The organism is Streptomyces sp. NPDC023157 (genome assembly GCF_055560575.1).
Genome location: NZ_JBVHIL010000009.1, coordinates 1 through 52,595 on the forward strand (window position 1 = coordinate 1; position 52,595 = coordinate 52,595).

Annotated in this window: 38 protein-coding genes; 20 read left to right on the forward strand and 18 right to left on the reverse strand. The window is 72.3% G+C overall.

From position 1 onward, the window contains the following. Nucleotides 1-138 precede the first annotated feature (138 nt). Nucleotides 139-1,884 carry a glycoside hydrolase family 3 protein gene (locus ACZ3ZE_RS28725; RefSeq protein WP_361629246.1) on the reverse strand — a complete coding sequence of 582 codons (1,746 nt, stop codon included), beginning with the start codon at nucleotides 1,882-1,884 and terminating at the stop codon, nucleotides 139-141. A gap of 134 nt (nucleotides 1,885-2,018) precedes the next feature. On the opposite strand from ACZ3ZE_RS28725, the gene ACZ3ZE_RS28730 reads away from it, so the two are divergent. Then, complete coding sequence (locus ACZ3ZE_RS28730) at nucleotides 2,019-2,687, forward strand: TetR/AcrR family transcriptional regulator (RefSeq protein ID WP_361629243.1); 669 nt, start codon at nucleotides 2,019-2,021, stop codon at nucleotides 2,685-2,687. On the opposite strand, the gene ACZ3ZE_RS28735 is transcribed toward ACZ3ZE_RS28730, so the two are convergent. Further along, a complete protein-coding gene (locus ACZ3ZE_RS28735; protein ID WP_361178826.1) occupies nucleotides 2,684-3,160 on the reverse strand; it encodes a hypothetical protein in 477 nt (158 codons plus the stop codon). The genes ACZ3ZE_RS28730 and ACZ3ZE_RS28735 overlap by 4 nt on opposite strands. A gap of 46 nt (nucleotides 3,161-3,206) precedes the next feature. Then, nucleotides 3,207-3,842 (reverse strand): GNAT family N-acetyltransferase, encoded by a 636-nt coding sequence (locus tag ACZ3ZE_RS28740; protein ID WP_361178828.1) that lies wholly within the window; start codon nucleotides 3,840-3,842, stop codon nucleotides 3,207-3,209. A gap of 130 nt (nucleotides 3,843-3,972) precedes the next feature. Here ACZ3ZE_RS28740 and lon point away from each other — a divergent pair, with 130 nt between their 5' ends. Beyond that, nucleotides 3,973-6,393 carry an endopeptidase La gene (lon, locus tag ACZ3ZE_RS28745; RefSeq protein WP_361178830.1) on the forward strand — a complete coding sequence of 807 codons (2,421 nt, stop codon included), beginning with the start codon at nucleotides 3,973-3,975 and terminating at the stop codon, nucleotides 6,391-6,393. Nucleotides 6,394-6,481: 88 nt separating this feature from the next. After that, nucleotides 6,482-7,063 carry a DUF4240 domain-containing protein gene (locus ACZ3ZE_RS28750; protein WP_361178832.1) on the forward strand — a complete coding sequence of 194 codons (582 nt, stop codon included), beginning with the start codon at nucleotides 6,482-6,484 and terminating at the stop codon, nucleotides 7,061-7,063. 85 nt (nucleotides 7,064-7,148) lie between these two features. Here ACZ3ZE_RS28750 and ACZ3ZE_RS28755 read toward each other — a convergent pair whose 3' ends face one another. After that, nucleotides 7,149-8,033 carry a lytic polysaccharide monooxygenase auxiliary activity family 9 protein gene (locus tag ACZ3ZE_RS28755; protein WP_361178834.1) on the reverse strand — a complete coding sequence of 295 codons (885 nt, stop codon included), beginning with the start codon at nucleotides 8,031-8,033 and terminating at the stop codon, nucleotides 7,149-7,151. A gap of 216 nt (nucleotides 8,034-8,249) precedes the next feature. Beyond that, nucleotides 8,250-9,089 carry a lysozyme gene (locus ACZ3ZE_RS28760; protein WP_361178837.1) on the reverse strand — a complete coding sequence of 280 codons (840 nt, stop codon included), beginning with the start codon at nucleotides 9,087-9,089 and terminating at the stop codon, nucleotides 8,250-8,252. Between the two features lie 225 nt (nucleotides 9,090-9,314). Here ACZ3ZE_RS28760 and ACZ3ZE_RS28765 point away from each other — a divergent pair, with 225 nt between their 5' ends. Beyond that, nucleotides 9,315-9,797 carry a MarR family winged helix-turn-helix transcriptional regulator gene (locus ACZ3ZE_RS28765; RefSeq protein WP_361178839.1) on the forward strand — a complete coding sequence of 161 codons (483 nt, stop codon included), beginning with the start codon at nucleotides 9,315-9,317 and terminating at the stop codon, nucleotides 9,795-9,797. Between the two features lie 111 nt (nucleotides 9,798-9,908). Here ACZ3ZE_RS28765 and ACZ3ZE_RS28770 read toward each other — a convergent pair whose 3' ends face one another. Continuing rightward, on the reverse strand, nucleotides 9,909-10,691 hold the full coding sequence (locus tag ACZ3ZE_RS28770) for a hypothetical protein (RefSeq protein WP_467261361.1): 783 nt from the start codon (nucleotides 10,689-10,691) through the stop codon (nucleotides 9,909-9,911). Between the two features lie 383 nt (nucleotides 10,692-11,074). Here ACZ3ZE_RS28770 and ACZ3ZE_RS28775 point away from each other — a divergent pair, with 383 nt between their 5' ends. The 5 genes from ACZ3ZE_RS28775 to ACZ3ZE_RS28795 are packed head-to-tail and all read left to right on the forward strand — an operon-like array spanning nucleotide 11,075 to nucleotide 16,828. Continuing rightward, nucleotides 11,075-14,008, forward strand: coding sequence for a sensor histidine kinase (locus ACZ3ZE_RS28775; RefSeq protein WP_467261363.1), 2,934 nt, complete (start codon nucleotides 11,075-11,077; stop codon nucleotides 14,006-14,008). Continuing rightward, on the forward strand, nucleotides 14,005-14,487 hold the full coding sequence (locus ACZ3ZE_RS28780; protein WP_361178846.1) for a roadblock/LC7 domain-containing protein: 483 nt from the start codon (nucleotides 14,005-14,007) through the stop codon (nucleotides 14,485-14,487). Before ACZ3ZE_RS28775 ends, ACZ3ZE_RS28780 begins: the two co-directional genes overlap by 4 nt. Then, nucleotides 14,484-14,915 carry a DUF742 domain-containing protein gene (locus ACZ3ZE_RS28785; RefSeq protein ID WP_361178849.1) on the forward strand — a complete coding sequence of 144 codons (432 nt, stop codon included), beginning with the start codon at nucleotides 14,484-14,486 and terminating at the stop codon, nucleotides 14,913-14,915. Before ACZ3ZE_RS28780 ends, ACZ3ZE_RS28785 begins: the two co-directional genes overlap by 4 nt. After that, a complete protein-coding gene (locus ACZ3ZE_RS28790; RefSeq protein WP_361178851.1) occupies nucleotides 14,896-15,561 on the forward strand; it encodes a GTP-binding protein in 666 nt (221 codons plus the stop codon). Before ACZ3ZE_RS28785 ends, ACZ3ZE_RS28790 begins: the two co-directional genes overlap by 20 nt. 31 nt (nucleotides 15,562-15,592) lie before the next feature. Then, a complete protein-coding gene (locus ACZ3ZE_RS28795; protein WP_361178853.1) occupies nucleotides 15,593-16,828 on the forward strand; it encodes a styrene monooxygenase/indole monooxygenase family protein in 1,236 nt (411 codons plus the stop codon). Here ACZ3ZE_RS28795 and ACZ3ZE_RS28800 read toward each other — a convergent pair. The 4 genes from ACZ3ZE_RS28800 to ACZ3ZE_RS28815 form a co-directional block, all read right to left on the reverse strand. After that, nucleotides 16,801-18,186 carry a C40 family peptidase gene (locus ACZ3ZE_RS28800; RefSeq protein WP_467261365.1) on the reverse strand — a complete coding sequence of 462 codons (1,386 nt, stop codon included), beginning with the start codon at nucleotides 18,184-18,186 and terminating at the stop codon, nucleotides 16,801-16,803. The genes ACZ3ZE_RS28795 and ACZ3ZE_RS28800 overlap by 28 nt on opposite strands. 74 nt (nucleotides 18,187-18,260) lie before the next feature. Next, a complete protein-coding gene (locus ACZ3ZE_RS28805) occupies nucleotides 18,261-18,548 on the reverse strand; it encodes a hypothetical protein (RefSeq protein ID WP_363293061.1) in 288 nt (95 codons plus the stop codon). A gap of 25 nt (nucleotides 18,549-18,573) precedes the next feature. Then, a complete protein-coding gene (locus tag ACZ3ZE_RS28810) occupies nucleotides 18,574-19,296 on the reverse strand; it encodes a TetR/AcrR family transcriptional regulator (protein ID WP_361178860.1) in 723 nt (240 codons plus the stop codon). Between the two features lie 71 nt (nucleotides 19,297-19,367). Continuing rightward, the gene (locus ACZ3ZE_RS28815) at nucleotides 19,368-20,303 is read right to left on the reverse strand and encodes an AurF N-oxygenase family protein (protein ID WP_361629231.1); all 936 of its coding nucleotides are present in this window, start codon (nucleotides 20,301-20,303) and stop codon (nucleotides 19,368-19,370) included. A 111-nt stretch (nucleotides 20,304-20,414) separates the two neighbouring features. Between ACZ3ZE_RS28815 and ACZ3ZE_RS28820 the strand changes: the two genes are divergently transcribed. Then, complete coding sequence (locus ACZ3ZE_RS28820) at nucleotides 20,415-21,527, forward strand: ferritin-like domain-containing protein (RefSeq protein WP_361178866.1); 1,113 nt, start codon at nucleotides 20,415-20,417, stop codon at nucleotides 21,525-21,527. 73 nt (nucleotides 21,528-21,600) lie between these two features. Here ACZ3ZE_RS28820 and ACZ3ZE_RS28825 read toward each other — a convergent pair whose 3' ends face one another. Continuing rightward, nucleotides 21,601-24,774: a DNRLRE domain-containing protein gene (locus ACZ3ZE_RS28825; RefSeq protein WP_467261367.1), complete on the reverse strand. Its 3,174-nt coding sequence runs from the start codon at nucleotides 24,772-24,774 to the stop codon at nucleotides 21,601-21,603. A 643-nt stretch (nucleotides 24,775-25,417) separates the two neighbouring features. Here ACZ3ZE_RS28825 and ACZ3ZE_RS28830 point away from each other — a divergent pair. Then, nucleotides 25,418-32,935, forward strand: coding sequence for a ricin-type beta-trefoil lectin domain protein (locus tag ACZ3ZE_RS28830; protein ID WP_361178969.1), 7,518 nt, complete (start codon nucleotides 25,418-25,420; stop codon nucleotides 32,933-32,935). Next, a complete protein-coding gene (locus ACZ3ZE_RS28835) occupies nucleotides 32,932-33,450 on the forward strand; it encodes a HEAT repeat domain-containing protein (RefSeq protein ID WP_361178872.1) in 519 nt (172 codons plus the stop codon). Before ACZ3ZE_RS28830 ends, ACZ3ZE_RS28835 begins: the two co-directional genes overlap by 4 nt. Before the next feature lie 87 nt (nucleotides 33,451-33,537). Here the strand turns inward: ACZ3ZE_RS28835 and ACZ3ZE_RS28840 are convergent, their stop codons facing one another. From ACZ3ZE_RS28840 to ligD, 7 genes are all read right to left on the reverse strand, one after another. Continuing rightward, complete coding sequence (locus ACZ3ZE_RS28840) at nucleotides 33,538-35,016, reverse strand: penicillin-binding transpeptidase domain-containing protein (RefSeq protein ID WP_361178874.1); 1,479 nt, start codon at nucleotides 35,014-35,016, stop codon at nucleotides 33,538-33,540. Between the two features lie 27 nt (nucleotides 35,017-35,043). Then, entirely contained in the window at nucleotides 35,044-36,444 is a 1,401-nt protein-coding gene (locus ACZ3ZE_RS28845; RefSeq protein ID WP_361178876.1) for an FtsW/RodA/SpoVE family cell cycle protein, read from the reverse strand. Between the two features lie 67 nt (nucleotides 36,445-36,511). Continuing rightward, nucleotides 36,512-37,822 (reverse strand): HAMP domain-containing sensor histidine kinase, encoded by a 1,311-nt coding sequence (locus ACZ3ZE_RS28850; RefSeq protein WP_361629225.1) that lies wholly within the window; start codon nucleotides 37,820-37,822, stop codon nucleotides 36,512-36,514. Then, nucleotides 37,819-38,628, reverse strand: coding sequence for a hypothetical protein (locus tag ACZ3ZE_RS28855; RefSeq protein ID WP_361629222.1), 810 nt, complete (start codon nucleotides 38,626-38,628; stop codon nucleotides 37,819-37,821). The genes ACZ3ZE_RS28850 and ACZ3ZE_RS28855 overlap by 4 nt, the downstream gene beginning before the upstream one ends. A 279-nt stretch (nucleotides 38,629-38,907) precedes the next feature. Continuing rightward, complete coding sequence (locus ACZ3ZE_RS28860; RefSeq protein ID WP_467261369.1) at nucleotides 38,908-40,998, reverse strand: PBS lyase; 2,091 nt, start codon at nucleotides 40,996-40,998, stop codon at nucleotides 38,908-38,910. 340 nt (nucleotides 40,999-41,338) lie between these two features. Continuing rightward, nucleotides 41,339-42,400, reverse strand: coding sequence for an ATP-dependent DNA ligase (locus ACZ3ZE_RS28865; RefSeq protein WP_467261371.1), 1,062 nt, complete (start codon nucleotides 42,398-42,400; stop codon nucleotides 41,339-41,341). 112 nt (nucleotides 42,401-42,512) lie between these two features. Then, entirely contained in the window at nucleotides 42,513-43,397 is an 885-nt protein-coding gene (gene ligD / locus ACZ3ZE_RS28870) for a non-homologous end-joining DNA ligase (protein WP_442306203.1), read from the reverse strand. Nucleotides 43,398-43,467: 70 nt separating this feature from the next. On the opposite strand from ligD, the gene ku reads away from it, so the two are divergent. From ku to ACZ3ZE_RS28910, 8 genes are all read left to right on the forward strand, one after another. Next, the gene (gene ku, locus ACZ3ZE_RS28875; RefSeq protein WP_361178887.1) at nucleotides 43,468-44,610 is read left to right on the forward strand and encodes a non-homologous end joining protein Ku; all 1,143 of its coding nucleotides are present in this window, start codon (nucleotides 43,468-43,470) and stop codon (nucleotides 44,608-44,610) included. A gap of 417 nt (nucleotides 44,611-45,027) precedes the next feature. Beyond that, nucleotides 45,028-45,762: a response regulator transcription factor gene (locus ACZ3ZE_RS28880; RefSeq protein ID WP_467261373.1), complete on the forward strand. Its 735-nt coding sequence runs from the start codon at nucleotides 45,028-45,030 to the stop codon at nucleotides 45,760-45,762. Nucleotides 45,763-45,806: 44 nt separating this feature from the next. Continuing rightward, a complete protein-coding gene (locus ACZ3ZE_RS28885; protein WP_361178892.1) occupies nucleotides 45,807-46,727 on the forward strand; it encodes a hypothetical protein in 921 nt (306 codons plus the stop codon). A 209-nt stretch (nucleotides 46,728-46,936) separates the two neighbouring features. Next, nucleotides 46,937-47,614, forward strand: a complete 678-nt coding sequence (locus ACZ3ZE_RS28890) for a 4'-phosphopantetheinyl transferase family protein (protein WP_467261375.1) — start codon at nucleotides 46,937-46,939, stop codon at nucleotides 47,612-47,614. Nucleotides 47,615-47,901: 287 nt separating this feature from the next. Continuing rightward, complete coding sequence (locus ACZ3ZE_RS28895) at nucleotides 47,902-50,664, forward strand: non-ribosomal peptide synthetase (protein ID WP_361178897.1); 2,763 nt, start codon at nucleotides 47,902-47,904, stop codon at nucleotides 50,662-50,664. A gap of 25 nt (nucleotides 50,665-50,689) precedes the next feature. Further along, on the forward strand, nucleotides 50,690-51,616 hold the full coding sequence (locus tag ACZ3ZE_RS28900; RefSeq protein WP_329424160.1) for an NAD-dependent epimerase/dehydratase family protein: 927 nt from the start codon (nucleotides 50,690-50,692) through the stop codon (nucleotides 51,614-51,616). Between the two features lie 13 nt (nucleotides 51,617-51,629). Next, complete coding sequence (locus ACZ3ZE_RS28905) at nucleotides 51,630-52,034, forward strand: nuclear transport factor 2 family protein (RefSeq protein ID WP_361178899.1); 405 nt, start codon at nucleotides 51,630-51,632, stop codon at nucleotides 52,032-52,034. Between the two features lie 15 nt (nucleotides 52,035-52,049). After that, the coding region (locus tag ACZ3ZE_RS28910; RefSeq protein ID WP_467261511.1) for a prephenate dehydratase at nucleotides 52,050-52,595 on the forward strand (546 nt) is incomplete at its 3' end.

Sequence of the window (52,595 nt, forward strand, 5' to 3'; positions counted from 1 at the left end):
GGGGGGGGGGGGGGCGGGGGCCCCCCCCCCCCGGGGCGCGGGGGGGGGGGGGGCCCCCCCCCGCCCCCCCCCCCCCCCCCCCCGCCCCGCCCCCGGCCCCCTCCCCGCCGTTTCGGTCTGGGGGCTGCGGCCCGTCGTCTAGATCTCCAGGCCGTGGCCGTACGGGAAGACCGGGTCCTTCGTGTCGTTCGGGACGTCCGGGTGGGAGGCTTCCACGGCTGCCATGGAGCGGGGCAGCTCGAAGGGAAGGCGGCCCTCCGGCTTGGCCCGGCCGAAGGCCACGTCCAGCAGGGCCTCGTCGCTCGCCCCGTAGTCGGCGATCAGGGCCGCCGCGTGCTCCGCGATCTCCGGGAGGACGGCCGGGCGCTCCAGGTTGACGCACACCACGGTGGGGGTCGCCTTGAGGAGGGCGAGGACGCGGGTCAGTTCGGCCTCGGGGAAGGCCAGCGAGCCCGAGTGGAAGAACGACTCGAACTTGTTCGGGCGGTCCTCGAAGGGGGTGCGCAGGCGGAGGACCGCCAGGTCCGCCTCCGCCGGGGTCGCCACCGTCTCGCCGTACGCCGCCGCGACGGCCGGGTCGACGTTCTCCACGTACAGCTTCGGCCTGCCCTTGAGGGGGAGCGGGCCGTCGGTGAGGACCGTCAGGGAGCGGCGCTGCGCTGCCGCGCCCAGGGCCGTGAAGTCGGCGCGGCCGACCGTCTCCTCGGCCTCGTCGGGGTCGACGTACCGGCGCTCGTCGAAGAGGCCGAGGGTGAACTTCTCGTGCAGCAGACGCCGTACGGAGGCGTCGACGCGGGACTCGGCGACGCGGCCCGAGGTCACCAGCTCGACGATGACCTCCGGGCACTCCTCGCCGCCGAACTGGTCCGCGCCCGCGTCCAGGGCCTTCGCCGCCCGCTCGGCCACGCTCAGGTGCTCCACGCCCCAGGCCCGTGCCTCGTGCGGCTCGCCGAAGATCTCGCTCTCGTTGAGCAGGCCCCAGTCGGTGCAGACGATGCCGGTGAAGCCGAGCTCGTCGCGCAGGAGGCCCTGGATGACGCCCCGGTTGAAGCCGAAGCCGACCTCCTCCCAGTCGGTGCCGACGGGCTGGCCGTAGTACGGCATCATCTGCGAGCAGCCGGCGGCGATGGCGGCCTTGAAGGGCTCCAGGTGGTGGTCGCGCAGGCCGCCCGGGTAGATCTGCTCCTTGCCGTGCGGGAAGTGCGGGTCCTCGCCGTCCTTCTGGGGGCCGCCGCCCGGGAAGTGCTTGACCATCGCCGCGACCGAGTCCGGGCCGAGCTCCTCGCCCTGGAGGCCGAGGACGTAGGCGCGGACGAGTTCGCCGGTGAGGGCGGCGTCGGAGCCGAAGGTGCCGGACTGGCGGGACCAGCGGGGCTCGGTGGCCAGGTCGATCTGCGGGTGCAGCGCGGTGCGGAAGCCGACCGACAGGTACTCGCGGCGCACCGTGTCGGCGAAGCGGAAGACCAGCTCCGGGTCGCGGATCGCGGCGAGGCCGAGCGCCTCGGGCCAGGCGGAGAAGGCGCCGGAGTTGAAGGACGCGCCGATGTTGTCGGTGAACGCGTGCCGGGGGTCCGTGGAGAGCGAGACCGGGATGCCGAGCCGGGTGGCGGCGGCCATCTCCTGGATCGCGTTGTGCCACAGGGCCATCTCGCGGGCGCCGTAGCTGCCGAGCAGGTTGAAGTGGGTGAGCCCGCGGCCCTCGATGAGTTCCGGGGTCGTGCACTCCAGCATCGAGCCGTCCGTCTCGGTCACCGGGGTGCCGTCGGGATTCATCATCAGCATGGTGTGGAAGAGCTGTCCGGCCTTCTCCTCCAGGGTCATGCGGGCGAGGAGGTCCTCGACGCGCTCGGCGACCGGGCGGGAGGGGTCCTGGTAGGGGTGCATGTCCGTACCTGCTCTTGCGTGGCTGATCGGACGGCCAGGCTAAGCGTGAAAACCGAGTACCTACTAGGTTTGTGTCGTGTGGCGTGGGTCACAGGCTGAGGGGTGGGGTGCCTGCGCTTCGTTAGGGTGGCTCCATGGTGGAGAGTGACGGGCGGCCGGGGCGCAAAAGCGCAGGCCGGGGCAGCTATGCGGTCGGTGACGCGCGGCGGCTGAAGATCCTGGACACCGCCGTCGAGCACTTCGGGCGCTGGGGTTTCCACGCCTCCTCGCTCGCCCGGATCGCCCACGACTGCGGCATCACCCAGGGCGGGCTCCTCCACCACTTCCGCGGCAAGGAGGACCTGCTCCTCTCCGTGCTCGCGCAGAGCGAGGAGCACGACGTGGAACGGCTCTTCAGTGAGGAGCCGGAGTCCTACGCGGCGTACGTGGACACGCTCGTCGGCCTGATCGAGGACAACACCAGGCGGCCCGGCATCGTGCGCATGTTCAACGTCCTCGTCGGCGAGTCCGGCAACGTCGGCCACCCCGCCCACGCGTACTTCAAGGAGCGGTACGCGCGCGTGCTCCGGCACACCGTCGAGCTCCTGGAGGCGTGCGTCGAGAGCGGTGAGCTGCGGGCCGGCATCGACTGCGAGGCCGTCGCCAGGGAGCAGCTCGCCGTCATGGACGGGCTCCAGATCCAGTGGACGCTCGACCCGGAGTCCCTGGACATGCCGGGGCGGGTGCGGGACTTCCTGCGGCGTCAGTACGAGGAGATCAGGGCCGGGCGTCCCGTCGGCGGGCCGCCGTCCGGGAGGGGTTAGCGTCCCGTCGGCGGGCCGCCGTCCGGGAGGGCCTTGAAGACGCGGTCCAGGGCGGGTGGGCGTTCGCCGTCGCCCGCGATCACCGTCCGGTGGGCGTACGTCAGGGAGTACTGGAACCCGTCGGCGATCGGGCTGCCGGTCGGGCTGGCCGGGACCTTCGCGTACGCCGGGTCCTCCAGGGCGGCGCGCAGCTCGGCGGTCTCGGCCGGGGTCATCCGGCCGCTCTTCGACGGTTTGGTGCCGGTGCGGGTGGTGTAGGTGCCGTCGTACTTCACGGTGAGTCTGTTGTCGACGCCGGCGAGGCCGCCGGTGACCGCCACCTCGACCAGGACGTCCTGCGGGGCGGGCTGCTCGCTGCCGGTGGTGGGCGACGCGGTTGCCGGGGTGGTGGCGGGGGCCGCCGGGGCCTGGCCGCAGCCCGTCACGGTGATCGCCGCGGCCAGCAGGGCCGCGGCGCCGTACCTCTTCTCCATGGAGCCGAGCATGCCCGTTCGGCCCCCGCCGCGCAGCCGGAACGGCTCAAGCCGCGCGGACGACGCCGGTCAGCGGCCCCCGGTAGTACCAGTCGAGCGAGTCGTACAGCGCCATCCCGTCGGTGGTCGCCGCCAGTACACCGGTCTCCGCGCCCGCCTGCGCGGCGGCGGCCTCCAGGGTGCGCATGACGTTGGCGCCGAGGCCCCGGCGGCGGTGGGCGGCGTCCGTCTCGATCTGGTCGGCGACGGCGGTCTCCCCGGTCGGCGCGATCTGCCCCCGGGCGGCGAGCGTGCCGTCCGGGGCGAGGATCCGGACCCGGATCACGCCGTCCTTGGTCTCCGTCGTCCGCGCGTAGCCGTCCGGCGGCGCGGGCCGGGCCGCCGGGTCCAGCTTCTTGGTCATCATGAACCCCGGGTCGTCCGGGATGGTCCACCCGTCCGTGATCCACCGCGCCACCTCCTCGGGCGCCGCCATCACCTTGAGCCAGGCGTACGGCTCGGTGATCCCGGCGCACAGCGCGCCCACGGAGGCCGCGTCCGGGTGCGGCAGCACATGCCGGAAGGGGTGCTCGGGCAGCCCCACGTGGATCCGGTAGCCCCAGGGTTCGACGACGGCGGGTCCGGTGCCGCGGGAGACGGTCCAGCCGGAGACCCAGGCAGAGGTAATAGATGCAGTATCCATGGGGGTATTACAGTCCCTGTTCGCGGGGCGTGTGAGGGTGATCGCTCAGAGCGAACAGCGGGAGGGGAACATTCCTCGGCGCACGTGCATTGAGTCCACATAGCTCAACTTGACTGCCGAAGGGGAGATCATGGCTTCTGAGTCCATGGAGACCGCGCCGCTCACTCTGCCTGTGCTGCCGCTCGACGACGAGGTCGTGCTGCCCGGCATGGTGGTGCCGCTGGACCTGTCCGACAACGACGTCCGCGCCGCCGTCGAGGCAGCCCAGGCCGCCGCCCGCGGCGGGACGGGCAAGCCGCGCGTGCTGCTCGTGCCCCGGGTGGACGGCACCTACGCGGCGACCGGCGTGCTCGGCACCGTCGAGCAGGTCGGGCGGCTCTCCGACGGCGACCCCGGCGCGCTCGTCCGCGGGCGCGGACGGGTCCGCATCGGCGCCGGCACGACGGGCCCCGGCGGGGCCCTGTGGGTCGAAGGCGCCGCCGTCGAGGAGACCCTGCCCGATCCGCTGCCCGGCTCCGTGACCGAACTGGTCAAGGAGTACAAGGCGTTGGCCACCAGCTGGCTCAAGAAGCGCGGCGCCTGGCAGGTCGTCGACCGCGTCCAGCAGATCGACGGCGTCGGCGCCCTCGCCGACAACTCCGGCTACTCGCCCTTCCTCACCGTCGAGCAGCGGGTCGCGCTCCTGGAGACCGCCGACCCCGTCGCCCGCCTCAAGCTGGCCACCGCGCAGCTGCGCGAGCACCTGGCCGAGCAGGACGTCGCCGAGACCATCGCCAAGGACGTCCAGGAGGGCGTCGACAAGCAGCAGCGCGAGTTCCTGCTGCGCCGTCAGCTCGAAGCCGTACGCAAGGAGCTGCGCGAGCTCAACGGAGAGTCCGCCTCGGGCGCGGGCGACGAGTCCGACGACTACCGGGCGCGCGTGGAGGCCGCCGACCTTCCGGAGAAGGTCCGCGAGGCGGCCCTCAAGGAGGTCGAGAAGCTGGAGCGGGCGAGCGACCAGTCGCCCGAGGGATCCTGGATCCGGACCTGGCTCGACACCGTCCTCGAACTGCCGTGGAACGAGCGGACGGAGGACGCCTTCGACATCCAGGGCGCCAAGGCCGTGCTCGACGCCGAGCACGCGGGCCTGGAGGACGTGAAGGAGCGGATCACCGAGTACCTGGCGGTGCGCAAGCGGCGCGCCGAGCGGGGCCTCGGCGTGGTCGGCGGGCGGCGCGGCGGTGCCGTGCTCGCGCTCGTCGGGCCGCCCGGAGTCGGCAAGACCTCGCTGGGCGAGTCCGTCGCGCACGCGATGGGACGCAAGTTCGTCCGGGTCGCCCTGGGCGGTGTGCGCGACGAGGCCGAGATCCGCGGCCACCGGCGTACGTACGTGGGCGCCCTGCCCGGCCGTGTCGTCCGCGCCATCAAGGAGGCCGGGTCCATGAACCCGGTGGTCCTCCTCGACGAGATCGACAAGGTCGGCTCCGACTACCGGGGCGACCCGGCGGCGGCCCTCCTGGAGGTCCTCGACCCCGCGCAGAACCACACCTTCCGGGACCACTACCTGGAGGTCGAGCTCGACCTGTCCGACGTGGTGTTCCTCGCCACCGCCAACGTGCTCGAAGCCATCCCCGAGGCGCTGCTCGACCGCATGGAGCTCGTGCGGCTCGACGGCTACACCGAGGACGAGAAGGTCGTCATCGCCCGCGACCACCTGCTGCCCCGGCAGCTGGAGAAGGCCGGCCTGGAGCCGGGCGAGGTCGTACTGGAGGAGGCGGCGCTGCGCAGGCTCGCCGGCGAGTACACCCGGGAGGCCGGCGTCCGCACCCTGGAGCGGTCCATCGCGCGCCTGCTGCGCAAGGTGGCCGCCCAGCACGAACTGGGCGACCGGGAGCTGCCGTTCACCATCGGCCCGGACGAGCTGCGCGGCCTCATCGGGCGCCCGCACCACGTGCCGGAGTCGGCGCAGGACCCGGCCGAGCGCCGCACCTCGGTGCCCGGTGTCGCCACCGGTCTCGCCGTGACCGGGGCGGGCGGCGACGTGCTCTTCGTCGAGGCCTCGCTGGCCGACCCGGAGACGGGCGCGGCGGGGCTCACCCTCACCGGCCAGCTGGGCGACGTGATGAAGGAGTCCGCGCAGATCGCGCTCTCCTTCCTCCGCTCGCACGGCGCGGAACTGGAGCTGCCCGTCACCGGCCTCAAGGACCGCGGCGTGCACATCCACTTCCCGGCGGGCGCGGTCCCGAAGGACGGGCCGAGCGCGGGCATCACGATGACCACCGCCCTCGCCTCGCTCCTGTCGGGCCGGCTGGTCCGCACGGACGTCGCCATGACCGGCGAGGTGTCCCTGACCGGCCGGGTGCTCCCGATCGGCGGCCTGAAGCAGAAGCTGCTCGCCGCCCACCGGGCGGGCATCACGACGGTCGTGATCCCCAAGCGGAACGAGGCCGACCTGGACGACGTCCCGGCCGAGATCCTTCAGAAGCTGGAGGTCCACCCGGTGACGGACGTCCGGCAGGTCCTGGAGATCGCCCTCGCCCCGGCCCAGGTCGCGGTGGGCGCGGCGGCCTGACGCCCGTTCCCCCGTACGCCGGTGGGGCGCCCTCCCAAGAGGAGGGCGCCCCACCGGCGTTGTCAGTGGCGGCTGCGATGCTTCGGGTATGGACGAGAAGGCCTTCTGGGCGCTGATGGGGGAGCTGCGGCACCGGCCGGGGTCGCGGGACGAACGGCTGGAGTGGCTGCGGGGGGAGCTGGCGCGGGGGCCGGCGGAGGAGTGCGTGGCGTTCCAGGTGGAGCTGGAGGAGGCCTGTGACCGGGCCTACCGGGCCGATCTGTGGTCGGCGGCCGAGCGGATCCTGGGCGGCTGGTGCTCCGACGACGGCTTCTTCTACTTCCGCCTGTGGCTGGTGGCCCTGGGGCGCGAGGTGTTCGAGGAGGCCCTGGTGTCTCCCGACAGCCTGGCCGGAGTGCCCGAGGTGCTCCGGCTCGCGGGGCGGAGCACCGACTCCTGGTGCGAGGCCGAGGAGTGGCCCGACCTGGAGGAGCTGGACTACGTGGCGGCGGACGCCTACGAGGAACTGACGGGGGTGGCCGACGAGGGGGAGGCCTTCTACGACGCGCTCGACGCGGCCCAGGGCGACGACGTCCCGGACCCCGAGGCGCCGCCGCGGTGGGAGCCCCTGGAGGAGGACGGGATACCGCGGCTCGCCGCCCTCTTCCCTCCTCGGGCCGAGCTGGGCTAGCACCCGCCCGGCGGACGGGTCCTCACCGGGTCCGTCCGCCGGGCGGGTCCTCTACGGTCCGTCCGCCGGACGGGTCCTCAAGGGGTCAGGACTGGTTCCGGCGCCGTGCCAGCAGGATGCTGCCCGCGCCGAAGGCGGCGAGCGCGCCGGCGCCCGCGAGGGCGAGCGGGAGCGGGGAGGCGGGGGCCTCGGTGGTGTCGGCGGACAGGGCGGGGGGCTGCTCGTCGCCGCCGTGGCCCTTGTGGCTCACGGTGGACAGCTGGGCGCCCGCGGCGAGTTCGGCCTCGGTCGGGGCCTCGGCCTTCAGGGCCGTGGTGGCGGCGGCGGAGCCGAAGGTGACGTCCGAGCAGCTGTAGAAGGCCTCGGGGCTGTCGTTGCGCTGCCACACCATGTAGACGATGTGGCGGCCGGAGCGCGCCGGGAGCGTGCCGTCGAAGGCGTAGTAGCCGTCGGTGGCCGTGCGGGTGGTGTTGTAGACGGCCACGGGGGCGGTGTCGAGGTCGGACCACTTCAGGGGCTGGGTGGGGTCGAAGCCCTGCTTGGTGATGTACATCGTCATCGTGCCGGAGTGCGCCGCCGTGGCGCGGATCTTGAAGCCGAAGGCGCCGGGGGAGACGGCGGTGGCCGGCCAGTCGGTGCGGGCCCAGTCCAGGGCGCGGTACTTCGCGCGGTTGGCCGAGCAGAGCTTGCCGTCCGGGATCAGCGCCTTGTGCTGCCCGTCGGCGTTGGCGATGTTGACCTCGTTCCAGTCGTAGAGCGGCTGGGTGCCGGAGTCGGCGACGAGGTCCTTGCACACCTGGGACTTGGGCGTCTCCGGGCCCTCCGCGTAACAGGCCGCGACCCGGCTGACGGGGTTGAACACGGCGCCGTGCGCGCTCGCGGCGGTCGGCGTGAGGGGGACGAGCACGGCGGCGGTGAGCGCGGTCGCGGCGGCGGCGCGGCGGGAGCGGGAGGTCGTGATGCGGGGCATGGCGGAGCTCTCTCTCGTGCGTGGGGGAGTACGGGACGAGCAACGTGCGCACGGTGCGGGCGAGTTGCGGCTCGCTCGCGGCTCACCGAGGGTCGCATTGGTCCATACCAATGGGCAAGAGGTGCGTCCGAGAAAGCCGGGAAGCGCGTACACGCGAAAAGGGCGGGCCTCCCGGGTGTGCCGCCGCACACCCGGGAGGCCTGCCGCCCCGCACCGTCAGCCGTTCGCGAGCGCCTGCACCCGCGAGTAGTCCCCGTTGAAGTGGTTGTGGTCGCCGACCGTGGGGCCGGACGACGTGTACTGCCACATCGTGTAGTAGCCCCAGCCGGCCGGCAGCGTGCCGACCTCGGAGGCGTACCGCGCGACCCACAGCGGGTTGGCCGAGGCGAAGCCGCCGTAGTTGCCGGTGCACTGGGTCCACCAGCTCGTCGCCGTGTAGATCACCGCGTCCCGGCCGGTGCGGTACTTGTACCGGTCGAGGAAGTCCTTGATCCAGGCCACCATCCCGGCCTGGGTCTTGCCGTAGCAGGTCGCGCCGTACGGGTTCCACTCGATGTCCAGCGCGCCCGGCAGCGTCCTGCCGTCGCCGGACCAGCCGCCGCCGTTGTTCACGAAGTAGTCGGCCTGCGCCGCGCCCGTCGTCGTGTCGGGGGTCGCGAAGTGGTACGTGCCGCGGATCATGCCCACGTTGTACGAGCCGTTGTACTGCTGCGTGAAGTACGTGTTCTTGTAGTACGTGCCTTCCGTCGCCTTGACGTAGGCCCACTTCACCCCGCTGTTCCACAGGGTCGACCAGGCCACGTTGCCGTTGTGGCTGGACACGTCCACGCCCTCGGTCTGGGCCGCCAGGGTCGAGAGGCCGCCGGCGGGCTTGGCGCCCTGGCCGTCGTGCGCGACCACGCCCATGCCCATGTAGGCGGAACCGCGGGCGGGCGTCTGCCGGGCGCCCGGGTCCTGGGCGGCGTCGGCGGTGCCGGCGAGAGTGAGGGGGAGGAGGAGGGTCAGGGCCGCGAGGGCGGCACCGGCGAGGGTCGTCCCGGATCTGTGCACACGCATTGCGTGCCTCCGAAAGGCTCGGTGGGGGGAGCGATGTCGACGAGTCCTGGTGTGGACATGTCAGCGAAGACGCTTGGGTGAGACGCTACGCACGTAGACCCGTCCGACGGAAGAGGGCCCGACTGCTGCCGTTGGTCTACGCCTGCGAAATACTGGAGGAGCTGCGGAGATGGCCGCGGCCGGAAGAAACTTTCAGCGAGCGGAAAGCGCGTGAGGGGTGCTGACGTGCACGGAAGCGGTACAGGGAGTGAATCCGCGTCCAAGAGCGGGAGTGGTGTGGACCAGGAGTTCCTCGCCCTGGAGCGCGAACTGGCGGTCTTCCTGCGCCGCGCCCGGGCCCAGTCCGGCGAGATGGCCCGCGAAGTGCACCCCGAACTGGAGCCCGCCGCCTACGGCCTGTTCGTACGGCTCGACGACGCCGGACCCCAGCGCGCCACCGACCTGGCCGGCTACTTCGGCGTCGGCAAGGCCACGATGAGCCGCCAGCTGCGCGCCCTCGAACAGCTGGGCCTGGTCGCCCGCGACCCCGACCCCGCCGACGGCCGCGCCTCGCTGGTCCGCCTCACGGAGGAGGGCCAGGGCCGCTTCCGCAGCGTCCGGGACGCCCGCCGCGAGCGGTACGTGCGCAAGCTGGCCGACTGGGACCGCTCCGAGGTCGCCGAACTGGCCCGGCTGCTGCACCACTTCAACGTGCGCTCGGAGGGCTGACCGGGGGCACGGGCCCGCCGCGCCCCGACCCCAGAAGGATGCCGTGCCGACCGGCCCGGCTCGCCGCGTGTGCCCGCGCCGATCGGCCGGGACCCGCGGCCCGCGGCGCCCCTACAGCTCCGCGTACACCGCCGTCGCGTCGTCGTGCGGCTTCCAGCGGTGCGCGCCGCCGGCCTCCGCGTCGGCGGTCTCCAGGGCCCGCACCCTCCGGAGCAGGCCGTGCGCCCCCTCCGTGTCGAGCACCCCGAAGCACTCCCTCCAGTCGCCCGCGCCGAACAGCTCGACCCAGCGGGTCGCCCCGTCCGTGAGCGCCGCCAGGGCCCGTACCCCGGTGCGGGGCGTCGTGCCGGTCACCGCCCGCGCGGCCACCGCGGGATCGGCGGCCGCCGTGAAGAAGCCGCCCTCCCGGTTGCGCAGCCGGTCCGTCGCCTCCAGGGAGCGCAGGACCTCCTCCGGGACGCGGTCCAGGCGGTCGTCGAGCACCGCCCGTACCGAACCGTCCGGGGCGCACAGGAGCAGCGCCGCGTCCGACAGGACGAGGTGCTCCACCGTCGTCGCGTCCCAGCGCGCCATGGCCACCGTCGCCTGCGGAGTGCGCACGTGAGAAAGGTCACAGGTGTTCCGGTGGGCGTCCGCGGTGCGCCGGATTGCGGCGCCGAGAATCTCCGGCAGCGTCAGATCGCTTCGCGAAGCGGACAGTTCCGTCAAAGCGCCGCCCAGCCGTGCGGTGAACCAGGGCACCGTGTGCACACAACCCGCGTCGCCGGCCGGCGGTGTCACCCCGTCGAGGACCACGACCGTGCCGCCCGCGCCCGAGGCGGGCAGGGCTGCGGCGGCCCAGTCCTCGTTGGGTCGTTCGGGGCTGCCGGGGAGGGTGACCGCTTCGGTGCGCATGATCCCCAGTCTGCCCCGGGCGGGCCCGCCCCGCATCGCTCCTTCACAGCGTCTCCAGACACCGAATCTGGCCTGTACCAAAGGGGCCTGACGGGGCCGGAGGCCCGGAACCGCAAGCTCCGGGAAGCTGCGGGCGGGCATCCTGCCAAAGGCCGCGCGGAAGATCCAACCGGGGGTAAGTCCGGCGCCCCGGAGCTCACCGTGAGGAGTTGTTTGCCAACTCATGAGTGTTGTTCACTCGTTCGGGTGGCGGAGCGGCCGATGCGAGTCCCCTGACCAGAACCGCTGAAATGGTCGGAAGACACACCAGGGGTGGGGGCTCTCGACATGTGACCGGTCGTCACCTCTGCTTCATGGGCGGACGATCAAGAATGCGAGCACCGGTGCAGAAGAAGCGGCCTCGGAGCAACAACGGCGCGCGGAGCCAGACCCCCGGTGACCCGCAGCACCCCGGCCTGCCCGCGAACGGCACCGACAGCGCCCCCCAGGCCCCCGCCGGCCGCCCCAAGCGGGTCCGCGGGCGCCTCGTCGCCGGGGTCGCCCTGGTCGGCATCACCGTGCTCGCCGCCGGCGCCCCCGCGATCCTCACCGCCTCCGGCGACCTCGACGACTCCGTCAACCTGGTCGCCCTCGCCGAACTCGACCGGCAGGCCGTCACCCTCGCCCACTCCCTCTCCGACGAGCGCGACGAGGTCGTCGCGTACATCGCGGCCGGACGCGACGAGCAGCCCGGCGACGGTGCCGCCAAGCGGCAGGTCACCAGCGCCCGGTCCGCCCGGGTCGACCGCCAGATCGACGAGATCCGCACCGCCGCCCCCGACGAGCTGCGCCGTGACCTCTCCGGCGTGCCGTCGATCCGCCGCACCGCCCTCACCGGCAAGGGCTCCGCCCTCGAAGCGCACCGCGCCTACACCGAGGTCATCGCCAAGCTGCAGGCCCTCGCCGACCGGCTCGCCGAAGGCACCCCCGCCCGCGCCGCCGAGTCCGTCCGGGCCCCCGCCGCCCTCGGCCGGGCCACCGAGCAGGCCTCCGCCGAGCGCGGTCTGCTGCTCGCCGCGCTCGCCGTCCCCCGGCCCGAGCCCACCGGCACCACCCACTACGACCCCGCCACCGGCACCTACGTCGCCGACGAGGCGGAGGGCGCGGCCGAGGCCGACCGGCTCCGGGCCGCGCTGACCTCGGCCGCCCAGCAGGCCCGGGTCCGCGAACTCGCCGCCCTCGGCGACTTCGACCAGGCCGCCACCACCCCCGCGCGCGACTCCCTCGCCGCCACCGTCACCGGCCCCGACGTCAAGAGCGCCGAGCGGTACCTGGCCCGCCTCACCGACCGGCCCGAGCTCTCGGAATCCGAGCTCAACACCGACCCGGCCAAGCTGGACGCCGCGCTCTCCGCCCGCATCGAGCAGATGCGCGGCGTCGAGTCCGCCCTCGCCACCGAGCGCGCCGAGCGCCTCACCGCGCTGCGCGACGACGACGTCACCGCCCTCGAAGTACGCATCGCCTTCCTGGGCGGCTGCCTGCTCGTCGCCGTCGGCATCTCCACCTATGTGGCCCGCACCCTCACCCGGCCGCTCGCCGTGCTGCGCATCGGCGCCGCCCGGCTCGCCACCGCCGCCGAGCCGCACACCGAGGAGCCGATCCGCTTCACCGGCCGCAACGACGAGTTCGCCCAGGTCGTACGGTCCCTCAACACCCTCCAGGGCAAGCTGGGCGCCCTCGCCGCCCGCGCCGAGCGGCTCGACACCGAGCACGCCGACCTGACCGGCGCCCGCGAGGCCCTCGCCGCCGAGCTCGCCGCCCAGCGCGCCGAACTCCAGGGCCACAGCGCCCGGCTCACCGCCGAGCTCGAACGGCTCCGGCAGACCGTCCAGCACACCTTCGTCAACCTCTCGCTGCGCAGCCTCGGGCTCGTCGACCGCCAGCTCGGCGTCATCGAGAAGCTGGAGGAGCGCGAGCAGGACCCGGACCGCCTCGCCACCCTCTTCAAGCTGGACCACATGGCGACCGTCATGCGCCGGCACAGTGAGAACCTCCTCGTCCTCGCCGGCCACGAGCACCACCACGGGCACCCCGGCCCGGTGCCGCTCGTCGACGTGCTGCGGGCCGCCGTCAGCGAGATCGAACGGTACGAGCGGGTCAGCATCCAGGCGCTGCCGCCGCACGCCCAGGTCGCCGGGTTCGCCGCGGACGACCTGAGCCACCTGGTCGCCGAGCTCCTGGAGAACGCCACCTCCTTCTCGCCGCCCGACTCCCAGGTCCAGCTCTCCGGCTGGCTCCTGGAGTCCGGCGAGGTCATGCTCTCCGTCCAGGACGCCGGCATCGGCATCACCCCCGACCGGCTCGCCGAGCTCAACGCCCGGCTCGCCGACCCCACCCTGGCCGACACCGACGGCGAGGGACTCGGCATCCGGGTCGCCGCGCTGCTCGCCGCGCGCCACGGCGTCCGGGTCGAGCTGCGCGAGCAGAGGCCCGGCGGCGTCGCGGCCGTCGTGGTCCTGCCCCTGCCGCTGCTCCCCACCACCCCGCCGGACGCCGTCCCGTCGCCCGTCCCGGTCGCCGCCGACGCACCCGTCGTCACGCTCCCCGGCTCCGTCGCCGAGGCCAACTCCAACACGCTCCCCTCCCGCCACCGCGACCCCCTGGTGGAGGCCGCGGAACGCGCCATCGCCGCCGCGGAGGCGGAGACCCGCGCCGCGTCGGCGGCACAGGAGCAGGCGCAGGCGCAGGAGCAGGCACCCGAGCCCGTGCAGGCGCCGGCGCACGAGCCGGAGCCCGCGCAGGAGCCGGTGGCGGCGTACGAGCCCGAGCCCGCGCCCGTACTGGCGTACGAGCCGGAGCCCGCTCCCGCCCCCGTACCCGCGTACGAGCCCGAGCCCGCCCCCGTACCGGCGTACGAGCCGGAGCCCGCCCCCGCCGCCCCTGACGAGACCCCCGCCGGACCCCCGGTGGAGTCCGTCTCCGAGACCACCCTCCAGGTCCGGCTCCCCGACCCCCCGCCGGAGCCCGACGCGCACGAGCGGAGCGGTGAGGAGTCGGAGATCCCCGCGGGCGAGGCCGGGCCGCGGCCCGGGCGCTGGGAGCGGATCACCGACAAGGGGCTGCCCAAGCGGACGCCGCGGATCGTGCGGCAGGCCGGCAGCGCCACCCCGCCGATACGCACCCGCGGCGTCGACGCGGAGGCCCTGCGCCGCCGGCTCGGCGGCTTCCAGCGGGGCGCCGAGCACGGCCGCCGCGATGTGGCCGCCGAGATCGAGGCCGGACACACAGCACGTACCGAGGAGAACACGGGGGACACAGTCGAGGAGGCACGCAGTTGACTGCGACCGGAACGTTCGGGCTGAGCAGTGAGGCCCGTAATCTGCAATGGCTGTTGGGCAACCTCGTCGAGGAGGTGCCGGGGGTCCGCTCCGTCGCCGTCGTCTCCTCCGACGGGCTGCTCCTGCTCTCGTCCGACCCCGAGGTCCAGAACGCGGCGGCCGAGCCGGACCGGCCCGAGGGGCCGCGGGGCTCCACCGCCGACCTGGCCACCATCGTCTCCGGCATCGGCAGCCTCACCATCGGCGCCGCCCGGCTGATGGACGGCGGCGGCGTGAAGCAGACCATGGTCGCCATGGAGGAGGGCAGCGTCTTCGTCATGTCGATCAGCGACGGCTCGCTGCTCGGCGTGCACGCCACCCCCGACTGCGACATGAGCGTCATCGCGTACCACATGGCGCTCTTCGTCGGCCGGGCCGGCCACGTGCTCACCCCTGAACTCCGCAGCGAACTGGCCAAGTCGATGGAGAGCGCCCAGTGACGTCAGTCCCCTCGGGGGCCTCGGCCCACCACCCGCACCGGCTGCCGATACGCGGCGAGGGGCGGCGCCCGGCCCGCGTCCGCCCGTACTCGCTCACCGGCGGGCGCACCCGCTTCGGCCACATCCTCCTCGTCGAGACCTTCGTCGCCGCGCTGGAGGCCGCCCCCGAGCGGAAGGTCCTGACCGGCGGGGGGCCCGCCGCGCGCGGGCTCATGCCGGAGATGCGGGCCATCGTCGAGATCTGCCGCCGCATGCGTACGGTGGCGGAGATATCGGCGCTTCTGAAGATGCCGTTGGGAGTCGTCCGGGTGCTGCTCAGCGACCTGGCCGACCAGGGAAAGATCCGCGTGTACGGGACAGGGCACGGCACCGACCGGCCCGACCGCGCGCTCCTCGAAAGGGTGCTGAGTGGACTCCGCCGTCTCTGAACCGCCGACCGCCGTCGTCGGCATTCCCGCCCAGCCCACCGGCCCCGCCGAACCGGTACCCGAAGAGGGTGCCCAGGACTGGCAGCTGGACCACACCCGCGCCCCGATCGCGACCAAGGTCGTGGTCGCGGGCGGTTTCGGTGTCGGCAAGACCACCTTCGTCCGCGCGGTCTCCGAGATCACCCCGCTGCAGACCGAGGCGCTGATGACCCGGGCGAGCGAGGACCACGACGACCTCACCGCCACCCCGGACAAGATCACCACCACGGTGGCGATGGACTTCGGACGGATCACCCTCGACGACGACCTGGTGCTGTACGTCTTCGGTACGCCGGGACAGCAGCGCTTCTGGTTCATGTGGGACGACCTGGTGCGCGGCGCGATCGGCGCGATCGTCATGGCCGACACGCGGCGGCTGACCGACTGCTTCCCCGCGCTCGACTACTTCGAGAGCTGCGGACTGCCGTACATCGTGGCCGTCAACCACTTCGAGGGCACCGAGGTGTTCGAGACGGACGACGTGCGCGAGGCGCTGACCGTACCGGCCCACGTGCCGGTCGTGATCATGGACGCGCGCAAGCGGTACAGCGTGGTCGAGACCCTGCTCGCGATGGTCGCCCACGCGCTCGAAGCCAGCCCCGAATAGCCCCCGAGTCCCCCCTCAAGGTCGGTCGCACATGCGGAAGATACTCATAGTCGGCGCCGGTCAGTCCGGTCTCCAGCTCGCCCTCGGACTGCAGTCCAAGGGGTACGAAGTCACCCTGATGTCCAACCGCACCGCGGACGAGATCCGGTCCGGCCGGGTCATGTCCACCCAGTGCATGTTCGCCACCGCGCTCCAGCACGAGCGCGACCTCGGCATCAACTTCTGGGAGTCCCAGGCCCCGCGCATCGAGGGCCTCGGCGTCTCCGTCGGCGCGCCCGACGGCGGCCGCGCGATCGACTGGGTCGGCCGGCTCCGCGGCCACGCCCAGTCCGTCGACCAGCGCGTGAAGATGGCCGGCTGGATGGAGACCTTCGCCCAGCGCGGCGGCCAGCTCGTCATCCACGGCGCGGCCGTCGGCGACCTCGACTACTTCGCCCGCAGCTACGACCTGGTGCTGGTCGCGGCCGGCAAGGGCGAGCTGGTCTCCATGTTCGGCCGGGACGCCGCCCGCTCCCCGTACGACGCGCCGCAGCGCGCCCTCGCCGTCAGCTACGTCCACGGGCTGGGCCCGCGGCCCGAGCACCCCGACTTCGACGCGGTGCGGTGCAACGTCGTGCCGGGCGTCGGCGAGCTGTTCGTCATGCCGACCCTCACCACCTCCGGCCGTGCCGACATCCTCTTCTGGGAGGGCGTCCCCGGCGGCCCCGTCGACGCCTTCAAGGGCGTCAAGGACCCCTCCGAGCACCTGGCGCTCACGCTGGAGCTGATGGAGAAGTTCACGCCCTGGGAGTACGCGCGCGCCACCAAGGTCGAACTGACCGACGCCGGCGGCACCCTGGCCGGCCGCTACGCCCCGACCGTCCGCAACCCGGTCGGGCAGCTCCCGAGCGGCGGCCTGGTCCTCGGCGTCGCCGACGTGGTCGTCGCCAACGACCCGATCACCGGGCAGGGCTCCAACTCGGCGTCCAAGTGCGCCGCCGCCTACCTGGCCGCGATCGTCGAGCACGGCGACGGCGCGTTCGACGAGAGCTGGATGCGGGCGACGTTCGAGCGCTACTGGCAGACCGCCCAGCACGTCACCAAGTGGACCAACGCCATGCTCGCGCCGCCGCCGGAGCACGTCCTCGACCTCCTCGGCGCCGCCGGCGGCCTCCAGCCCGTCGCCGACCGCTTCGCCAACGGCTTCGACGACCCGGCCGACTTCGAGAACTTCTTCTTCGACCCGGAGAAGACCGCCGCCTACCTGGCCTCGGTCGCCGGAGCCTGAGCCGTCGGCTCCTGAGCCTCCGGTTCCTGAGCCTCCGGTTCCTGAGCCTCCGGGGCCCGGCCCTCGCCGTACCCCTCGTCCGCGCCGTCCGTGGCTCCCGCCGGGAGCTCGGGCGGCGCGTACGTCGTCAGGGCCGGAGTGTCGGGATCGGGGCGTACGGCGCCCAGGAGCGGGTTCGCGGCGAGCGGGGAGACCTTGATCCGGGCGCCGGGGCGCGGGGCGTGGATCACCAGACCGTCGCCGAGGTACAGGGCGACATGGGTGGCCTCCGGGAAGTAGACGACCAGGTCGCCGGGGCGCAGCCGGGACAGCGGGACACGCGGCAGGGTCCGCCACTGCTCCTGACTGGTGCGGGGCAGCTCGCGGCCCGCGCCCGCCCAGGCCCGCTGGGTCAGACCCGAGCAGTCGTACGTGTCGGGGCCCTCGGCGCCCCACTCGTACGGCTTGCCGATCTGCGCCACCGCGAAGCGCAGCGCCTCGGCGCCCGCCCGTGAGGGGGTGCGGGGGCCGTCGAGGACGCCGGAGCCGAGGAGCTCGGCCTGGGCGCCGGCGGTCTGGGTACGTTCCAGGGCGCCGACTCCGGCGAGTTGCTCGGGGGAGAGGGCGGCGAGCAGCCCCTCCACCTCCCGGAGCCGCCTCTGCACGTCGTCGCGGTGGGCGCGCTGCCGGGCGGCGAGGGCCGTGCGCCGGTCCAGCGCCTTGCGGGAGGCCGTCGCCAGGTCGGCGGCCCGCCGCTCGGCCCCCTGGAGCCGGGTCACGGCACCGGCGCGGTCGCGGGCGGCGCGGGCGAACAGGTGGTTCTGGTCCAGGGCGTGCTGGGGGTCGCGGGCGAGCAGCAGCCGCAGGTACGGGGAGAGTTCGGAACGCCCCTGGTACTGCTCCCGCGCGAGCCGCCCGGCCTCGTTCCGGCCCCGCGCCAGCTCGTCCCGCGCGGCGGTGAGCCGCGCGGTGACCTGGCGGGTGTCGGCGGTCTGGCGCTTGAGGGTCTCCTCGCCGGCGTTGTAGGCCTCGGTGGCCTGCTCGGTCTCCCGGTAGAGACTCCGCAGCCGCCCGAGGAGGGAACCGAGGGACTCCTGCGACGCCCCGGGGGACGCGGGAGGCGCGCCGGGGTCCGGGGCTGGTCCTGCTGCGGGAGGGGTCTCGGGGTTCGGGGTCGTTCCCGCTTCGGGAGGGGGTCCGGCGTCCGTAGCCGCTCCCGCTCCTGCTCCCGCAGTGGTCCCGGCACCGGTAGCCGTTCCCGTTCCCGCAGCGGCACCGGCGTCCGTAGCGGTCGCCCCCGTCACCCCGGTCAGGGCCGTCACCCCCGTCAGGGCGGCCAGTACCCCCGTGCAGACCGTGCGCAGCAGCCGTACCGACACGTCACCACCTCCATCGGGATGATGGCGCGGTGATTAGTGTGATGAGCGGACCGGCGTGGGGGTGTTCGCGGGGCTCACTCGTTCGGCGGAGCCGGTGTGCGGGGCTTGGACCAGGGCCAGCGGATCTCGCGGCGCTCCCGGCCCTCCGGCGCGTACACGTAGACCCAGCCCTGCTGGAGCCCGAGCCGCTTGCCGTACCCGGCGGGCTCGCGGTGGTAGGCGTACACGGCCGCGGGGCGGCCCTCGTGGGCCGGGACCGGGACCTCGTACCACTTCGGGGGGTGGCCGGTCGGGCCGAGCAGGACAGGCAGCGTCCGGCCGTCGAGGGGGCCGCCGCGGAAGGGGGTGTTCTCGCTTCTCACCCCACCAGTGTCCCCTCCGCCGGGCTCAGAGCAGGTGCGCGGCCTCGCTGACCACCGGGATGACGTTCCTGGCCAGGGTGCCGACCGGCCCCGCCGAGGTCTCCTGGGCGAGCAGCCGGGTCACCACCCGGCCGGTCTCCGGGTCGCTCGCGGCGGTCGCGGCGAGCAGGGCGACCAGATGGTCCACCAGCCAGTTCCGCAGCTCCCCGGCCGGCGGCTGCTTGCCCTCGTCGACCCAGATCAGGGAGGCCGCCTCGACGGCCGCGATCCAGGTCCGCACCATCATCCCGAGCCGCGGTCCCGGCCGGTCCGCGCCGAGGTGGAAGAGGATCTGCTCGGCCGCGGCCCGCCGGACCTCGTCGACGATGGCCGAGGTCCGTGAGGTCTCGGCGACGCTGCCGCCGCGCAGCAGCGCGGCGAACCCGGCGTCGTGCCCGTCCACGAAGGCCAGGTACCGGTCCAGGACCCGTGCGAGCCGCTCGGTCGGGGGTCCCGCCGCCGGTTCGGCGAAGCAGTGCTCCAGGGCGTCGGCCGAGGAGCGCAGCGCCGACTCGTACAACTGCTGTTTGCCGCCGGGGAAGTAGCGGTAGACGAGCGGCCGGGAGACGCCCGCGGCCTCGGCGACGTCGTCGAGGGAGACCTCCTCCGGCGCCCGGTGCGCGAAGAGCGTCTGGGCGGCGTCGAGCAGCTGGCGCCTCCGCTCCTCGACGCTGAGCCGGCGGTACGCGGGTGACGCGGGACTCGTCATGCCCGCAGCGTAACGCCGTGCGGGGCGGCGCCGGGCGGCTCCGTACGGATCTGGGCAGCTCAGGCGGGCGTTCAGGCCAGCAGCCCGGAGGACTTCCAGAGCCGCCGGCCCGCGCCGCGCAGCACGCCGATGTCGTCCAGGAAGTCGGTGAGCCGCTTCGCCCCGGACTGCATGACCTCGCGCCGGTGGCCGCTGGCCTTCACCTGGGCGACGGCCTCGCGGCGGTCCAGACCGACGTTCTCGTACACCTTCGGGTTGACGAAGCAGGTGGAGAAGACCCGGGCGGCCTCGCCGCAGCTGATCCGGGTGAACTCCTGCTCCCAGCGCGGGGCCGTCGCCATCTGCCGGCGCAGCTCCTCCCGCGCGTACCGCACGTGCCGGGCCTCCTCGACCACGTGGATGCGGGTGACGCCGCGGACCAGGGTCTGGACGCGCTCGTCGGGGAAGGTGAGCCGCTGCATCCAGTCCAGGATCTCCTCGCCGAGGAGGGTGGCGGCGAAGGAGCCGGGGGTGGTGGAGACGGTCTTCAGGACCCGGCCGAGGTTGTGGTAGATCCGCGGTACGGGGTACTCGGGGGAGCCGCCGCGGGTGATCAGCCGGGCGAACATCATCGAGTGCCGGCACTCGTCGGCGATCTCGGTCAGCGCGTAGCGGACGTGCTGGCTGGTCAGCGACTTGTCGTAGATGTGCCGGACGAGCAGCTGCATGAGGATGATCTCGAACCAGATCCCGAGCGAGGCCAGCGAGGCGGCCTCGTGCCGGGAGAGGTCGATCCGCTGCTCCTCGGACATCCGGTGCCACAGCGGGGTGTCGTAGAGGGAGACCAGCTCGGGCGGCCAGAACCACTTGCCGTCCTCGAAGGGGGCCTCCCAGTCGAGCTCGGTCTCGGGGTCGAAGGAGTGCTTGAGGGAGGACTCCAGGAGCCGCTCGGCGACCTGTTCGCGGTCGCGCAGCGGGCCGAGGGCGTCACGCAGGAGGGCGAAGTCGGGCTCGGTGAGACTGGCCATGGAACGTATAAGACTCCTCGTCAGTAACGTCGTCAATCCCTCACGCACGACTTGTTGACCCTGCGTCTACCAACGTGTGAGCCTGCTGGGAACCGTAGGAAGGAGCCGTCAGTGTCGACGCACGACCTCTATGCGCAGGCCCCCAGGGAGCCCGTCTGGCAGGTGCCCGCGACCGGCGCCGCCCGCTTCAACTGGGATTACGACGATGGACGGGACCGTCTCCTCGCCCTCTACCAGAAGGGCAAGGACAAGCAGTGGGACGGCGCCACACGGATCGACTGGGACCTGGAGGTCGACCCGTACGACCCGCTCGGCACCCCCGACGAGGCCATGTCCCTCCACGGCACCCGGCACTGGGCCAAGCTCACCGACAAGGACAAGGGCGAGCTGCGCCGGCACTACACCTCCTGGCAGTTCAGCCAGTTCCTCCACGGTGAGCAGGGCGCCATGATCTGCGCCGCCCGGATCGTCGAGTCGGTCCCGGACCTGGACGCCAAGTTCTACTCGGCCACCCAGACCATGGACGAGGCCCGGCACGCCGAGATCTACGGGCGCTTCCTGCACGAGAAGATCGGGATGCTCTACCCGATCAACGACAACCTCCAGAGCCTGCTCGGCGACACCCTGCGCGACTCCCGCTGGGACATGCCGTACCTCGGCATGCAGGTGCTCATCGAGGGCCTCGCGCTCGCCGCCTTCGGCATGATCCGCGACACCACCGACAAGCCGCTGCCCAAGCAGATCCTCGCGTACGTGATGCAGGACGAGGCCCGCCACGTCGCCTTCGGGCGGATGGCGCTGCGCGACTACTACGGGCAGCTCTCCGACGCCGAACTGCGCGAGCGCGAGGAGTTCGTCATCGAGGGCTGCTACCTGATGCGCGACCGGCTGCGCGGGGTCGAGGTCCTGGAGAACTTCGGCATCCCGAAGAAGGAGGCCGAGGAGCTCAGCGAGCAGAGCGAGTTCCTGCACCTGTTCCGCAAGCTGCTCTTCAGCCGGATCGTGCCCTGCGTGAAGGACATCGGCCTGTGGGGCGAGCGCCTCCAGAAGGCCTACCTCGACATGGGCGTCTTCGACCTCGGCGACTCCAACCTCGACCTCCTGATGACCCAGGACGAGGAGATCGCCGAGGCCCTGGACCGCGAGCGGTTCGCGGCCGAGGAGCGGGCGCGGGTCGAGGAGGTCGAGACGGCGATCGCGGAGGGCGGGGCCGACGCCGCGTAGCTCCCCGGGAACGGGCCGAGCCCCCGGCGCCTTCGCGGGCGCCGGGGGCTCGGTGTCGTGCGGGCGGCCTGGATCAGCCGAACGCCTTGACGGTCCGCCAGTCGACCGCCAGGACCGTCTTGACCGGTGCGTTGGTGTTGGTGGTGGACGGGTTGTACAGCTTGATGTTGCCGGTGTCGCCGAAGCGGGCCCAGATGTCCGGGATCCCGTCCTTGTTGACGTCGGGGATGCCGATCGCCGAGGTCACGTTGGTCTCGGTCCAGCTGGTGCCGAAGGCGACGTCGCCGTTGAGCGAGTTCGCCGCGACCTTGATCGACTCCAGGTCGACGCTGCCGGCGACCGAGCCGGGCTTGCCGTGCCGGGCGTACATGTTGCCGTTGTCCAGGTTGCGCCAGAGCAGGTCGGGCGTGCCGTCCTTGTTCATGTCCGCGATGTTGACGATGTCGCGGCGGGCCCAGGCGGTGCCCTCCATGAGCGTGGCCGTCTGGAAGGTGGCGCCGCTGTAACCGGACAGGATCCAGAACGCGGTGCCGGCGCGCAGCGCGAGGTCCGGGTGCTTGTCCCCGGTGACGTCGCCGATCGCCTTCATCTGCGTCCAGGTGCTCGGCGCGGGCGCGTTGGAGGGGAGCCGGACCTTGATCCGCTTGTCCACGTTGAACGTGCCGTAGCCGTCGCCCGGGTAGAGCCAGAACTGCTTGTCCGGGGTGACCGCGAACAGGTCGGTCGAACCGTCGCCGGGGTAGGCGTCGTTGTAGTGCGCGATCAGGGACGGCGTGCCCGCGGCGTCGACCCAGTGGTTCGCCGGATTGACCTTCTTGCCGGCGGTGACGTAGGACGCGTCCAGGCAGCTGTAGAGCTCACCGCCGGTGCCCGGGACCGCGGGGTCGGCGGGAGCGCCGACGCAGTTCTTCAGCTTGCCGTCCGCGTAGAGGACGAGCAGGTCCGGGATGTTGTCACCGCCGGTGTCCATCGGACCGTCGGCCGTGTCCCGCGGCGGCAGGTAGAAGGAGTAGTCGCCGCGCAGGCTCTGGTTGCCGTTGGCGTCGTACGCGTACACGTTGATCTGGACCGGACCCGCGTGCGGCGGGGCGACGTCCTTCAGCGTGACCTTGCCGTTGACCGGCGTCGGGGTGTCCTTGTAACCCTGGCCCTCGAAGCCGTACGAGAAGCGCGTCGCACCGGGGGCGGTGAAGGTGAAGTCACCGAGCTTGCCGAAGTTCACCTTCGCCCAGGTCTTGCCGTCCGGGGTCGCCTCGTCGAACACCGTGCTGGTGATGTCCGGCTGCGGCGGGGCGGTCGGGTCGACGGTGAGACGGCAGGGGTAGCTGCCGTCCGGGAAGAACGACGAGGTGGACCCCGCGTCGGGGTACGTCGTGTCCTCGGAGCGCACGTCCCAGAGGAACGTGGTGTTGGCCGTGATGTCCTTCAGGAGCGGATCCGTGGCCGGGATGATCACCTGCGCCCAGCCGTTGGAGTCCGGGGTGGCCAGCGGCCGGTCCTGCGCGGAGCCGCCGTCCTTCCAGAACCGGAAGCGCAGCTTGGACAGGTTCCCGTCGGCGTCGGCGCCCTTCGCCTTCAGGGTGATGTTGGTGCGGCCGATCAGCACGCCGGTGCCCGAGCTGCCCGTGACGCACGCGCCGCCGGGGGCGGAGGTGCCGGAGGTCGGCTGGGACGGCGCGCGGTTGAACTGGCCCGTCAGGGTCGCACCGGTGGCGGCGAACTTGCGCCACGTCTGGGTGTCGGACTCGCTGGTGGCCCGCATGCCGAAGGTGATGTTCGACCAGCCCTTGTCGGCGCCCTCCTGGGCGGCGGACGTGACGGTGAACGACTCGTACTCGTCCGGGCAGGCGCTCGACCAGCCGTGCGCGAAGGACTTCTTGTGCAGCGACCTCGACCAGCTCGGCTGCGCGTTCCAGGTGGTGCCCGACGAGATCCCGCCGGTCAGCCAGAACTCCATCTGCCGCTCGGTGCAGGACCAGGAGTGGTTGTTCTTGACCTTGAAGTAGGCCCAGTCGAACTTCGCGTCCTTGTAGCTGGACGAGAAGTTCATCCGCCAGAAGGAGCGGGCCAGACCACCGGTGTCGCTCTCGTAGCCGACGCGGGCGTCGGAGGTGCCCGAGGAGAAGTTCGTACCGTTCCAGAAGCTGGAGCTCGGGTACTTCTTGTACGCCACGGTCCAGGCCAGCCAGCCGGCGTTGAGCGGCGGGTCGATGAAGACCGGGTACGTGGTGTCCGCGCGGCTCAGCAGCTGGGTCTCGGCGACCTTCAGACCGACGGTCAGGTCGCCGGTGCCGTCACCGTCGAGCGCGACCGGAAGCTGGGCCGACTTCGCGCCCGGCTCGATGCCGGTCAGACCCGACAGCTTGAGCACGTCGGCCGGGGTGGCGACGGCGGTACGCGGAGCCGCGTCCGGCTTCTCGGAGTCACGGCCGGCGGAGTCCCAGGCGAACGGGGTCGGGATGGAGCCGAGCTCCTCGCCCGCCTTGTCCAGCACCTGGATCACGTTGGCCGCGGTGTTCTGCCGGAAGACGGCGGTCTTCGAGTGCACCCCGAACTTCACCGTCGCCAGGGCATCGTTCCGCGCGGCCTCGCGGTTCTTCACGATCAGGACCTGGCCGAAGCCCCCCTCCGCGCGGGCCACGAGCAGCAGGTCGACACCGGGGAAGACCTCGGGGTAGAGCGCGCGCGGGCCGTCGAGGACGGGCTCGGGAAGAGCGGTCGGCCAGGTGTACGTGACGGTGTGGCCGCCCAGGTCGACCTCGGCGAGCGGGGTGCCGTTCGACGTCCCCTCGGCCAGCGGGAGCCGGCTGAAGGACCGGTCGGCGCGCGTGGCCTTGCCGCCGCCGGAGAACCGGACCGGGACGACGGCGTTGGCCGGGCTGACGTTCAGCGGCCCGGCGGCCTTCGTCCGGTGCAGCGTGGTGTCGATCGGCGCCCACCTGCCCGCCGCGTTCTTCGCGCGCTGCGGCAGGGCGTCGATCTGGGTGAACATCTTGCCGTTGGGCTGCGCCCAGATGAGCTGGGTCGCGGTGGTCGCCGTTTCGACGAGCACCTTCTTGCCCGTCCGCTTCGCCTCGGCCACCGCGGTGGCCTCGTCTCGCGGACCCACCGACGCGTTCCGCGCTTCGGTGGAGGTCTGGGAACCCGGGACGGTCGGGCCGCTCGGCTGCCACCAGGGCAGCAGCGCGGCGGTGAGTGCGGCCAGGACGAGGCCGAGAGTGAGGCTCAGCCGTGTGCGCGTGCGCACGAACGGGCTGAGAAGGCTGGGCGGCGCGGGCACGGCGGGCGACTCCCGTGTGAACCAGAGGATTTCGGACAAGCGCAGACAGCCCCGCGGTACAGACCACGGGGCGCAGGCGCGCACACGATCACACGGCGACCAGGAGACGTCCATATCTGAGAGTTTTATGAAGATGTTATGAGGGCGTGTGTGAGAATCTGATGGAAAGTCAAGATGGTTGCATCGTGCCGATTTGTCGGAACGTTAGATTCCGGATGTCGCGACTGTCTGCTCTTTCGCAAAGATTGAAAATGCGGTGCTCTGTTTGCGAATGCACCGTGGCGAATCTCACCTCGCGCGAGCGCGGGCGTTTTCCTCGATCTTGAATCCAGAGCAGTACATGACAGAGAGTGCGCACGCACGCGCCTGATCCGGGCGCGTGCTCTTTGGTGTTTCCGCACCTCATCCGTTGTCTTGTTCGTCTGGGTGGGAGTCGACGCGTATGCGTGCTTCAGGTCCACTGTCATGGCTGGGGCGCAATCGCCTCGCCATGACGGAGTCACAACGACGACGCCGTCGGCGAAGCCGCACGGCGATCGTCCTATTGTTGTCATCGACATTGACGGTGACCAGCCTGGGCTCGCAGGCCCTGGCCGTCCCCGGAGACGGGATGAGCCGCGAGGAGACGACCGCCGAGGTCGACCTCCCGGACATCCCGGAGAGCACCACCCTGGCCGACGACATCGCGGCCCAGAAGATCCTGAGCACCGCTCAGGCCCAAGAGGTCAAGCCGTACGTGCCGCAGGCGGTCGACCCCTGGGTGGCGGACGCCGGCAAGGCCGACCCGTCCAAGGTCGAGGCGGGCAAGACCGTCCAGGTCACCAACACGGCCACCTCGGCGCTGCTGCCGGTCGGTGTCGGTGTCCCGGTCGGACAGGACCCCGCCACGATCGCGGGTGACTGGCAGGTCGCGATCAAGTCGACCACCACGTCCGAGGAGTCCGGCGTCCCCGGCATGGTCATGGAGATCGTGCCCCCGGCCACCGCCGACCCCACCGCGCAGGTGCTCCTCGACGTCGACACCAGCGACTTCAAGGACCGCTACGGCCAGCTCGCCGCCGAGCGCTTCGGCCTGATGCTGCTGCCGAACTGTGTCCTCGACTCCCCGGACACCGGCGACTGCGCCCCCGACGAGGGCGTCGAGACCATGGCCGGGAAGGCCGAGCAGGACCACGGCGTCGAGCGGCTGCGCAGCACCGTCAAGGACGTGCCGACGGCGCAGGCCGGTCTGAAGCCGACCTCGAAGAAGGGCTCCAAGACCCGGCAGATCCTGTCGGGAACCGTTCCGGTCGCGAACCTGCTGCCGGACGCGGGTGCCGCGTCGCAGACCTCCGGCGCCTCCGCGCGCAAGGCGTCCCTGCCGGCCGCGGACGGCCTCCAGGTCGTCGACGCCTCCGGCCGCCAGGTCGTCGGCGCGATGGACACCGGCTCCTCGGCGTCCGGTGACTTCACGGCCTCGCCGCTGCTGTCCGCCGGTTCGTGGGCGGCGGGTTCCTCCAACGGCGCCTTCACCTACGCGTACCAGGTGCAGACCCCGGAGACCGCCGGCGGCCTGATGCCGAAGGTGAACCTGTCGTACAACTCGCAGTCCGTCGACGGCCGCACCTCCTCGTCGAACAACCAGGCCTCCTGGATCGGCGACGGCTGGGAGTACAACCCGGGCTCCATCAGCCGGAACTACACCAACTGCCGCCAGGACTCCAAGAAGGCCGGGGCCAACAACAAGGACCACCGCACCGCGGACCTCTGCTGGGGCTCCAACAACGCCACCCTCTCGCTCGGCGGCATGACCACCGAGCTGGTGTGGGACGCGGGCAAGAAGCAGTGGTTCACCGCCAACGGCGACGGCTCCACGATCCAGCAGGTCACCGGTGAGGACACCGACAACAAGGCCCGCAACAACGAGTACTGGATCGTCACCACCAAGGACGGCACCAAGTACCACTTCGGCCTGAACCGCCTCCCGGGCTGGTCGAACCACGGCACCGACCCCGACGACCCGACCACCGACTCCGTCCTCACGGCGCCCGTCTACGGCAACCACCCGGACGAGCCCTGCTACGCGGGCCCGACCAAGGAGGACTGGAAGAAGTCGTCCTGCACCCAGGGCTGGCAGTGGAACCTCGACTACGTCGAGGACATCCACGGCAACGCCATGTCCTTCTGGTGGAAGAAGGAGCAGAACTACTACGCGAAGAACTTCTACTTCAAGGGTCCGGTCAAGTACGACCGCGGCGGCTACCTGTCGCACATCTACTACGGCCAGCGCAAGGACTCGATCTTCACCGCCACCGCGCCGGCGCGCATCGGCTTCGAGGTCGCCGAGCGCTGCTACCCCGAATCCACGCTGACCTGCTCGGACGAGAACTTCGCGTCGCCCGACCCGGGTAAGTACCGCATCTGGTACGACACCCCGGCCGACCTGCGCTGCCAGGCCGTCACCTCGACGTACAAGCGGAAGTGCTGGAACGCCGGTCCGACGTTCTGGACCACCAAGCGCCTGGACAAGATCACCACGTCCGCGCAGCGCCTGACCACCACCTCCGCGCGCCAGGTCGTCGACGAGTACCAGCTCAAGCAGAGCTTCCCGGTCCTCAGGACGGGCGCCAACACGGCCCTGTGGCTTGAGTCGATCCAGCGCACCGGTTACGGCCGCAAGGGCACGACCGACGCCAAGGTGGAGCTGAACCCGGTCCGCTTCGAGTACAACGCCGACGACATGCCCAACCGCGTCCTGCGCGGCGGCAGCGAGGCCACCGACCCGCGCCCGGGCTTCTCCCGGCTGCGTGTCGCCCGCGTCGTCAACGAGTACGGCGGCGAGACCGTCGTCGAGTACAAGAAGCGCGAGGACCAGTGCCTCTCCGGCACCGGCCTGCCCGGCAAGAGCGACACGGCGGCGCTGAAGTCCAACACGCGCCTGTGCTACCCCTCGTACTGGCACCCGGACTCCGAAGTCGAGGACATCGACTGGTTCAACAAGTACGTGGTCGACTCGATCGAGGAGCTGCCGAACGTCGCCGGCTCGTTCTCGACGACGACGGCGTACGACTACAAGAATGCCGGCTGGAAGCTGGCCGAGGCCGAGTTCACGAAGAAGTCCACCCGGACCTACTCGCAGTTCGCGGGCTTCGAGCAGACCACGGTCATCACCGGCGAGCGCAAGGCCGCCTCCGACAGCGGCGAGGGCTCCACCCCCGGCGAGGACACCCCCGGCCAGGGCGGTCCGGGCGCCGAGGCGCCCAAGACCAAGGCCGTCACCCGCTTCTACCGCGGCATGGGCGACAACGTCCCCATGACGGACATCCACGGCAACCCGATCAAGACGGCGGCCGGCGCCCAGGTCTACGACCGCGACGCCTTCGCGGGCCGCATCGCCGAGGAACTCTCCTACAGCAACGCGACGGACGCGGACGCCAACTGGCTGACCCGCGGCGTCACCGTCCTCGACGCCACCGAACTGGCGAGCCGCGACCGCGGCGACGGCCTGACCCCGCTGAAGGCGTGGCGGGTCACGGAGCCGGAGGAGGTCGCGTACACGAAGTCGTCCGGCACGGGCGACGACAAGCGCACCCTGCGGACGGTGCGGACCAGCACGAGCTACGAGTCGACGTACGGTCTGCCGACCCAGGTGGAGTCCCTCGGCGACGACGGCAAGACCGGCGACGAGTCCTGCACCAAGCTGGAGTACCTGCACCAGACGGACAAGAACCTGATCGGTCTGTCCAAGCAGGTCCTGGTCTCGCCGACGCTGTGCGCCGACGCCAACTGGAGCAACCTGGCCACCCTCAGCGGCGGCCAGCGGACGTCGTACGACGGAACGGCGTACGGAACGGCGCTCGGCGCCGCGACCCGTGGCCTGGCCACCGAGTCGTGGTCGCTCAACCGCACCGGCACCGCCTTCCAGACCAACGGCACCAACGGCTTCGACGAGATCGGCCGGGTGATCCGGCAGACCAACTCCGAGCAGCTGACGAAGCCGACTCCGAAGTCCTCCACGATCACCTACGCCACCGAGGGCCCGGCCACGGGCCAGGTCTTCAAGGTCACCACGACCAACGTCCTCGGCCACAGCCAGATCCAGGAGCTGGAGCCGGGCCGTTCCGTCGCGCTGAAGACGACCGACGCCAACGGCTACACCAGCGAGGCGGTCTACGACCCGCTGGGCCGTATGGCCGAGGCCTGGGCGACGGGCCGCACCCCGGGCTCCGGCGTGGCGGACTTCCGCGCCGAGTACGTGATCCCGAAGGAGGAGACGGACCCGGACGACCCGGACGGCAAGAAGATCCGGAAGCCTCCCTACGTCGTCACGTACGCGCGCGGCTACGAGGACCGGATCGAGAAGTCCGTCACGATCTATGACGGCATGGGCCGCGAGCGGCAGTCGCAGGAGCAGGCGGACGGCGGCGGCCGTCTGATCACCGACACGCTGTACGACAGCGCCGGTGAGATCTACCAGACCAACAACGCCTACCTGAACCAGGACGCCCCGAACGGAGAGCTGTTCACTCCGCTCGCGGACACCACGGTCCCGAACATCACCCGCTACGAGTACGACGGTCTCGGCCGCGTGCTCACGGAGATGCCGGTCCTCAAGGTGAAGGCCCCGGGCACGACCGAGGCCATCTCGCAGGAGGTCCCGGAGAAGGCCGTCCGCTACGAGTACGGTGCGGACTGGTCGAAGGTCATCCAGCCGCAGGGCGACTCGACCTACCGCGTCTGGACCGACGCGCTGGGCCGTTCCGTCCGGACGGACACGTTCAACCCGGCGGCGCCGGGCGGCTTCACGTCGACTCGCTACGAGTACGACGCGGACGGCCAGCCCGTGAAGGCGACCGCCTCGGCGGACCCGACGCACCCGTGGTCCTGGACGTACGACCACCGCGGCAACATGGAGACCACCACCGACCCGGACAAGGGCACCACCCGGATCGAGTACGACTCCTACGACCGCGCGCAGACCACGAGCAACGCCCGTGGCGTCAAGGTCTGGACCGGCTACGACGAGCTGTCGCGGCCGATCCAGACGCGTGAGACGAGCGCTTCCGGCAAGCTGCTGGAGGACCTCACCTACGACTCCGTCCCGGGCGGCAAGGGCATGCCCGCCACCGCCACCCGCTACACGGACGCGATGGCGTACACGCAGAAGGTCAACGGCTACACGAAGGACTACCAGCCGACCTCGACCACCCTGTCGCTGCCGCAGTCGATCGTCGACACGTGGGGCTTCGCCAAGGACTACACGTACGACTACGTGTACTCCGACAACGGCATGCTGAACGAGAGCACCCTTCCCGCGGCCGGCAAGTTCGCCAGCGAGAAGCTGGTCGTCCGCTACAACGAGGACGGCAAGCCGGTCGGGATCTCCGGAAAGGACTGGTACGGCTCCGAGACGATCTACTCGCCTTACGGCCAGGTGCTCCGTTCCACCCTCGGCGCGATGCCGTACCGGGTGTGGACGCAGAACACGTACGACGAGAGCACCGGTGAGCTCACGGAGCAGTCGGTCCACCGCGAGAAGGGCGGCCCCAACGACACGACCGCCGACCGGACCCTCGTCGGCGGGACCCTGGTGTCGAACCGGGCGTACTCCTACGACCCGGCCGGCAACGTCAGCTCGATCCAGGAGAAGTCCGTCGGGATCGAGGAGCGTCAGTGCTTCTCCTACGACCCGCTGGGCCAGCTGAAGTCCGCCTGGACCAACAAGGCGCCGGCGACGCAGGGCTGCACCACCCCGAAGAACACCGACGGCACGCTCAACGCCGTCTCCGGCACCGACGGCTCCGGCTACTGGCAGGAGTACGAGTACGACCTTCTCGGCAACCGCACCAAGCTCACCGAGAAGGACCTCACCGGCAACACCGCCAAGGACGCCGTCAGCACCTACGGGTACGGCAAGACCGACGGCAGCCAGCCGCACACGCTGACCAAGGTGTCGAAGACCTACACCACCCCCGCGGGGCAGCAGGTCAAGGCCGAGGCCACGCGTCTGTACGAGCTGACCGGCGAGACCAAGACGATCACCTCGGTCGAGAACGGTGACAAGCAGGAACTGTCCTGGACCTACGACGGTCAGGTGGACCGGATCACCGGTCAGGGCTCGGGTGGCAAGACCCCGTACGTGGGTCTGGGCCAGAAGTGCCTCGACCTGAAGTCGGGTCTCGCGTCCGCCGGCCAGGCGATCCAGCTGTACGCCTGCAACGGCACGGTGGCGCAGAGCTGGCAGTTCGAGCCGGTCCCCGGTACGCCGCAGGCCCCGCAGGCCGACGCGAACCTGGGCACCCTGAAGGTCTACGGCAACTGGTGCCTCCAGCCGGCCGCCAACACGGCGGGTTCCGCGCTCCAGCTGCAGAAGTGCAGCGGCGCCGCCAACCAGCAGGTCAAGCGCAACGCCTCCGGTCAGCTGATCCACGTCTCCTCCAACCTGTGCCTCGCGGCGCAGGGGGCGGTGAACGCGAACGGCACGCTGATCGTGCTCGCCACCTGCGACGCCGCCGCGGCTGCCCAGCAGTGGCTGCCGCAGAACGACACCCGTCACATCTACGGCCCCGGCGGCAGCCGCCTGCTGACCATCCAGGGCAAGCAGGCCACGCTGCACCTGGGCGAGACGCAGGTCACCGTCCAGCAGGGCGGCATCCTGGTCCGCAGCGAGCGCACGTACTCGACGCCCGACGGCGCGATCCTGCGCTACGCCAACGGCACGGGCGGCGACGCGCTCACCGCGCTCGCCACGGATCACCAGGGCAGCGTGTACGCCGAGGTCGGCCTCTACACGGCCATGCCGGTGCGGATCCGCAAGCAGGACCCCTTCGGCAACCAGCGCGGTGCCGACAAGGCCGGGCAGAACATCCAGACCAGCAAGGGGTTCCTGGGCCAGACACGTGACGACTCCTCCGGCTTCCAGCCGCTGGGTGCCCGTCTCTACGACCCGGTGGTCGGACGCTTCCTGTCCGCCGACGCCGAGGTCGATCTGAACGACCCGCTGCAGTCAAACGGGTACGCGTACGCGCAGAACAACCCGCTCACGTACGCCGACCCGAGCGGTCTCGCGATCACCCTGACGGCCTCGGAGAAGAACGCGGCCCTCACGGGCGCGGGTCTGTCCCCGGCGCAGGTCGCCCAGGCGCAGTCCATGATGGGCAAGTCGCTGTCCTCGGTGATCCTCTCGATCGCCTGGTCGACGCTGAAGGACTTCATCGGCATCACCGACGCCATGGCCTGCTTCGGCGGTGACATGTGGTCGTGCGGCAGCATCATCCTGGACGCCATTCCGTGGTCGAAGCTGGGCAAGATCCCGTCGGTCCTGAAGGCGATCAACCGCACCATCGACGCGATCAAGGCGTTCAAGGCCGCGAAGAAGGCCGCCGAGATCGTCCTCAAGGCCGCCAAGGCGGCCGAGGCAGCGGCCTTGAAGGCCAAGAAGCTGGCCATCGAGAAGGCCAAGAAGGAAGCCGCGCAACGGGCCAAGAAGAAAGCCGCCGAAGCAGCCAAGAGAAAGGCCGACGCGGCAGCCGCGGCCAAGCGCAAGACGGGTAACAACACCCATAAGGCGGCCCAGTCCAAGGCGGCGCCCAAGCCCTCCTCCATGCCGCAGCGCAAGCCCGCCGCCGGCAACGGCAAGAGCTCCGGTGGCGGAGGCGGCGGCAAGTCCGGCGGCTCCTCCCGCAGCAACGGCGGCTCCAGCGGCAGCGGCGGCTCCGGCAAGGCCGACGGCGGCGGTGGCGGCGGCGGTGGCGGCGGTGGTGGCGACGCGGAGGGAGAAACTTTCTACCGGTCGATGAGCGAGGCGCACTTCAAGACGCTGCAGGAAGGTGGCGGCCTGTCGGCGACCGGAGAGACGTTCACCTCACCGACGCAGGCCTTCTCGGAGGACTATGACGGTGTTCTCGTCAAGTTCACGGTGAAGCCGGGCACCAGGGCGGCACTCGCGAAGATCGGGGTGCGGGACGAGTCCGCGATGGTCCTGGCGGAGTTCCCGGACATGCCTGCGATCACGTCCGTGAAGAAGTGGAACAGGAACTACGCGCAGTTCAAGCAGGAGGGCGACCAGATCAACGTCGGCCTGGGCCGGGGGAAGGCGCTTAAGCTGTTCAACGAGAACGTCACTGGATGGGAGGTGATCAGGCGATGACTCCGGAGGAGCGGGAACTGATCATGGGCCTGGTCTTCGTACCGGGCAAGGGCCGTGCGCGCACGCTCGACGAGGTGCTCGCCCACTACGGCGAGTCCGACGGTGGGGCCTTGGCCCTCCGGCTGCTCAGGCAGGCCGTGGAGCGCCGGGACGCCGGTGACGTCGAGATGGCGTTGATCGTCAAGGCCAACGCCGGCGCCTCGGGTGACGAGTTCCTGGAGCCGTTGATCGAGCTGGCCGGTGCCGACTGGCACAAGCGCCACGAGGACGTCGTGTCCTCGCTGGCCAAGCTCCGCTCGCCCGAGACGGTGCAGGCGCTGGCCCTGGCGACCCGCTGGGTTCCCGAGTACCTGGAATACGACGAGGCCCGGGCGCTCGCGGTGAAGGCGATCTGGGGGCTCGGCGCCATTCCCGGCCCCGAGGCGCGGGAGGTTCTCGAAGGTCTGCGCGACGACGAGAACGAGGTCATCCGGGAGAACGCGCTGAAGCAGCTCGCACGCCGCGGCGAGCTCTGACCGCGAAGCAGTAACCGGTCATCCGGGACGCCCGGCCGAGTCTCCTCGGCCGGGCGTTCAGCCGTTTCAGGGCCGTCTCCCCGCGCCTCACCGCCCCCGCCCCTCCGCCTCCAGCCGCAGCCCCTCCTCCATCACCGCCCGCGCGATCGGCGCCGCGCTGCCGCCGCCGCTGATGTCCGTCCGGTTCGCCTCCGCGTCCTCCACGACCACCGCGACCGCGACCGCCGGCTGGGCCGAGTCCGTGGCCTGGGCCCAGGCGATGAACCAGGCGTACGGGGTGCCGGTGTTGCCGAGGCCGTGCTGGGCCGTGCCCGTCTTGCCGCCGACGCGGGCGCCGGGGATGGCGGCGTTCGTGCCGGTGCCCTCCTCCACCGCGCGGACCATCAGGTTCTGGAGCTGGTTCGCGGTCGAGGGGCTCATGGCCTGGCGGTAGCTGCGGCGGCCGGTGGTGTCGACGGTGGTGCCGCGCGCGGTGGTGGTGCGGTCGATCAGGTGGGGGGCGGCGATCTCGCCGTTGTTGGCCACCGCCGCGGCGACCATCGCCATCTGGAGCGGGGTGGCGGCCGTGTCGAACTGGCCGATCGACGACAGGGCCAGCTGGTCGTCGCTCATGTCGGTGTCGAAGGTGGACCTGGCCACCCAGGACGGGACCCGCAGGCCCGTGTCGTTGAAGCCGAACTTCCCGACCGCCGTCACCATGTCCGCCAGGCCGACCTTCACCCCGAGGCCGGCCATCACCGTGTTGCAGGACCACTGGATCGCGTACGCGAGGGAGGCGTTCCCGCAGCCCGTGGCCTCGTTGGGGAGGACCCGGCGGGTGCCGGGCAGGACGAACGGGTCGGGGGTGCGGGTGGGGGCGTCGACGTCGGTGACCACGCCCGCGTCGAGGGCCGCCGCCGCGGTGACGATCTTGAAGGTGGAGCCGGGCGGGTAGGTCTGGCGCAGCGCCCGGTTCAGCATCGGCTGGTTCGGGGAGGTGGTGAGCCGCTTCCAGGAGTCGGCCACCGCGGGGCCCGTGCCGGACAGGACGCCCGGGTCGTACGAGGGGGAGGAGACCAGCGCGAGGATGCGGCCGCTCGCCGGTTCGATCGCGGCGACCGCGCCCCGCTTGCCGTTCAGGCCGCGGTAGGCGGCCTCCTGCATCCGGGCCCGGATGGTGGTGACGACGTCGCCGCCGGGCTGCCGGCCGCGGCTGACGTCGTTCCACAGCGGCAGCGGCGCGAGCATCGGGTCGGTGCCGGAGAGGAGGTCGTCCTCCGCGTTCTCGACGAGGGTCGTGCCGTACGTCTGGGAGGCGTAGCCGGTCACCGGTGCGTACAACGGGCCCTGGGTGTACGTGCGTTCGTAGCGCAGTTGCTGGCCGCTGTCGCGGGAGCCGGTGACCGGGTGCCCGTCCACGACGATCTCGCCGCGCGGCTCGCCCCAGCGGGTGATCGCGATCCGGCGGTTGGCCGGGTTGGCGTCGTACGCGTCGGCCTCGAAGACCATGACCCGGGCCGCGTTGACGAGCAGGGCGACGAGGAGGACCAGGCAGAGGGCGGCGGCCCGGCGGATGTAGCGGATCACTTCACGTGCCCCAGTTCTTCTCTCGGCTCACTTCGCGTCCTCCACGATCGGTGCGATGACCCCGCCCTCGGCCATGTCGGGGCGGGGGGCCCGGGCCGAGTCGGAGGCCCGGACCAGGAGGGCCACGATGATCCAGTTGGTGACGACCGAGGAGCCGCCCTGGGCGAGGAACGGCATCGCCATGCCGGTGAGCGGGATCAGGCCCATCACCCCGCCGGCGATGACGAAGACCTGGAGGGCCAGGATCGAGGCGAGGCCGATGGCGAGGAGCCGGCCGAAGGGGTCGCGCAGGGCGAGCCCGGCGCGGTAGCCGCGGGCGACGAGCAGGGCGTACAGGAGGAAGAGGGCGGTCAGGCCGACCAGGCCGAGTTCCTCGCCGGCGGTGGCGAGGATGAAGTCGGACTTGGCGGCGAAGCCGATGAGGACGGAGTGGCCGAGGCCGAGGCCCGCGCCGAGCATCCCGCCGGCGGCGAAGGCGAAGAGCGACTGGGCGAGCTGGCCGGGTCCGTCGCCGGCCCGGATCGAGGCGAAGGGGTCGAGCCAGTCCTGGACCCGGCTGTGGACGTGGGGTTCGAGGGAGCCGACCAGGAAGGCGCCGGCCGCGGCGAGGACGAGCCCGACGGCGATCCAGCCGGTGCGGCCGGTCGCCACGTACAGCATGATCACGAAGAGGCCGAAGAACAGCAGCGAGGTGCCCAGGTCGCGTTCCAGGACCAGGACGCCGACGCTGAGGAGCCAGATCGCGACGATCGGGCCGAGCACGCGGCCGGTGGGGAACTGGAACCGCCAGACCGTGCGGCCGGTGTAGGCGAGGGCGTTGCGGTTGGCGGCGAGGTACGCGGCGAAGAAGACCGCGAGCAGGATCTTCGCGAACTCCCCGGGCTGGAAGGAGAGTCCGCCGAGCCGGATCCAGATCTTGGCCCCGTTCACCGCGGGGAAGAAGATCGGCAGGATCATCAGGACCAGCGCCGTCGCCACCGACAGGTACGCGTACCGCTGGAGCACCCGGTGGTCGCGCAGCAGCAGCACCACCACGATGAACAGGCCGACGCCGAGGGTCGACCAGACCAGCTGGGTGGGGGCGGCCCGGTCGCCGGGGGTCTCCAGGTCGAGCCGGTAGATGAGGACCAGGCCGAGTCCGTTGAGCAGGACGGCGATCGGCAGCAGCAGCGGGTCGGCGTACGGGGCGCGCCACCGGACCGCGAGATGCGCGAGCAGGGCGAGCAGTCCGAGCCCGGCGCCGTACCGGGCGGCGTCCGGCGGCACGGCGCCGCTGCGGGCCAGGCCGACCTCCGCGTAGCCGTAGACGCAGATGAGGACGGCGCAGACGAGGAGGGAGAGTTCCACGCCGCGGCGCTTGGGGATGCGCAGCCCCGGCGGGGGCGCGTCCCGCGCGTCCTTCGTGTTCGCCGGCGGCGGTGCGGTCATGGTCCGCAACGTAGCAAGCAGTAAGCCTTATGTCCCTTTTGTGTGACGGTGTGCCGTGGGGCGGCCGTCAGTTCGCCTGGGTCCCACGCCCGGCGTTCCCGGCGGTGTCCGTCCCGTCGTCCGGATCCGTGCACGGCACGTACTCCGGGAGCGTCAGCCGGGCCACCGCCCCGCCGTCCGGCGCGTTGGCGAACACCAGCTCCGCGCCGATCACCTCGGCCTGCCCCACCGCGATCGTCAGACCGAGCCCGTGGCCCTTGCCGCCGCTCTCCGTACGGAACCGCTGCGGGCCCGTGGCCAGCAGGTACTCCGGATACCCGGCGCCGTGGTCCCGTACCGTCACCACCGGCCCGTCCACGCTCAGCACCACCGGCGGCAGCCCGTGCCGGTGCGCGTTGGCGACCAGGTTGCCGAGCACCCGCTCCAGGCGCCGCCGGTCCGTCTCCACCGTCGCGTCGCGCGCGATCCGCACCTCGGTCGGGGTGCCGGAGCCGCGCACCACTCGTTCCGCCAGCGGCCCGAGCTCGTGCACGGCGAGGTCCACGGTCTCGGTGCCCGCGTCCAGGCGGGAGATCTCCAGGAGGTCCTCGGTGAGCCCGCGCATCGTCCGCACCCGGTCCCGCACCAGCTCCGACGGGCGCCCCTCGGGCAGCAGTTCGGCCGCGGCGGACAGGCCGGTCAGCGGGGTGCGCAGCTCGTGCGCCACGTCGGCGGTGAAGCGCTGCTCGGTCTGCAGCTTGCGCTGGAGCGAGGAGGCCATCGTGTCGAGCGCCCCGGAGACCGTCGCCACCTCGTCCTGGGGGCGCGAAGGGTCCTCGGTACGGGGGTCGTTGACGCGTGCGTCGAGGTCGCCGGCGCTGATCCGCCGGGCCACCTGCGCGGTCAGGTGCAGCCGCCGGGTGATCCGGGTGACGGCGAAGGCGCCGACGAGCAGGGTGGCACCGATGGCCAGCACCGAGGAGCCCAGGATCGAGCGGTCCAGGCCGTCGATGGTGGCCGCGCCGCTCGTGTAGTCGACGCGGACGGCGAGGGCCCTGCCGTCCGCCGGGCCCGCCGCCCACATCGTCGGCCGCCCCCGGTACTCGGTGACCATCGTGCCCCGGTCGCCGCGCACCGCGAGCGCCCGCAGCGAGGCGGGCAGCCCCTCCGGGTCGACCCCGGCGAAGCGGGGGAGCGGCTCGCCCGCCTCGTACAGCCCGCTGACCTCGTCGAGCCGGCCGAGCGCCTTGTCGCGGGAGTCCCGCACCGTCTGGCCGGCCACCGACACATGGACGAGCACGCCGAGCAGCGCCGCGAGCGCGCAGCACATGACGGTGATGAAGACCGCGGCCTTCCAGGTGAGCGTCGCGGTCCAGGCGGGCAGCCGGGGCCGCCTCACCGGATCACCTCGGGCGGAGCCGCCTCGGGCCGCCCGGCGCCGGGTGCGGCGGGCGGCGGCGTGGCCGGGGCCGGGGTGGCGCTGGGGCTGACGAACGCGGGCGCCGGGACGACCGAGGTCCCGGGCCCCGGCGGCTTGACCCGCACGATCTCGTCCCGCGCGGGCAGCATCGTGCGCTGCTGCTCGTCCCAGGACCAGGCGGTCCGGTACTCGTAGCCCGGGATGCCCGCCGAGCTGACCCGCGTGATCAGGTCCCGGCCGGCCAGTTCGACGCTGACCACCTGGTCGACGGTGGACATGATCCGGGTCAGCCCGCCGTTCTCGGCGAGGTAGACCCGCACGCCGAGCTGCTGGTCGGGCATCCGGATGCCGACGATCAGCTCGTCGCGCCCGTTGCCGGTGAGGTCGCGGTAGTACGGGGCGAGGACCGGGCAGCCCGCGCGGTCGGTGGTGCAGGCGTCGATCGCCCGGACCGTCTGCTCGTACAGCCCGTCCGCGCCGCTGCGGGCGTCGCCGTGGGCGCGGACCTCGGCCTGGACGACCGCCACCGCGTCGAGCGAGTGGACGTCGTTGTCGGGGACGTCGACGCCGGGGACGCGCTCGGTGTCGGACTCGCCGAAGTCGATCGGCGGGTTCGTGGCGGGCGGCAGGTCGGGCCAGAGCCGGACCGGTCCCACGGCGGCGGGGGTGGGGCCCGCGCTCCGCAGTTCGCCCTGGCTGCCGCAGCCGGTCAGGGCGAGCACGCCGAGCAGCGCCACGGCCGGGACGGCCGCGGCGCCGACGAGCTGCACTCCGCGCGGTCTCACGCTGTTCCCTCGCGTCTCACTTCACCAGGCCCAGGTCGGGGAAGACGATGATGGGGTCGTCTTCTCATAGACCTTATTCGCAGGGAAGTCCTTTTTGTCTATCCGCTGTGTCGAGCGGACCGCGAACGGGGTCGTGAAGGAGGAGCGCGCCACCGGGACGGCAGCGCCGCGCGGGCTCCGATCCGGGCCTCACCGAGGGCCGAGTCCGAACCTGAAGGACGTCATGTGACGTTGTCTACAGTCGGGGAACGGCCGGCCGGCGCCGGGCCCGCGAAGCAGTCACATCCGGTGCCGCTCCATCCGGGCCAGCGCCGCCCGGCACAGCGTGAGCAGCTTCTCGTCGTCGTGCACGTCGTGCGAGCCCGCACCGTCCTCCCGCGCGTTGTGGCGGTGTCTTCGGGCCAGCTCGGTACGGATCGCGAACTCCGCCTCCGCCGCCGCCGGACCCATCTCCGCCAGGCACTCGGCCACCGTCACCCGCGTGTGCCGGTTCTCCTCCCAGGCCGCCAGCAGCACCGGCAGCACCGTCTCCGCGTCGCCCGACACACGCCACAGCGCCGCCGCCGAACGCACCCGCACCCACAGGTCCCGCGCCCCGAGCCCCGCCCGCAGCGCCGGGGCCGCCGCGGCCGCCGCCGGGCCGATCGCGCCCAGCGCCCGCGCCGCCGCGCACCACTCCGCGCCCGAGGCACCCGGCCGCAGCCAGCGCCCCAGGGCCTCCAGCGCCTCCGCCGGCGAACCGTCCAGCGCCCACACGGCCTGCGCCGCCATCGAGGACACCGCCGCCGACTCGGCGCCGAGCAGCGCCCGCGCGTCCTCCAGCGCCTCCCGGGCCGAGGGCCCGAACGCCGCCAGCGTCCGCAGACACGCCTCCCGCACCCAGTCCCGCCGGTTCGGCGGCGCCCCGCGCAGCACCCGCAGCACCTCCGGCAGCGCCTGCACGCCCCGGACCGCGCCCAGCGCGCACAGCAGCGGCGCCGCCCGGTCGTACAGGAGCTCGTCCAGCTCCACCTCGGCCAGCCTGCGCCGCAGCGCCGGGGCGAGCGGCAGCGCCGCCGGGCCCAGCGCCTTCACGGCGTACAGCAGCTCGCGCCGCACCTCGCCCTCCTCCAGGGCCCGCGCGAGCAGCGGGATCGCCCGCGCGTCCCCGCAGCGCGCCAGCGCCAGCAGCGCCCCGCCCCGCCCGGCCCGCGCCCCCGGACCAGCCAGGCCCAGCGGCCCCTGCGGGGCGGCGGCGAGCCGCACCGCCAGCGCGTCCGCCGAGGGGCCCGCCAGCTCGAAGAGGCGCTCCAGGAAGGAGGTCGCGGCCTCGCGCAGCCGCGGCTCCGGGTCGCTCAGCTGCGCGCCGACGAGCCGGACCACCTCCTCGTACCGCCCGCGCCACACCCGTATCAGGGCGCCGCACAGCCAGATCGCGTCCGAACGCTGCCCCCAGTCGGGGCTGCGCAGCTGGGCCAGGATCAGCGCGATGCGGTCGTCGACCCGGTCGTCGAGGGCCGTGTGCAGGGTGCGCAGCAGCTCCTCGGTCCACGGCGTGGGGCGGCCCGCCGAGTGCTCCTCCAGGAGCTCGCGGACCTGCCCGATGAGGGTCGGGGTGGCCGCCCGCGGGGTCTCCCCGGCCGGCTCGCCCGGCGTGGTGCGGACCTCGTCGAGGAGGACGGTGACCCGCTCCACCACGTCGTGCGGGATCTCGGCGGGCGCGACCCGGGCCAGCTGGGCGAGGGCCGCGAGCCGCAGCCCGGGCGCCTGCGCGGCGCGCGAGAGCCAGGCCAGCCAGTCCGCGGTCTCGGCGCGCAGCGTCTCGTGCCGCAGCGCGAGCCGGCCGACGGCGTGGACCAGCGCCAGCCGCACCTCGGTGTCCCGCTCGACGGTGAGCCGTTCCCGCAGCAGGCCGAGCACCCGCACGGGGTCGGGGTGCAGTGAGGCGAGCGCGCACGGGGCCGCGATCCGCACCTCGGGGTCGGGGTCGCAGACCAGGCCGAGGAAGACGTCGGCACCGGCGGCGATGGCGGCGGCGGCCATCGCGTAGTTCGCCGCAGGTATGAAGTCCTCGTCCTCCGCGTCGAGTTCGGCGATCTCCTCGTCGTCGCCGAGGTCGATGCCGCCGATGCTGGTCAGCAACTCGACGATGCAGCCCCGGTCCTGGACCTCGGGGTCGGCGACGAGTTCGAGCAGGAAGGGGATGCAGGCGAGCGTCGAGTCGTACACGTCGCCCTGGTGGTGGACCGCCCCGTACATGCCGTCGATCGCGTTCTCCCGCTCGGCGGGATCGGCGGAGGCGAGTCCACGGAGCAGCTCCGGCACATCGTCCGCCGGGCCGTACGCGTGCCCCAACGAGGCCCAGTCGACCTCCTCGATCCCCGTCAGCATGCCAGGCCGCCTTCCCCGTGAGCGCTGTACCAGGCAGCAAGTGTGCACCAACGTGCCGACAACGAGGGCCCGCCTGCCGGACGCTCTCGGCGAACCCCCGCGCGGCCGCTCGCTTTGCGCCACCCGGTGGAACGCCCGTCGCCCCGCCGGAGCCCCGCGGGACCCCTCCCGGACCCCCTCAGGACCCTCACGAGGCCCCCGCACCCGGTCCATACCCGTACCCACGGACGGCCGACCGGCCCTGTTCCGCACCGGGTGGGCCGTCGGGCGGCCGCGGCGGTGTTTGCTGAGTTTGTCCTGAACGGAGCGCCGGAGGAGGGGGACGGAGCGGGCGGGGGAATCAGCCAGGGGGCTCGTTCGCGGCTTGGTCGGTGCCGGTGCCGGTGCCGGTGCCGGTGCCGGTGCCGGGGTCCGGGTCCGGCTCCTGGTCCGGGTCCTGGCCCTGGTCCCGGTCCGGCTCCTGGTCCGGGTCCGGGGCAGGCTTTCGCTCCCCGTCCCCGTCCCGTACCCGGACGAACCGTGCGGTGTCCTGGCGGCCGGCCGGCATGCGCAGCTCGACGGGCAGGTGCTCGGTCAGCGGGCGTACGGTCCCGTGCTCGGGGTCGGCCATCGGCCCCGCGAGGAGCCCCGCCGTCCGCTCGGCGACCTCGCGGGCCTGCGGTGCGGTCAGCCGGGGGCTGGTGCGCAGGGTGCGCCCGTCGGGCAGCCGGACGAGCACGGCGTGCGGGCGGTCGGGCGGGCCGAAGACGCCGGCCAGGACGGCGTCCCGGGTGTCCGCGTACCGCACCTTCCGCCAGGACCAGGTGCCGCCCGGGCGGTACGCCGAGGTCCAGGCCTTCGCCACGATCCCCTCGACGCCCGTCTCCCGCAGGCTCCCGAACCACTCCCGCGCGGTGTCCTCGTCCTCGGTCGCGAGCACCCGCTGGAGCGGCGGGCCGGTCTCGGCGAGGGCCGCGCCGAGCAGCTCCCAGCGCTCCCGCAGGGGCCGGGCCCGCAGGTCGTGGCCGGGGAGGGCGAGCAGGTCGAAGGCGATGTACGAGACGGGGACGCCGGCCCGCTCCCGCTCCCGGGGCGTGCGGAGCAGGTCGGTGAAGCTCAGCCGGCCCTCGCGGTACGCGCAGAGCTCGCCGTCCAGGACGATGCCCGGCGGCAGCCGCTCGCCCAGGTACGCGGCGACGGCCGGGAACTCGGGGGAGAGGTCGCGGCGGGCCCGGGACTGGAGGAAGACCTGGCCCCCGTCGAGGACGAAGGCGAGGGCGCGGAAACCGTCCAGCTTGAGGGAGTACTGGAGGCCGCCGGGGACGCTGCCCTGTGCCGGGATCTCGTCGGCGGACCGCGGCCGCATCACGTCGACGGGCGGGCGGAGCACGACGGCGGGGTCGGGGGTCCGGTCCGTGGTCATGGGCCTCCTCCGGGGGTACGGGCGCCGTTGACGGCACGAGGGGCGCCGGCCCGGTCGCCGGTCGCGTCGCCGCTCGCGGCACCAGGGGTGCGGGCGCCCGCCCCGGTGCCGTTCACGGCAGCGCTCCCGCCGCCGCCGGGTCGAAGAGCGGGGCGAGCAGCTCCCCGTACCGCTCCAGGCGCGGGGCGATGTCGTCCAGGAGCAGGACGAGCCGGTCGGGGGAGGTGCAGGCCTCGACCTCGGCCCAGGTGACCGGTGCCGAGACGGCGGGGAGCGGGCGGGCCCGCAGGGTGTAGGGGGTGGCGGTGGTCTTCGCGGCGGCGTTCTGGCTGTGGTCGACGAAGACCTTGCCCCGCCGCAGCGCCTTGGCCATGCGGTGGACGACCAGCCGGGGGAGCTCCGCCTCGGCCTCGACGGCGAGCCTGCGGGCGTACGCGGAGACCTGCTCGGACGGGGTCGGCTCCAGCGGGACGAGCAGGTGCAGGCCCTTGGAGCCGGAGGTCTTCGCGTACGCCGTCAGACCGTCGGCGGCGAGACGTTCCCGCAGGTGGCGGGCGACCAGGCAGCACTCGACGACGCTCGCGGGCGGTCCCGGGTCGAGGTCGAGGACGAGCCGGTCGGCGACGGCCTGGGCGCCCGCCCGCCACTGCGGGGTGTGGAACTCGACGACGAGGTTGGCCGCCCACATCAGCGAGGCCAGGTCCTGGACCATCACCTGCCGGGCCCGCGGGTCCTCGGAGCGGGGCACGGGGGTGGTCTTCACCCAGGCGGGGGTGCCGGGCGGCGGGTTCTTGGTGAAGAAGAGCTGGCCGTCGGGACCGTCCGGGTAGCGCAGGAAGGAGACCGGGCGGTCGCGCAGATGGGGCAGGATCGCGGCCCCCACGGTGGCGTAGTAGTGGAGCAGCTCGCCCTTGGTGGTGCCGGTGGCGGGGTGGAGGACCTTGTCCAGGTTGCTGAGCGCCAGCCGCCGCCCCTCCACCTCTGTGATGGGCGTCATACGATGAGAATCCCATGATTCCCGACTTAACGGGATGATCACGGTCAAACGGCTCGAAAGGTGATGAAACGTGCGATCCATCTGGAACGGCGCCATATCCTTCGGGCTGGTCAGCATCCCGATCAAGCTGGTGAACGCCACCGAGAGCCGGTCGGTCTCCTTCCGCCAGATCCACCTGGAGGACGGCGGCCGGGTCCGCTACCGCAAGGTGTGCGAACTCGACGGCGAGGAGGTCTCCGCGGCGGAGATCGGCAAGGCGTACGAGGACGCCGACGGGTCCATGATCCCGATCACCGACGAGGACCTGGCCGCCCTGCCGCTCCCGACGGCGAAGACCATCGAGATCGTGGCCTTCGTCCCGGCGGGGGAGATCGACCCGCTCCAGATGGACGCCGCGTACTACCTCTCCGCGAACGGTGTGCCCGCCGCCAAGCCGTACACGCTGCTGCGCGAGGCGCTGAAGCGCAGCGACAAGGTGGCGGTGGCGAAGTACGCGCTGCGCGGGCGGGAGCGGCTCGGCATGCTGCGGGTGGTCGACGACGTGATCGCCATGCACGGGCTGCTCTGGCCGGACGAGATCCGGGCCCCCGAGGGGGTCGCGCCCGAGACCCCCGTCACGGTGCGGGACGCCGAACTCGACCTGGCGGACGCCCTGATGGCCACCCTGGGCGAGGTCGACATCTCCGGTCTGCACGACGACTACCGGGAGGCCGTGGAAGAGATGATCGCGGCGAAGGCCGAGGGTGGCGCCGCCCTGGCGCCCGCCGAGCCCGAGGCGGAGGGCGGCGGGCAGGTCATCGACCTGATGGCGGCCCTGGAGAGCAGCGTCCGCGCGGCGAAGGAGGCCCGGGGCGAACCGGCCGGGGAGAAGGTCGCCGAGGTGACCGAGCTCAAGCCGGGCAAGAAGGCGGCACGGGCACCCGCCGCGCCCAAGGAGACGGGCGCGAAGAAGTCCACCGCGCGGACGGCGGCGAAGAAGACGGCGGCACCGGCCCGCAAGTCGACGTCCAGGGCGGCGACTTCCGGCGGATCCACCGCGAAGGGCACGGCCAAGAGCACGGCCAAGAGCACGGCCACGAAGAGCACCGCCGCGAAGAGCGCGGCCACGAAGAGTGCGGCCAAGTCCAAGGCGGCCGGGGCGGCCGGGGCGGCCGGATCGGCCGCGACGAAGCGGCAGGCGAAGAAGGCGACCCCGCGCAAGCGGTCCGCGTGATCCGGCGGGGGTGGCCGGAAGTGACTCCAGCCACACTCCGAATGGGTCACAGGTAAAGAATTCACCATGACGCCCCGGCGATGTCTCGATATGTGGTCAAGGGGTCTCGCGTACACGTCTGTGGGTAGCGCACACGCGTGTTCCTGACTGTTTTCGGTCGCGCGGCGCGTCGGCCGGGGGGCGCCCCGACCTGCTGGCGGCCCGGCCGGGGTGGGGCGGGTGTGTCCGGAATGCTTCGGCCGCCAGGGGCCGTACATGCGGCCGGTGTATCCTCGGGGATCAAAAAAGGTCCGGAAAATTTAACCGGAATTCAATGTTCCCCTTTACTTCGCGGACACAGCCCGTTTACGGCGTCGATCTTTGACAAAGCGAAGCGGTGGTTTTTAGACTCGTTGGACAACAGTCTAGGGGGAGACGATGAGTCAGCGTACGCAGGAAAAACCGAAACCTCTGATACCCGACGTTTATATCGGACGTGATTCCGTCGGCTGTGACAGCTGGCGGATCCTCGTGGTGGAGAGCGAGCTCCGGTACGCCGAGTCGCTCGTGACGGGCCTGCGCCGGCACGGCCACCAGGTGTCCACCGTCGAGACCGGCGGCGCCGCGCTCCAGGTCTACACCTCGGCCGACCTGGTCCTGATCGATCTCGAACTGCCCGATCTCGACGGTCTTGAGGTCTGCCGGGCGATTCGAGCCGCCGGAGACACCCCGATCATCGCCGTCACCGCCCGCGGCTCCGAACTCGACCGGGTCCTCGGCCTCCAAGCCGGCGCCGACGACTACATGGTCAAGCCGTACGGATTCCGCGAGCTCATGGCCCGTATGCAGGCCGTCATGCGCCGCGCCAGGCCCCGGCCGCGCGTCGTGGACGTCATCGACCAGGGCCCGCTCCGCATTGACGCCGGAGCCCGTCAGGTCAGCCTCCACGGAAAGCAGATAGACGTCACCCGAAAAGAGTTCGACGTCCTTTATCTGCTCGCCTCGAATCCCGGAAACGTCGTCCCCCGCAAAAGGCTCATGCAGCAGATATGGGGAGATTCCTGGTCCCGTAGAACCGTGGACACGCACGTGAGCAGCCTCCGCAACAAGCTGGGCTGTCGGGACTGGATCGTCACCATTCGCGGTGTCGGATTCAAGCTCGGCCAAGTGTAATAAGCAGCGTCGGCGCACGGATTCGGAACACGGAGAATCGGAAAATGGCTCACCCGGCGACGCACCTGCCCCCGCGGGCCGTGTGCGTGGGCGAGGACTGCAGGCGGAGCGCCGTCGACGGCGGCGGCAAACGACGGGTACGGCCGGATCTCCGGCTCTGCCCCCCATGTCTGGGCCGGCTCGTCGCGGCCCTCGAAGAACTTCCCGGTCTCTACGCCGCGTGCGAGCGGGTGCTCGGCGGCGCCGGCCCGGCGCGCGGGTCCGGCGAACGGCGCGGCACCGGCGGCGGCACCGCCGGAATCCCGCTCAACGGCCCGGCGGCCGAGGTGCGTTCGGCGATCGTCGCCACCCTCGGCTCCTGGAGCGGACTCGTCGCCGACGAGCGGGGCTTCCCCGCACCCCGGCGCACCCCCGTCCACCTGGCGGCCTTCCTGCTGCGCAGCGCCGAATGGCTGGCCGCCCACCCCGCCGTCGCGGACGCCACCCGCGAGCTGGACCGGCTGGTCGGCGCCGCCCGGCGCGTGGCCCGCGAACCCGTACGGCACCTCCCGGTCGGCCCCTGCGTCGAACCCGGCTGCACGGGCGGCCTCGCGGTCGTCGGCGGCACCCGGCGCATCCTGTGCGACGCGGACCCGGCCCACCAGTGGGCGAGCCACGAATGGACCCGGCTGCGCCGCGCCATGCCCGGCCAGCGGATGCCCGCCCAGGGCGCCGCGCGGGTCCCGGCCCAGGGCACGCCACGCGTGCCCGCCCAGTCCACGGCGCCCGCGCCCGAGCCCGTCGAACGCTGGCTCACCGCACGGGACATCGCGGACCTGTGGGGCGCGCCCACCGGCACCGTGTACCGCCTCGCCAGCGAGCAGCGCTGGCGCAGACGCAACCGCTGTGGCCGCACGTACTACGCGGAGAGCGACGTCCACGGCAGCTTCAGCACCCGCCGGCCGCGCACACCCGCGATGAAGTGACACGGAGGGCCGGGGACCTGGGGCCGGAACACCCGCCCCGGGCACCCGCCCCGAGCCCATGCCCACCACCCCGACGCCCCGCCCCGGCTCCCGTCCGGACGGCGGGGCGTCGCCGTTCCCCCGTACACCCACACCCACACCCACACCCGCGCCCACACCCACACCCACGCGCACACCCACGCCCACACCCCCGAGGAGACCCCCGCCCCATGCAGGCCGAAGCCTGGTTCCTTGAGGTGGACACCGTCCTGTCCGCCGACGCGCTCGACACCACCGTCCTCGACGCCCACGAGCGGCAGCGCGCCGCGTCCTTCGTGCGGGCCTCCGACCGCGTGCTGTACACCGTGGCGCACCTCGCCCTGCGCACGCTCCTCGCGCGGCAGGCCGGGGGCCGTCCCGAGGAGCTGGTGTTCGCGCGCGAGCCCTGCCCGTGCTGCGGGGCCGCGCACGGGCGGCCGGTGCTCGCCGTCCCCGAACCGCCGGTGCACTTCTCCCTCTCGCACACCCAGGGCCTGGTCCTCGTCGCCACCGCCCCCGTCCCCGTCGGCGCCGACGCCCAGCTGCGCCCCGCGCCCGAGGACGTACCCGGACTGCTGCCCGCGCTCCACCCCGGCGAACGCGCCGTCCTCGCGGCCGAAGCCGACCCCGCCCGGCGGGCCGCCGCTTTCGGCCGGATCTGGGCCCGCAAGGAGGCGTACCTCAAGGGCCTCGGCACCGGCCTCGGCCGCGACAGCACCCTGGACGACCTCGCATCCGACCCGGCCGGCTGGACCGTGGACGACCTGCCCTGCGGCCCCCGCCACCACGCCGCCGTCGCGCTGCGCGCCCCCCGCCCCGGCACCCGGCCCCCGGTGGCGCACCACGTGACGTCCCTCACGGAGCTGTGAGAGAACCCGCGCAGCCCGACCGGGATTTGAGAAACCCGACACAGCTCTGACACAAGCCCCATTGAACGCCGGCGCCCGTCCGAAGAAGCTGGACGTGAAGGTCGGTGCGCTGTCTCCACCGCGCGGCCCGCCCGGCCGGATCCACCGTTCCCGGCCGCCCCCACGCCGTCTCCGTCGCCGTCGTGCTGCCCATCCCGCAGCCGGCGGCGGCCGTGTTCCGGCACCCGTCGCGCGCCCTCCACGGGGCCACCGCACCACACACCGCACACCAGAGAGAGGACATCGCCATGACCGTGGCCATCCCATCGACCCGGACCGTCGCGGACCTGCTGCTCCAGGCGGCGGAGGCCCACCCCGGCTCCGGCGTCCTCCACCACGAGGGCGACGCCGGCGCCGCGGCAGCGCGGCTCCAGACGTACCCGGAGCTGGTGCACGAGGCCCGCCGGGTCCTCGCCGGCCTGCGCGCCCGCGGCCTCGCCCCGCAGGACAAGGTCGTCCTGCTCCTGGAGCGTCCGCAGGAGTTCCTCACCGCCTTCTGGGCCTGCCTCCTCGGCGGCTACGTGCCGGTGCCGATGGCTCCGCTCGGCGGCGACCCGGAGCGTTGGGCCGCCCAGCTCGGCCACGTCCACACCCTGCTCGACGGGCCGCTGGTCGTCACCAACGACAGCCTGGCCGCCGAGCTGCCCCGCGTCGACGGCCTCGCCGTCACCGCCCTGGACACGCTGTACGGCGCCGAGCCGGCCGAGCTGCTGCACGAGGCGGCCCCCGAGGACACCGCGCTGCTCGTCCTCACCTCCGGCTCCACCGGCAACTCCAAGGCCGTGCGCCTCACCCACGCCAACCTGATCGCCTCCATGGCGGGCAAGAACACGGCGCACCACATCGGGCCCGAGGACCTCTCGCTCAACTGGGTCTCCTTCGACCACGTCGCCGCGCTCCTGGAGTGCCACCTGCTGCCGCTGTCCGTCGGCGCCACCCAGCTGCACGTCGAGGCCACCGTCGTCCTCGGCGAACCGCTGGACTTCCTGCGGCTGATCTCCCGCTACGGCGTCACCATGACCTTCACCCCGAACTTCCTGCTCGGGCTGCTCAACGCCTCCGCCGACCGGCTCGACGAGCACGGCCCGGTCGACCTGTCGAAGCTGCGGCACATCATCAGCGGCGGCGAGGCCGTCGTCCGCACCACCGGCGAGGCCTTCCTGGCGCACTTCGCCCCGTACGGCCTCCAGGGCGACACCCTGTGGCCCGCGTTCGGCATGACCGAGACCTGCGCCGGGTCCATCTACTCGCGCGAGTTCCCCGCCTCCGACCAGGGGCAGGAGTTCGCCAACCTCGGGCGCCCCGTCGACGGCCTGCGGATCCGCGTCGCCGACGAGCAGGACCGGCCGCTGGGGGAGGGGCGGACGGGCGAACTCCAGCTCATCGGCCCCATGATCACGCCCGGCTACCACAACAACGAGCAGGCCACGAAGGACGCCTTCACGGCCGACGGCTGGTTCCGCAGCGGTGACCTGGGCCGGATCGACGACGGGCGCCTCACCCTCGTCGGCCGCAGCAAGGACAGCATCATCGTCAACGGCGTCAACTACTTCAGCCACGACATCGAGACCCTGCTCCAGGAGCTCGACGACGTCGCCCGCTCCTACGTCGCCGCCTTCCCCACCCGCGCCCCGGGCTCCGACACCGAGCAGCTCGTCGTCGCCTTCCACCCCGAGGTCGAGGACGGCGACGAACTCGCCCTCTACCGGGTCCTGTCCGCGGTCCGCGCCAGCGTCGTCATGCACTGGGGCTTCCGCCCCTCGCTGATCCTCCCGCTGCCGAAGGAGGCCTTCCCGAAGACCAGCCTCGGGAAGATCCAGCGCCCGCTCATGCGCAAGCGCCTCGAAGCCGGGGCGTACACGGAGACCGCCGACGCCGTCGCCGACCTGATCCTGCGCCGCCTCGGCGGCTACACCGCGCCCGAGGGCGAGACCGAGACGGTCCTCGCCGGGATCTACGCGGAGATGTTCGACACCGACCCCGCGAAGCTGAGCGCCACCGCCAACTTCTTCGACCTCGGCGGCACCTCGCTCGACATCCTGCGGCTGCGCAGCCTGGTCGCCCGCCGCCTCGGCGCGAACGACCTCCAGATCATCACCGTCCTGATGGCGCCGACCGTCCGCGCGCTGGCCGCCCGGCTCGCCGAGGACGCGGCCGGCGGGGCGGCGGAACGCCCGTACGACCCGATCGTGCCGATGCAGGTCGTCGGCGACAAGACGCCGCTGTTCTGTGTCCACCCCGGCGTCGGCGAGGTCCTCGTCTTCGTCAACCTCGCCAAGTACTTCGTCGGCGACCGGCCGTTCTACGCCCTGCGCGCCCGCGGCTTCAACCCCGGCGAGAAGCCCTTCGAGAGCTTCGAGGAGATGGTGAGCACCTACGTGGCCGCCATCCGCGAGAAGCAGCCGCACGGCCCCTACGCCGTCGCCGGCTACTCGTACGGCGGGGCCGTCGCCTTCGAGATCGCCAAGGTCCTGGAGGCCGAGGGCGAGCGGGTCGACTTCATCGGCAGCTTCAACCTGCCCCCGCACATCAAGTACCGCATGGACGAGCTGGACTTCGTCGAGACCGCGGCCAACCTGGCCTTCTTCCTGGCCCTCATCGACAAGAAGCAGTCGCTGGAGCTGCCGAAGCAGCTGGGCCACCTGTCGAAGGAGGAGCAGCTGGCCTACTTCATCGAGCACGCGCCGCAGGCCCGGCTCGCCGAACTCGACCTGGACCTGGCCAAGTTCACCGCCTGGGCCGAACTCGCCGACGGGCTCACCGACCTCGGCCGCAGCTACTCGCCGTCCGGCCACGTCCGCGGCATGTCCGTCTTCTACGCGATACCGCTGCGCGGCACGAAGGAGGACTGGCTGAACAACGAGCTCAGCCGCTGGAAGGAGCACGCCGACGACGTCAACTTCATCGACGTCCCCGGCGAGCACTACACGCTGATGGGCCCGCAGCACGTGGCCGGCTTCCAGTCGATCCTCCGCAAGGAGCTCGACCGGGCGCTCGGCGACGGCAAGTAAGCACGAATCAAAGGGGATTGCACAGATGAACGGCAAGAAGATCCTGGTCACCGGCGGCACGGGCCAGGTGGCCGGACCGGTCGCCAAGGCGCTCGCCCAGGACAACGAGGTCTGGGCGCTCGGACGCTTCGGCACCCCCGGCTCGGAGGACGCCCTGCGCGAGCACGGCATCACCACCTTCCGCTGGGACATGGACGACACGAGCGAGGACGCCCTCAAGGGCCTGCCCGAGGACTTCACCCATGTCATCCACTCCGCCGTGAACCGCGGCGAGGACGGCGACTTCAACCGGGCGGTCGAGGTCAACACCGTCGCCGCCGGGCGCCTGATGACCCACTGCCGCACCGCCGAGGCGTTCCTGTACGTCTCCACCGGCGCCCTCTACAAGCGCCAGACCCTCGACCACGCCTACCGCGAGGACGACCCGGTCGACGGCGTCGCCGACTGGCTGCCCGCCTACCCGGTCGTCAAGATCGCCACCGAGGGCGCGGTCCGCGCGTACGCGGCGACCCTCGGCCTGCCCACGATCATCGCCCGCCTCAACATCGCGTACGGCCCCGGCGGTTACGGCGGCGTCCCGATGCTCTACTTCAAGCGGATGCTCGCCGGCGAGCCCATCCCGGTCCCGGTCGAGGGCCAGAACTGGTGCTCCCTGCTCTACACCGACGACCTCGTCGAGCAGGTCCCCCACCTGTGGAACGCGGCGACCGTGCCCGCCACCCTCACCAACTGGGGCGGCGACGAGTCCGTCGGCATCACCGACTGCGTCCGGCACCTGGAGGAGCTCACCGGCGTCCAGGCCAAGCTGGTGCCGAGCGAGGTCACCCGCGAGACCTACCAGTTCGACCCGACGCTGCGGAAGCAGCTCACCGGGCCGTGCAAGGTCGACTGGCGCGAGGGCATCCGCCGCACCGTCGAGTCCATGTATCCCGAGTACGCGAAGCAGCGCTGAGGAGCGGCGAGCGATGACCACCACCACCAGCAACCTGGACCTGATCCACGCGGCCTACGCCGCCTTCCGCGACCGTGACGTCGACGCGCTCGTCGCCACGATGGCCGAGGACATGGAGTGGATCCACCCCGAGGGCATGCACGCCTACGGCCTCGGCGGCACCAAGCACGGCCACGCCGGCGTCCGGGGCTTCCTGGCCCACGTCCCGACCGTCCTCGGCGGGATGAGGCTCCAGCCCCTGGAGTTCCTCGACCACGGCGACCGGGTCGTCGTCTTCGGAGTCCGTGACGTCACCTCCCGCACCGGCCACACCGAGACGCTGCAGTTCGTCCACTCCTGGACGTTCCGCGACGGCAAGGCCGTGCGCATGGAGGACATCTTCGACACGGTCGCGTTCCACCGGGTGATCGAGAGCTGACGGGCGCCCTCGGCCATGACATCCGCCACCGCGTACGCCTTCCTGGGCCCCGAGGGCACCTTCACCGAGGCGGCGCTGCGCAGACTCCCCGCGTACGCCGCCCACGGTGAGGAACTGCCCCGGCGCCCGTACCCCAGTGTCCCCGCGGCCCTGGACGCGGTCCGCCGCGGCGACTGCGCGACGGCCGTGGTCCCGCTGGAGAACTCGGTGAAGGGCGTGGTCCCCGCCACCATGGACCAGCTGGCCGAGTCCGGGCTGCACATCACCGGCGAGGTCGAACTCCCGGTGACCTTCGCCCTGATGGCGCCGGCCGGCACCGACCTGGGTGACGTACGGGAGGTGTACAGCCACCCGCACGCCCTCGCCCAGTGCGCCGGGTGGCTGGACGAGCACCTGCCGGGCGCCCGGGCCGTGCCCGCCGACTCCACGGCCGCCGCCGCGCACGAGGTGGCGCGGCGGCCGGGGGGGGGGGGGGGGGGGCCCCCCCCCCCCCCCCCCCCCCCCCCCCCCCCCCCGCGGGGGGGCGGGGCCCCCCCCCGGCCCCCCCCCCGCGCGGGGGCC

Coding starts and splice junctions, on each gene's coding strand:
- ACZ3ZE_RS28740 (WP_361178828.1), bottom strand. CDS start 3,842: ATGGATACTGCATCTATTACCTCTGCCTGGGTCTCCGGCTGGACCGTC.
- ACZ3ZE_RS28880 (WP_467261373.1), top strand. CDS start 45,028: ATGAGTCAGCGTACGCAGGAAAAACCGAAACCTCTGATACCCGACGTT.
- ACZ3ZE_RS28760 (WP_361178837.1), bottom strand. CDS start 9,089: ATGCGTGTGCACAGATCCGGGACGACCCTCGCCGGTGCCGCCCTCGCG.
- lon (WP_361178830.1), top strand. CDS start 3,973: ATGGCTTCTGAGTCCATGGAGACCGCGCCGCTCACTCTGCCTGTGCTG.
- ACZ3ZE_RS28755 (WP_361178834.1), bottom strand. CDS start 8,033: ATGCCCCGCATCACGACCTCCCGCTCCCGCCGCGCCGCCGCCGCGACC.
- ACZ3ZE_RS28890 (WP_467261375.1), top strand. CDS start 46,937: ATGCAGGCCGAAGCCTGGTTCCTTGAGGTGGACACCGTCCTGTCCGCC.
- ACZ3ZE_RS28810 (WP_361178860.1), bottom strand. CDS start 19,296: ATGACGAGTCCCGCGTCACCCGCGTACCGCCGGCTCAGCGTCGAGGAG.
- ACZ3ZE_RS28835 (WP_361178872.1), top strand. CDS start 32,932: ATGACTCCGGAGGAGCGGGAACTGATCATGGGCCTGGTCTTCGTACCG.
- ACZ3ZE_RS28845 (WP_361178876.1), bottom strand. CDS start 36,444: ATGACCGCACCGCCGCCGGCGAACACGAAGGACGCGCGGGACGCGCCC.
- ACZ3ZE_RS28795 (WP_361178853.1), top strand. CDS start 15,593: ATGCGGAAGATACTCATAGTCGGCGCCGGTCAGTCCGGTCTCCAGCTC.
- ACZ3ZE_RS28895 (WP_361178897.1), top strand. CDS start 47,902: ATGACCGTGGCCATCCCATCGACCCGGACCGTCGCGGACCTGCTGCTC.
- ACZ3ZE_RS28730 (WP_361629243.1), top strand. CDS start 2,019: ATGGTGGAGAGTGACGGGCGGCCGGGGCGCAAAAGCGCAGGCCGGGGC.
- ACZ3ZE_RS28865 (WP_467261371.1), bottom strand. CDS start 42,400: ATGACCACGGACCGGACCCCCGACCCCGCCGTCGTGCTCCGCCCGCCC.
- ACZ3ZE_RS28860 (WP_467261369.1), bottom strand. CDS start 40,998: ATGCTGACGGGGATCGAGGAGGTCGACTGGGCCTCGTTGGGGCACGCG.
- ACZ3ZE_RS28900 (WP_329424160.1), top strand. CDS start 50,690: ATGAACGGCAAGAAGATCCTGGTCACCGGCGGCACGGGCCAGGTGGCC.
- ligD (WP_442306203.1), bottom strand. CDS start 43,397: ATGACGCCCATCACAGAGGTGGAGGGGCGGCGGCTGGCGCTCAGCAAC.
- ACZ3ZE_RS28885 (WP_361178892.1), top strand. CDS start 45,807: ATGGCTCACCCGGCGACGCACCTGCCCCCGCGGGCCGTGTGCGTGGGC.
- ACZ3ZE_RS28905 (WP_361178899.1), top strand. CDS start 51,630: ATGACCACCACCACCAGCAACCTGGACCTGATCCACGCGGCCTACGCC.
- ACZ3ZE_RS28735 (WP_361178826.1), bottom strand. CDS start 3,160: ATGGAGAAGAGGTACGGCGCCGCGGCCCTGCTGGCCGCGGCGATCACC.
- ACZ3ZE_RS28725 (WP_361629246.1), bottom strand. CDS start 1,884: ATGCACCCCTACCAGGACCCCTCCCGCCCGGTCGCCGAGCGCGTCGAG.
- ACZ3ZE_RS28750 (WP_361178832.1), top strand. CDS start 6,482: ATGGACGAGAAGGCCTTCTGGGCGCTGATGGGGGAGCTGCGGCACCGG.
- ACZ3ZE_RS28815 (WP_361629231.1), bottom strand. CDS start 20,303: ATGGCCAGTCTCACCGAGCCCGACTTCGCCCTCCTGCGTGACGCCCTC.
- ACZ3ZE_RS28830 (WP_361178969.1), top strand. CDS start 25,418: ATGAGCCGCGAGGAGACGACCGCCGAGGTCGACCTCCCGGACATCCCG.
- ACZ3ZE_RS28770 (WP_467261361.1), bottom strand. CDS start 10,691: ATGCGCACCGAAGCGGTCACCCTCCCCGGCAGCCCCGAACGACCCAAC.